Raw genomic sequence first — 53,836 nt, 5'->3', positions numbered from 1 at the left:
GGGATTAAGCTGCGAGCGTCCTACACGGAACGAACCAGGAGGCTCCCGGTGAAGGTCGGCTGCATCGGACTCGGCGACATCGCACAGAAGGCGTACCTGCCCGTCCTCACCACCCGCCCGGAAGCCGAGCTGCACCTGCAGACCCGCACTCCGGCCACTCTGGAGCGGGTCGGCGCCATCCACCACGTGCCGGCCGGGCGCCTGCACACCGATCTCGACTCGCTGCTCGCCGAAGGGCTCGACGCCGCGTTCGTGCACGCCCCGACCGTCTCGCACCCCGAGATCGTCACGCGGCTGCTGGAGGCCGGTGTGCCGACGTACGTGGACAAGCCCCTCGCCTACGACCTCGCGGACTCGGCGCGGCTCGTGGAACTCGCCGAGGAGCGGGGCGTCTCCCTCGCCGTCGGCTTCAACCGCCGCCACGCGCCCGCCTACGTGCAGTGCGCCGAGCACCCGCGTGATCTGATCATCATGCAGAAGAACCGCGTGGGGCTGCCCGAGGACCCCCGCACGCTGGTGCTCGACGACTTCATCCACGTCGTCGACACGCTGCGTTTCCTCCTGCCGGGCGACGCCGACCACATCGACGTCCGGGCCGTGGTGCGCGAGGGGCTCATGCACCAGGTGGTGCTCCAGATGTCCGGGGACGGCTTCACGGCGCTCGGCATCATGAACCGGCTCTCCGGTTCCTCCGAGGAGATCCTCGAGGTGTCCGGGCAGGACACCAAGCGGCAGGTCGTCAACCTCTCGGAGATCATCGACCACAAGGGCCAGCCGACCGTGCGGCGCCGCGGCGACTGGGTGTCGGTCGCCCGCCAGCGCGGCATCGAGCAGGTGGTGGACGCCTTCCTGGAAGCCGTGGAGACCGGCAAGACGCTCAGCGCACGTGACGCGCTGCTCACCCACGAGCTGTGCGAGCGGGTGGTGAGTTCGGCTCTGGGGCAGGCCTCCTGAGCGAGCGCAGGCCCTCCACGGCGCAGAAGGCCGCCAGCGCGGCGAGGGCCGCCGCCACCGGCCAGTCCCCGTGGCGGACGTAGAAGGTCGCGCCGCCGGCGAGCGGGACCTCGTACACCCGCGCCGTGCTCGCGGAGGTGGGCAGGGCGGGGCCGACCTGCTCCCCGGCGGGGCCGTACACCGCGCTCACCCCGGTGAGCGTGGCGTGCACCATCGGGCGGCCGGTCTCCGCCGCCCGCAGGGCGGCCAGCGAGGCGTGCTGGGCCGGCGCCCAGCTGTCCTGGAAGCTGGAGGTCGCCGACTGGGCCACGAGGAGGGCGGCCCCCGCGCGGGCCAGGTGCCGGCTCATGTCGGGGAAGGCCGACTCGAAGCAGACCAGCGGGCCGACGCGAACACCGGGCCGGCCGTCGGGCTGCCCGGGCAGGTCCATCACCACCGGGGTGTCACCCGGCACGCGGTCCTCGGCCGCCGCCTTGCCGACCGAGGTGGCCCAGCCGAGCAGGCTCCGCGCCGGTACGTACTCACCGAACGGGACCAGCCGCATCTTGTCGTACCGGTCACCCGTGGGCCCCTGCGGGCCCATGAGCACCGCGCTCTTGCGGATCCCGGGGCTGTCGGCGCCGCGCGCGTCCACGTTGACCAGGAGCGGTGCCCCGACCTGCGCGGACAGCGAAGCCAGCCGTCCGGCCAGGTCCGGGCGGGCCGTCAGGTCCCCGCCGACGCTGCTCTCGCCCCACACCACCAGGTCCAGCGGCTGCCCCGCCAGGTCGCGGGTGAGCCGCTCACCGGCCGCGAACCGCCGCTCCGCGCTGTCCCGACCGTCCGGCACCAGACCCGGCTGTACGACGGCCACCCGCAGTTCGCCCGAGACCCCGGGGCCCGGCACCCACAGCCAGACCGCCCCCGTCAGAACCGCGCATCCCGTCAGCGCGGCCATCGCCGGGACCCGGGCCCGGGGCACCGCGATCAGCAGCACCAGCGCGCTGTTCACCGCCACCACCAGGAGACTCACCAGCCACACGCCGCCCACGGAGGCCAGCCGCAGCGCGGCCGGCACCTGCCACTGGCTCGCCCCCAGCAGCCCCCACGGCCCGCCCAGCCCCTGCCAGGACCGGACCAGCTCCGGCAGCAGCCACCCCGCCGGTACGAGGACCAGCGCGGCTGCCGTCCGGCCCGCCGCCGGGACCCCGCCCAGCAACTCCCGCACCAGCAGCGCCCAGGGGATCCAGAAGAGCGCCACGAGCGCGGCCAGCGGCACCAGGAAGACGTGCAGGCTCGGCAGCAGCCAGTGGTGGACGGCCACGATGAAGGCCGCGCCGCCCAGCCAGCCCTCCAGCGCCGCCCGCCGCCCGGTGCGGGCCGACCTCAGCAGCAGCATCCAGGGCACGAGGGCCACGTACGCGCACCACCAGAGCGCGGGCGCGGGGAAGGCGAGCGCGGGCAGGGCCCCGGCGGCGACGGCGGCCGGCGCACGCCACCGCGGGGCCCGTGGGAACGACCCAGCCCGGATCGAGACCATGGCGCGCCTCCGCTTCCAGTGTGGCAGTGCCGGACCACCGGGCCGGCCGGGCTCAGGCGGAGAGGTGCCGCCACTTCTCGTGCACGGTGACGCGGGTGAGCCGCCAGCCGTCGTACGTACGGGCCAGTGCGAAGGTATAGCGTCCCGCGGCCACGAAGTCGGGCGCCGTGACCGTGCCGTCGAACCCGTCCCCCGCCAGCCGCATCGGATTGACGTAGTCCGCCCGCACTTCGGCCCGGTCGCCGGGGGAGCCGCCCAGGTCCTCCAGCCGTATCAGCCGGTTGACGATCAGGTGCTGCCGCACCGGGAAGAGCCTCATCGTCTCGGCCAGCCAGTCCGCGACCTCCCCGGCCGGGCCCTCGATCCCGCCCGCCGAGCCGTAGTCGGCCCGCCCGGCCGGCGTGAACAGGGCACGGTAGGCCGCCCAGTCGCCGTCGTCGACGGCCACCGCGTACCCCGTGACCACCTCGTCGATCGCCAGCCGGTCCATGACCGTGGCGAGGTCCACACGCTGCGTCATCGGCCAAGTGTGGGGCTGCGGCGGCACGAGGCCAAGGGGGCTGCGCCCACGGGATCTTCCCGCGGCCGCTCAGTGACCGGAATACGCCTCCCGCTGCCGGACCACGACGAGGAACGCGTCGCTGTCCAGGTCCATCACCACCTCGGCCGGCACGCCCTCGCGCAACCGCTGCGCCGCGTACTCCTCGGCGGGCCAGCTTCCCCGCGGACTTCCGGCGGGAAAACGCTCCAGAACCACCCGACGCATGGGACACCCCCTGCTTCTCGCCTTCAGCTCTCTCCTGGCACAACGACGCGGAGGCCGTCCGGGAACGTTCCCGAACGGCCTCCGGTTCATGCGAAGCGGTGAGCGCAGTCCCTCTACTGGCCGGACTCGCCGGCGTGCGGGCTGAGCACGTCGGTGCCCACCAGTACGAACAGGGCGATGCCCAGCAGGATCCGGTAGATCACGAAGGGCATGAAGCTCTTGGTGGAAATGAACTTCATGAACCACGCGATGACCGCGTAGCCGACGAAGAAGGCGATGACCGTCGCGAAGATCGTCGGGCCCCAGGAGATGTGGCCCGGGTTCTCGGCCACGTCCTTCAGCTCGAACGCACCCGAGGCCAGCACGGCCGGGATGGCGAGGAGGAAGGAGTAACGGGCCGCCGCCTCACGGGTGAAGCCCAGCAGCAGACCGCCGGAGATCGTCGCGCCGGAGCGGGAGACGCCCGGGATCAGGGCCATCGCCTGGCAGAGGCCGAAGATCAGACCGTCCTTGACGCTGAGGTCGCTCAGGGTCTTGCGCTCACGGATCGCGCGGTGCCGGCCGCCCTCCTCGTCGCGGGCCGCCAGCCGGTCGGCGATGCCCAGCACGATGCCCATCACGATGAGCGTGGTGGCGATCAGGCGAAGATCGCGGAACGGACCCTCGATCTGGTCCTTGAAGGTCACGCCGAGGACACCGATCGGAATGGAGCCGACGATGACCAGCCAGCCCATCTTGGCGTCCTGCTCGGAGCGCAGCGACGCGGTGTACAGCGACCGGAACCAGGTGGAGATGATCCGCGCGATGTCCTTGCGGAAGTAGATCAGTACGGCGGCTTCGGTGCCGATCTGCGTGATGGCGGTGAAGGCCGCTCCCGGATCGTGCCAGCCGGCGAACGCCGCGGTCAGCCGCAGGTGGGCGCTGGAGGAGATCGGGAGGAACTCCGTAAGCCCCTGGACGAGACCGAGGATTAGGGATTCGAACCAGCTCATGTCGGGGTGCGCTCGTCCTTGTGATCGTCGGGCAGTTCGGGTCCGATGCTAGGGCCCGTGCGAGGCGCCGGTGACCACAGGGGGGTGCTGGGGCGCCGGTTCGCACGGCGCCGCGGGGATCCGGGCCGCTGCCAGACGGTGCCGCTTGCGCCAGGCGACCACCCCGGCGGCCACGACGGACACCACGATGAAGCCGAACGAGACGAGGAAGGCGGGCGACCCGGGGGAGGAGGCACTGGCCCCCGCGATCACGTACGCCGTGGTGTTCGGGACGACGCCCAGCGCCGTGGCGGCCAGGAACGGCACCCAGCCGCAGCGGGACACCGCCGCACAGTAGTTGGCCACCACGAACGGCATTCCGGGGAAGAGCCGCACGGCGAGCATCGAGCGGAATCCGTGCCGGCTGAGCTGGCCGTCGGCCGCCCGGAGCCAGCGGCCGCGCAGGTACGGGCGCAGCGCCTCCTGGCCCATGGCGCGTCCCAGCCCGAAGGCGATGCCGGCGCCGAGCACGGTGCCGCCGACCGCCGCGAGGAGGCCGAACTGGGTGCCGAAGACGGCGCCCGCGGCCAGGTTGAGCAGGGGACGGGGCACGAAGGCCGCCGTGCACACGCCGTACCCGGCGGCGAACAGCAGCACCGCCGTGCCCACCGGAAGCCCCGGGGGCCAGCCCTCCGACAGCACGCGCTGGGGCTCGTACAGCAGCACGCACACGCCGGCCGCCACCAGCAGCACGACGAGCAGCGACAGCCGGGTCCGCGGCGCGAGGAGGAGGGACATCCCGGGAGACTAGCCCACGTACGCGGCGGCCCGCCGTAATCTGGACCTCATGCCGCCCCACGACCGGCGACCTCCGAGCGTCCCGCACAGCGCCCTCGCGGACACCCTCCTGGACCGGCTGACCGGGACCTACGCGGGCGCCGCCGACCCCGCACAGGCCCGGGCCATGACCGCGTACATGAAGGACGTCGCGCCCTTCCTCGGCATCCCCGCCCCGCTGCGCCGCGAGCTGTCGAAGGCAGTGACCAAGGACACGCCCCGGCCGTCGGAGGCCGACTGCGCGGCGCTCGCGCTGCGCTGCTGGGAGCTCCCGGAGCGCGAGTACCACTACTTCGCGGTGGACTACCTGCGCCGGCACGTCTCCCGGTGCTCCTCCGGCCTGCTGCCCGTGGTCCGGCACCTGATCACCACCGTCCCGTGGTGGGACACGGTCGACCTGCTGGCCGCGCACACGGTCGGCCCGCTGGTGGCCGCCGACCCCGCGCAGGCGGCGGTGATGGACGAGTGGATCGGCGACGAGGACATCTGGCCCGCCCGCACCGCCCTGCTCCACCAGCTGCGCTACAAGTCCGCCACCGACACCGGCCGCCTCTTCGGCTACTGCCGCCGGCAGGCGGGCCACCCGGACTTCTTCATCCGCAAGGCCATCGGCTGGTGCCTGCGGGAGTACGCGAAGACGGACCCGGAAGCGGTGCGCGCGTTCGTCGAGGCCGAACGGGACTCCCTCGCGCCGCTGTCCGTGCGCGAGGCGCTCAAGAACCTCTGATCCCGCGGAGGTTCACGCGCGGATGCCGGGGCGGAAATCCATTCGACGGGCCGGGAGTCGTCCGGCAGGATCAGGGGCATGTCCCGGTACGCCTTCTCCGTCGCACCGTCCGCAGTCGCGGACGCGCCGAAGGCTGCCGCCCTCGCAGAGGCATTCCCCTTCGCCGCATTCGACGGCGCACGAAGCTGACCCTTCCCGGATCGTCCGGCGGACCCCACAGGGGGAGGGTCGGCCGGACTCAGGGGTCCCGTTCAGGCTTCGAAGACACGGGAAGACATCATGGCCAAGACGGCCTTCGTGCGGACCAAGCCGCACCTCAACATCGGCACCATGGGTCACGTCGACCACGGCAAGACCACCCTCACCGCCGCCATCACCAAGGTCCTCGCCGAGCGCGGGGGCGCCTCCTTCGTACCCTTCGACCGCATCGACCGGGCCCCCGAGGAGGCCCGGCGCGGGATCACCATCAACCTCACGCACGTCGAGTACGAGACCGACACCCGCCACTACGCCCACGTGGACATGCCCGGCCACGCCGACTACATCAAGAACATGGTCACCGGCGCCGCGCAGCTCGACGGGGCGATCCTCGTCGTTTCCGCGCTCGACGGGGTCATGCCCCAGACCGCCGAGCACGTGCTCCTCGCCCGGCAGGTCGGCGTCGACCACATCGTGGTCGCGCTCAACAAGGCCGACGCCGGGGACCCCGAGCTGACCGACCTGGTCGAGCTGGAGGTCCGCGAGCTGCTCGGCTCGCACGGCTACGGCGGTGACGGCGCGCCGGTCGTACGGGTCTCCGGACTCCGGGCGCTGGAGGGCGACCCACGGTGGACCGAGGCGATCCAGGCGCTGCTGGACGCGGTGGACACGTACGTGCCCACGCCCCAGCGGTACACGGACGCGCCGTTTCTCCTGCCGGTGGAGAACGTGCTCACCATCACCGGCCGCGGGACGGTCGTGACCGGCGCCGTCGAGCGCGGCACCATCCGGCCCGGCGACCGCGTGAGCCTGCTGGGCGGGGACGGCTCCCCCGACCCGGTCGTGGTCACGGGGCTGGAGACCTTCGGCAAGCCCATGGAGTCCGCCGAGGCCGGCGACAACGTCGCGCTGCTGCTGCGCGGAGTGCACCGCGACCAGGTGCGCCGCGGCGACGTGGTGGCCGCGCCCGGCAGCGTGGCGCCCAAGCGGCGCTTCACCGCACAGGTCTACCTGCTCTCGGCGCGCGAGGGCGGCCGTACCACCCCGGTCGCCACCGGCTACCGGCCGCAGTTCTACGTCCGCACCGCCGACGTGGTGGGGGACGTCGACCTGGGCGGGGCGGGCGTGGCCAGGCCGGGGGAGACGGTCGCCATGACCGTCGAACTCGGCCGGGACGTCCCGCTGGAGCCGGGGCTCGGCTTCGCGATCCGCGAGGGCGGGCGGACCGTCGGCGCGGGGACGGTGACGGCCGTACTCGGCTGACCGGCCGTTCCGGCCGGCGCCGACCCCGCTGTGGTGACGGCAGTGTGCCTGCGCGAGACTGCCGTCACCACAGGCATGCGCGGAGGGGCGGGCGGACATGGGCGGCGACACGGCACTGGTGCTCGGCGGCGGCGGACTGACGGGCGTCGGCTGGGAGAGCGGCATCCTGTACGGGCTCGCCCGCGCGGGCGTGGACCTCACGACCGCCGACCTCGTCGTCGGCACCTCGGCCGGGTCGGTGGTCGGCGCCCAGCTCACCTCCGGGCTGCTCACCCCGCAGGAGCTGTACGAGCGCCAGCTCGGCGACGCCACGGCGGAGCGGGCGGCGAAGCTGGGCGCGGGCCTCATCGCCCGGTACGCCATGGCGATGGTCCGCTCCCGGGACTCGGCGGCCTACCGCAGACACGTCGGCGCCCTCGCTCTGGCGGCGGACACCGGCGAGGAGGCGGAGCGGCGCAAGGTGCTGGCCGCCCGGCTGGTCTCGCACGAGTGGCCCGGGCGCCGGTTCGTCGTCACCGCCGTCGACGCGGTCAGCGGCGAGCCGGCCGACTTCGACCGGGACAGCGGGGCCGGACTGGTCGACGCGGTCTCGGCGAGCTGCGCGGTGCCCGGCGTGTGGCCGCCGGTGACGATCGGCGGGCGGCGGTACATCGACGGCGGAACCCGCTCGGCGACCAACGCGGACCTCGCCGCCGGATACGCACGCGTGGTCATCCTCGCGCCCATCGCCCTCGGTTCAAAGCTCGTCCCCTCGCCCGCGGCGCAGGCGGCGCGGCTGCGCGCCGCGGGCGCCCGGGTCCTGCTGATCACCCCGTCGGCCGCGGCCCGCAAGGTCTTCGGGCGCAACGTCCTGGACCCCGCCCGGCGCGACCCGGCCGCGCGGGCCGGGCTGGCGCAGGCCGCCGAGCACGCCGCCGACGCGGCCGCCGTCTGGTCGGCCTGACAATGGTGCGGTGAGCGACGAACAGATCCCGGTGATCCGGGACGTGGACCAGGGCACTGCCAAGCTGATGCCGGACGTGGACCGGGACCGGGCCTGGCTGCTCACCGTCGACGGGGCGCCGCAGTCGTACGTGGACCTGGACGATCCGGAGCACCTGGAGTTCGAGTACGCACGCCGCCTCGCGCACGTCCTGGACTGCGTGGCGGAGCCGGGGATCCCCCTCGACCTCCTGCACCTGGGCGGCGGCGGCCTGACCCTGCCGCGCTACGCGGCGGCGACGCGGGCGGGATCCCGGCAGACGGTGGTGGAGTTCGACGCGGGACTGGTGGAGCTGGTCGCCGAGCACCTGCCGCTCGCGGCGGGCTCGGGTGTCACGGTGCACGCCGCCGACGCCCGGGCCTGGCTGGCGGCGGCGCCCGCCGGGAGCGCGGACGTGGTCGTGGCCGACGTGTTCGGCGGTTCGCGGGTGCCGGCGCAGCTGACGTCGGTGGAGTACGCGCGGGAGGCGGCGCGGGTGCTGAGGCCCGGAGGGGTGTACGCGGCGAACCTGGCCGACGGGGCGCCGTTCGGCTTCCTGCGGGCGCAGCTGGCCAATTTCGGCGCCGCGTTCGCGGAGCTCGCGCTGATCGCGGAGCCGGCGGTGCTGAGGGGGCGGCGGTTCGGCAACGCGCTGCTCTTGGCGTCGGACGCCGCATTGCCGGTGGGGGCGCTGGCCCGGCGGTGCGCCGCGGATGCGTTTCCCGCCCGGGTGGAGTTCGGGGACGGGCTGGCGCGGTTCATGCGGGGGGCCGTGCCCGTGGGGGATGCGCAGGCCGCTCCGTCACCGGCGCCGCCGGAGGGCGCGTTCAGCATCGGCTGAGGGGCGGGCGCGGCGGTCGGCCCCGGCTGAGGAGGGGCGGGCGCGGTCGGCCTATGCCTTCGGCTCACGGCGGGTCATGTGGCGGACGTCCGGGATCAGGAGGACGAGGGCCGTGGCCAGGACCACCAGGGCCGCGCAGCCCCACAAGGCGTCGGTACGGCCGAAGGCCGATTCGGCCGGGCCCGCGAGCGCGGTGGCCAGCGGGAGCATCGACACCGAGCCGAACCAGTCGTACGCGGAGACCCGGGAGAACTTCTCCTCCGGGATCTCCTGGTGCATCGTCGTCATCCAGTTCACGCCGAAGACCTCGATGGCCAGGCCGCTGACCAGCATGACCGTGCACAGGCCCCACACGGGCAGCGGCACGGCCAGCCCGGCCGACGGCAGCGCGAGCGGGAACACGCACAGGGTGCCGACCAGCAGCAGCCTGCGCGGCTTCCAGGCCATCATCAGGACGGCGCCCGCGATGGTGCCCGCGCCGAAGAAGCCCAGGGCCACACCCCAGGGCGCGGGCCCGCCCAGTTGGTCCCGGGCGACCAGCGGACCGTAGACCGCCTCCGCGGCGCCGACGACCGCGACCACCACGGAGAACTGGAGCACGATGCTCCACAGCCAGGGCCTGGTCCTGACCTCCACCCAGCCCTCGCGCAGGTCGGCCAGCAGGCCGCCGCCGGGCGCCCGCTCGGGAACGTGGCTGACGTCGAGGAAGGCCCGCAGGGCGCCCGCGGCCGCGAAGGCGGCCGCGTCCACGGCCAGGACCCAGCCCGGTCCGATCGCGGCGATCATCGCTCCGCCGAGGGCCGCCCCGCCGAGGGCCGCGCCGCTCATCGCCATGCGGAAGAGCGCGAAGGCGCGGTTGGCGTGCTCGCCGGAGACGGTGGACAGCAGCATGCCTTCGGCCGCCGGGTTGAAGAAGGCCGTACCGGTGCCGCACAGCGCGGTCAGCAGCATCATCTGCCACAGCTGGGGGTCCCCGGCGAGGACGAGCAGCGCGAACGCGGCCTGGGAGAGGCAGTTGAGGGCGTTGGCCGCGACCATCACGCGGTGGCGCGGCAGCCGGTCGGCGAGAGCGCCGCCGACGAGCAGGAACAGGACGAGCGGCAGGGTGCGGGCGGCCGCGACCAGGCCGACGTCGGTGGCGGACCCCCCGGCGTCCATGACGGCGAAGGAGGCCGCGATGAGCGCTCCGTGGCTGCCGAGGTTCGTCACCACCGCCGCACCCGTGAGCAGGGTGTAGTTGCGGCCGGCCCAATCGGGCATGCGGCGGCGCGCGGTGGTGCGGGGAGGGGCGGCGGGGGGAGAACTCACCCCCGGACTATCCCCGCCCCGGGCCGAGAATCCAAACGGATTGCCGGCCCGGGGGAGGGGGGAAGGGAGATCAGCTGCCGGACAGGCGGACCGTGCTGAGGATCTTCTCCATCGTCTCCTTGCTGACCTCGTCCGGGACTCCGGCGGCGCTGTAGAGGATCCAGCTGGCGAAGTCACCCTTGGCGTTCTTGAAGCTGAACGCGATGGACTTGCCGTCGGAGGAGCACTTGTTCGCCTTCGGCTGGCCGGTCACGCTCGCGGTCGCCATGTGGCCCTTGAGGCCGGAGGCGGTGGTGTACTCCTTCGCCTCGGAGACCTGGGTGGTGCCCTTCGGCGCCTTCTGCGCGTACCCGGCGAACGCCCAGTTGCCCGCCTCGTTGCGCACGGCCTCGGCGGTGTCCTTCGCGCCCTGGCCGCCCTTGGTGCCGGTGCCGGCCAGGGACGTGGTCTCCTCGCGGCCGTCCTTATTGGAGTCGACCTTGCACCAGTCCTCCTTGAGGTAGGCGGGAGCCGACATCATGACGACGGCGGAACCGTCGTTCTTCGCCTCGTCCTCGAAGCCGATGGCCGTGCCGGAGCTCAGCACGTTCCACTCCGGCGGGACCTCGAAGGCCGTGCCGTGCTTGGGGTTGATGACCACCTTCCACCCCGGCACCGTCGGCTTCACGTCGCCTTCGGCCCGCGGGTTCGGGCTGCTGCCGCCCGGGGCGGGCGCCACGGGCGCCGAGACGGGGGCGGTGGGCTTGGCGTCCGCCTCGTCGGTCTTCTTGTCGTCCCGGGTCAGGACGAACGCGCCGGTCGCGGCGGCCGCCACGACCACCGCGGACGCGGCGACGATCGCCACGGTCTTGGTCTGGAAGGGGCTCCCGCCGCCCGGCTGCCGCGACGGTTGCTGGGGCGGCTGGGGCTGGCCCCACTGCTGGCCGGGAACGGTCGGCGGCTGCTGGTACCCGGGCTGCTGCGGGTACCCGTAACCGGGCTGCTGCTGCTGGTACGGGTTCGGCTGTCCCGACTGCTGCTGGTACGGGTTCTGTTGCGCGTCCTGGGGGTTCTGCTCGCCCCCGGGCGGCTGCTGCTGTCCTGGCCACATGGCCGGTAACGATAGTGGGAGCGGGCGCGGCGAGCCACGGCCGCCCCCGGTCCGGCTCTGGCCAAGGACATCTACTCGTGGGTAACATCGCGTTCCATGAGCGCAGACCAGATGAACGTGGGCGAACTGCTCGCCGCGACCGTGCCGATGGCCCGGACCCTGAACCTCCAGTTCCTGGAGACCACCCCCGAGCGCGCGGTCGTCCGCCTCCCGGACCAGCCCGACTTCCACAACCACGTCGGCGGCCCGCACGCCGGTGCCATGTTCACCCTCGCCGAGTCCGCGAGCGGCGCGATCGTCCTGGCCGCCTTCGGCGACCAGCTCTCGCGCGCCGTGCCCCTCGCCGTCAAGGCCGAGATCGGCTACAAGAAGCTCGCCAAGGGCGTCGTGACCGCCACCGCCACCCTCGGCCGCCCCGCGGCGGAGGTCGTGGCCGAACTCGACGCGGGCGGCCGCCCCGAGTTCCCGGTCACCATCGCCATCCAGCGCGAGGACGAGGCCGTCACCGGCGAGATGACCGTCGTGTGGACGCTGCGCCCCAACGCGTGAGCGAGCCGCGGTACTAGAGTCCCTCGCACGACGATGGAGGGGAGAACCCGTGGCGAAGGTCAACATCAGCCTCGATGCCGAGCTCGTGGTGGAGGTGATGGTGCTCGCCGGGGTCGGATCGCCGCAGGACGCGGTGGAGGCCGTCGTACGCGACTACATCGCGCGAGGCCACCGCACCGAGGCGCGCGTCCAGCCGCGGGACGAACCCGAGCGGGACCCCGACAGCGTCCCGCAGCCGCCGCAGGGCTGAAACCGGGCGGCCCGGTGGCGCGTCCCGCCCCGGCCCCGGCGCGGCGCGGCGCACAGTGGGTGGGGGGCGGTCCGGCGCGGGCCGCCCCCTCCGGCTGACGTCGCAGGGAGCGCGCATGAGCGAGGCCGTGTCCAGACGTTCCGCGATGCGGCTGCTCGCCGGGGCGGGCCTGGCGGGGGTGGGCGGGTGCGCCGCCACCGTGCCGCCCGGCGCGGAACTCCGCAACGCGGCCTCCCCGGTGCCCGCGCCACCCGCCGGGACCGCCGAGCCCGCGAGCGCCGCCCGGATCGACTCGCTCCTGGAGCGGCTCACCCTCGACGAGAAGACCGCCCTGCTCCACGGCGGCCCGGACCCGGCCTCCCTCGGCCAGGCCGGATACCTCCCCGGCATCCCGCGCCTGGGCATCCCCGCACTCCGCCTCGCCGACGGGCCCGCCGGGGTACGCGTCGCCCGGCCCGCCACCGCCCTGCCCGCGCCGGTCCTGCTCGCCTCCGCCTTCGACCCGGCGCTGGCCCGCGAGTACGGCCGCGTCATGGGCCGCGAGGGCCGCGCGCTCGGCCAGGACGTACTCCTGTCGCCCCGGGCCAACCTCATCCGCACCCCGTACGCGGGCCGGAACGCCGAGACCTTCGCCGAGGAACCGCGCCTCACCGCCGACCTGGTCGCCGCGGTGACCCGCGGGATCCAGGACGAGGGGCTCATCGCCGCCGTCACCTACTTCGCCCTCGACAACCAGGAACACGGCCGCGACACCCTCGACGTCATCGCCGACGAGCGGACCCTGCACGAGACCGAACTACGCGGCTTCGAGGCGGCCGTGGCCGCCGGCGCCGGCGCGGTGATGGCCGCCGCCCACAAGGTCAACGGCGTGTACGCCTGCGAGAGCGGACCCCTGCTCGACGACGTGCTGCGCGGCGCCTGGGACTTCGACGGCTGGGTGATGTCCGACTGGGACGCCACCCACAGCACCGTCGCCGCCATCGGCGCCGGACTCGACATGGAGATGCCCGCCGGCACCCGCTACGGCGGCCCGCTGCGCGAGGCGGTGCGCGCCGGCTCCGTCCCCGAGGGCGCCGTCGACCTCGCCGTACGCCGGATCCTGACCACCATGGACCGCTTCGGGCTGCTCGCGGCCCGGCCCGCCGCACGGCCCGCGCGCGAGGCGGCCGCCGGGGCGCGGGTCGCCCGCAAGGTGGCCACCGCCGGAGCGGTGCTGCTGCGCAACGAACACGCCACCCTGCCGCTGACCGGCGCCGCCGCACGCTCCATCGCGGTGATCGGACCGACCGGCCAGGTCCCGTTCGTCAGCGGCGGCGGGCGCGCCCACGTGGTCCCCGACCGGGCCGCCGCCCCGCTCACCGCCATCCGCCAGCGCGCCGGGAACGGCTCGACCGTGCGCTACGCCCTCGGCGAGGACCTGTACGGCCGGGCGCTGCCCGCCGCCCTGCTGACGCCGCCGGCCGCTCTGGACGACCGGGCGGTGGACCCCCGGGGCGAGTGGAGGTACGAGGGCGAGTTCCGGCTCGCGGCGGACGACGAGTGGACTCTGCTCGTCCACTACACCGGGCGGCGGCCGGGCGTGCGGCTGGACGGGGAGGAACTGTTCCCCGTACGGCCGGGCGAGGACGGGTCCTCCGCGGGCGGACTGCTCGACTCGGCACCCGACGGAATGACCGTCCGGCGCCGCACGCTCGCCCTGAAGGCGGGTGTCCACCGGCTCGCCGTGACCGCCCGGGGCGGTGACAGGGTCCAGCGGTTCCGGCTGCGGCACACCACGAAGGCCACCCGGGCCGCGGACCTCGCAGAAGCGGTGAGGATCGCGAAGGCGGCCCGCAGCGTGGTCCTGTTCGCCTACGAGGACGCCGCCGAGGGCAGGGACCGGACCACACTGGAGCTGCCCGGCGGCCAGGCCGCGCTCATCGAGGCGGTCGCCGCCGCCAACCCCCGCACCGCGGTCGTGCTCAACACGCCGTCGAGCACGACCATGCCGTGGCTCGCCCGGACCGGGGCGGTGCTGCAGATGTACCACCCCGGCCAGGAGGGCGCGGGCGCCACCGCCGACATCCTCTTCGGCGACGTGGATCCGGGCGGCCGGCTCACCCAGACCTTCCCGGCCGACGAGCAGTCGACGCCGCTGGGCGGGGACCCCAAGCGCTACCCGGGGGTCGGCGGCCGGCAGGAGTACGGCGAGGGCATCCACGTCGGCCACCGCTGGTACGACGCGCAGCGGGTGGCCCCGCTGTTCCCCTTCGGGCACGGGCTCTCGTACACGACCTGGCAGTACGAGAAGCTCACGGTCCAGCCGGGCGCCGTCCCGGGGGAACCCGACGGCCTGCGCGTGGAGTTCACCGTCCGCAACACCGGCCGCCGCAAGGGCACCGAGGTGGCCCAGGTGTACGTGGGTCCGTCCCCGGACCTCGAGCTCGACCAGCCGGTGCGCGCGCTGGCCGGCTACCGCCGGCTGACCCTCGCGCCGGGGCAGGCGCAGCGGGTCGTCGTCGACGTCGATGCCCGGACGCTGTCCTCGTGGGATCCCGTACGGCGCGCGTGGGTGCTGGGCTCCGGCCGCCGCGAGGTGTTCGCGGGCCGTTCCTCGCGTGAACTGCCACTGAGGTCAAAGGCGGTGGTGGGGAGCCGATAGGCTGCCCGTCCGGTGTGTCACAGGGGGCACGCCGGGGACGATTCGGGAGGACGCACCGGTGCACATCCAGGAATGGCTGGAGACGATTCCGGCGGTCAGCATCTATCTCCTCGTGGGTCTGGTCATCGGCCTGGAGAGCCTCGGCATCCCGCTGCCGGGCGAGATCGTCCTGGTCAGCTCGGCCCTGCTCGCCTCCCAGCACGGGGAGATCGACCCGGTCGTACTGGGCATCTGCGCGACCACGGGGGCGATCGTGGGCGACTCGATCGGCTACGCGATCGGGCGCAGGGGCGGCAAGCCGCTGCTGGAGAAGCTGGGCCGGCGCTTCCCCAAGCACTTCGGGCCGGACCAGGTGGCGCTGGCGGAACGCTCCTTCGAGCGGTGGGGCATGTGGGCCGTCTTCTTCGGGCGGTTCGTGGCGCTGCTGCGGATCTTCGCCGGGCCGCTGGCGGGCGTGCTGCACATGCCGTACTGGAAGTTCCTGATCGCCAACATCTTCGGCGGGATCCTCTGGGCGGGCGGCACCACGGCCGTCATCTACTCGGTCGGAGTCGTCGCCGAACCGTGGCTGAAGCGGTTCTCCTGGCTGGCACTGGGCCTCGCCGTGGTGTTCGCCGTCGCGGTGACGCTGGTGATGCGCAGCCGGATGAAGAAGGCGGCCGCGGCGGCGGCCACGCCGGCGGGGGCCGCGGTTCCCGCACAGCAGGCGGTCGGGGCGACCGTCGGCGAGTGACGGCCGTGGCGCGACCGGAGGGCGACTGGTCCGACGAGGGCCGGTCGGACCAGTACAACCCGCTGGTGAACGGGCTGGGCCGGGCGGCGGAGAGCGGCGACACGGCCGCGGTACGGCAGCTGCTGGCCGCGGGGGCCGAGGTCGACGCCTGGGTGCCCGGTGCCCGGCGGGCGCTGGACCTGGCGGTGTGCGGCGGGCACACGGAGACCGTCCGGCTGCTCCTCGCGGAGGGCGCCGACCCCCGGCTCGATGCCGGCCCGTACGACGAGACGACACCGCTGGCGCTGGCGGCGGCGAACGGGCACACGGACGTCGCCCGGGCCCTCCTCGACGCCGGCGCGCCACCGGGCGGCCCCGCCGGACGGATGCGGTACGTGCCGCTGGTCCTGGCGGCCACGCCGGACGGGTTCCCGGACACCGTGGACCTGCTCCTGGAGCGTGGCGCCGACATCGAAGAGCGGACGATGCGGGACCTCACGCCGCTCGACTGGGCCGCCCGCTTCGGAGCCGCCCCGATGGTGGAGCACCTGCTGGCGCGCGGTGCCACCCTGACCCGGCGGACGGTGCAGGAGGCGAGGGAGGGGCGGGCCTGGGCCGCCGCCCGGCCGGGACCCGACACCCGCGCCCCCCGGTACGCGGCGGTGCTGTCCCTGCTCCGGGCGGCGTGGCAGGACCGGGACCGGAACACGGGGGACTCCTGGGCGGCTAGACCTCCGGGGTGAGCGTGACCGAGGCGCGGTGCTGCTTGGCCAGTTCCACGTACATCTGGGCGTTGAGCTTGATGTGCTCGCGTTCCTCCCCGGTCAGCTCGCGCCGCACCTTGGCCGGGACGCCCGCGACCAGCGAGCCGGGCGGGACGACCATGCCCTGGGGGACCAGCGCCTGCGCGGCGACCAGCGAGCCGGCGCCGATGACCGCACCGTTCAGGACGGTCGCGCCCATGCCGATCAGGCAGTCGTCCTCGACGGTGCAGCCGTGCACGACGGCGTTGTGGCCGATGGAGACCCGCTCGCCGATCGACACCGGGAATCCGGGGTCCACGTGGATCGTGCAGTTGTCCTGCACGTTGCTGTCCGCGCCGAGCGCGATCGGGCCGCAGTCGGCGCGCAGCACGGCCGAGTACCAGATGCTCGCGCCGGCGGCCAGGGTGACCTCGCCGACGACGACGGAGGTGGGTGCGGCGAAGGCGGTCGGGTCGAGGGACGGCTGCTTGCCGCCCACGCCCGCGATGAGTGCCTGGCCCTGCGTCGCATGCTGCGTCATGATCATTTCCTCTGTTTCCGGATGCCGCGCTACCGGCACGGTAGGGCACGCGCCCCGCCCGCCCCGCGATGGGGTGAAGATCACAGGATCGTGGTCCGGACGACCGGCCCCCGGCGGACTACCGTGGCCGGGTGCCGAAGAACCAGAACACGTTCTCCTCTCTGGCGGCCCTGCGCCGCCGGCTGGCGAACCGCGCGGTCCACACCGGCTGGCGCTGGATGCAGCGGGCCGGCGCGGTCACCGCGCACACCCCGGGGCGGCTGCGGTTCGGCGCGATCGGGCCCGCCACCCGGCTCGCCTTCCCGCAGGGCACCATCTTCGGAGAGCCCTGGATCCGGCTCGGTGACCACTGCATCATCGGCGAGCAGGTCACCCTCACCGCCGGGATGATGCCGGACCTCGACCTCGGCACGGAGCCGATGCTCGTCCTCGGCGACGGTGTGGTCATCGGCCGGGACAGCCACGTGATCGCCGACGCCCCGATCACCATAGGGAACGACACCTTCTGCGGCCCCGGGGTGTACATCACCTCCACGAACCACAGTTACGACGATCCGCACCAGCCCGTCGGCAGGCAGTGGCCGCGCAGCGCGCCGGTCGAGATCGGCCCGGGCTGCTGGCTGGGTACGGGCTCGGTCGTCCTGCCGGGCGCGCGGCTGGGCCGCAACGTCGTGGTGGCCGCGGGTGCCGTCGTACGGGGCGAGGTGCCGGACCACGCCGTGGTGGCCGGCGCTCCGGCGCGCGTCGTCCGCCGCTGGGAGCCGGAGACCGGCTGGCAGCCCCCGCTGCGCACACCGGCGCCGGTGCCGATCCCCGACGGGATGACCCCGGAACAGCTGCGCGGCCTGGCGGAGCTGGCGGAATCGGAGCTGGCGGAGCTGGCGGAGCCGGCGGAATCGGATCTCGCGGAGTCCGAACCGGCGGGAGCCGAAGCGGCGGGAGCCGAACCGGCGGGGGCCGAGTTCGTGGAGGCCGAGAAGGCCTAGGGGGTGCCAGGCGGCCCGGGCCCGGCGCTGATCCACCAGGACACCCCTACCTACCCCGCGGCCAGCAGGGCCGTGCCGGCCAGGGCCAGGCCCGCGCCCGCCGCCTGGACCGGGCGCAGGCGCTCCTTCAGTACGGCGAAGGCCGCCAGCGCGGTGATCACCGGGTAGAGCGAGGACAGTACGGCGGCGATGGTGACCGGGCCGTTCTGCGCGGCGATGGAGTAGGTGCCGTTCGCCGCGACGTCGGCGAGGCCGACGAAGGCCAGTGCGGGCAGCATCGCCCACAGGGCGCGCGGGCTCGTGCCCGCCGGGAGCGCCGGGGTGCCCCGCCGGGTCCGGACCCACAGGGCGGCGCCGCCCACGGCGACGTTGGTGACGCGCTGCACGAACAGGGCCAGGAACAGGCCGGTCACGGTGGCGGAGGCCTCGGCGATCAGGGCCATCACGGCGCCGAACCCGAAGGCGGCGACCAGGGTGAGGACAACGGCCTGCCGCTGGACGGGTGCACCGCGCAGTTCCGGTCCGCCCGCGAGGACGATGCCGGCGACGGCCACCACGATGCCGGCGAACTGTCCGGGGCCGGGCCGCTCGCCCAGGACCAGGCCTGCGGTGACCGGGACGACGACCCCGAGGGAGCCGAGCGGCGAGACCACGCCCATCGGCCCGAGCGCCAGCGCCTTGTAGAAGCTGAGCATGGCCACCGGTCCGACCAGCCCCGCGCCGACCGCGAACCACAGCTGCGGGCCCGCCTCGCGCCAGGCGCCGGTGCTGAGCACGACGGCGCCGAGCACGAACACGGCGACGACCTGCGAGACGACGACCACGGTCAGCGCCGGTATCCGGCGGGTCAGCAGCCCGCCGCCGAAGTCCGCGAGGCCCCACAGGACGGCCGTGGCCAAGGCGAAGAGGGCGGTCATGGCAGGCCTCGCAGTACAGTGCGGTGAACGGTGGGGTGCAGCATCGAGCACTCCGCAGGGTAGTTCACTGTACTGCACTGCGTCATCCACAATATTGGACGGAACGTGTCGGATCTCGAACAGCTCACCCAGACGCTCGCCCGGAACCTCAAGCGGTGGCGCGGAGAGCGCGGCTTCACCCTGGACTCCCTCGCGGCCCGTTCGGGAGTGAGCCGCGGGATGATCATCCAGATCGAGCAGGCCCGTACGAACCCGAGCGTCGGCACCACCGTCAAACTGGCCGACGCGCTCGGCGTCAGCATCTCCACGCTCCTCGACCACGGCCGCGGCCCGCAGGTGCGGATCGTCCCGCCGGACCAGAGCGTACGGATCTGGTCCAGCGAGGCGGGCAGTTCGACGACCATGCTGATCGGCACCGACGAACGGGGGCCGATGGAGCTGTGGACCTGGCACCTGGTGCCGGGCGAGGCCACGGAGTCCGCCCCCCACCCCTCCGGCACCATCGAGATGCTGCACGTCACGGCCGGGGAGCTGACGCTGGTGGTCGGCGAGGAGCGGTTCAGCGTACCGGCCGGCGCCGCGGCCGCCTTCGAGGCCAACCTCCCGCACGGCTACCGCAACGACGGCTCCGTGCCCATGGAGATGACCCTCGCGGTGTCCGTGCCGCCGGTCTCGGCACCGGTCTAGCAGGGCCGGCCGGTACGTTGCGCTAGAGCGCCGGGATCTCGATCGCCGGGCAGCGGTCCATGACCATGGTCAGCCCGGCCGCGCGGGTGCGCTCGAAGGCGGCCTCGTCGATCACGCCCAGCTGGAACCAGACGGCGTCCGCTCCGACGGCCGCCGCCTGGTCGGCCACCGGCCCCGCCAGCTCGCTGTTCACGAACACGTCCACCACGTCCACCTTGAAGGGGATCGCCTCCAGCGAGGCGTACCCGGGCTCCCCGTGCACCGTCTCCGCCTTGGGATGTACGGGGATCACCCGCTTGCCGAACTGCTGCAGGACGCGCGCCACCCCGTAGGCCGCCCGGTCCCGGTTGTTCGAGAGGCCCACCACGGCCCAGGTGTCGCCCAGTTCGGTGAGGATCTTGCGGATGGTCGCCGGATCGCCGTACACGTGTGCCGCCTCCTGCTGCTGTGCCTGCTGTTTTCGCGCTGCTTGCTCCGCGCTCTGCAACAGCAACCGAAAAGACACATGTCCGATTCCCCGTAGGGTGGAGCGGTGAAGGCAGACCAGTACGTGACGGTGTCCCGCGAGGGCGTGCACGAGTCCGAGATCAACCGCTCGCGCTTCCTGTGCTCGCTCGCGCCCGCCGCGACCGAGCAGGAGGCGCAGGACTTCGTCGCGCGCATCCGCAAGGAGCACCCCACCGCCACGCACAACTGCTTCGCCTACGTGATCGGCGCCGACGCGGCCGTCCAGAAAGCCAGTGACGACGGTGAGCCCGGCGGCACCGCCGGGGTGCCCATGCTGCAGATGCTCATGCGCCGCGACATCCGGTACGCCGTCGCCGTCGTCACCCGCTACTACGGCGGTGTGAAACTCGGCGCCGGCGGCCTGATCAGGGCCTACGGCGGAGTCGTCGGCGAGGCCCTCGACGCGCTCGGCACCGTCACCCGGCGCCGCTACCGGCTGGCCACCGTCACCGTCGACCACCAGCGCGCCGGCAAGACCCAGAACGACCTGCGCTCCACCGGCCGTACCGTGGTGGACCTGCGCTACGGGGCCGCGGTCGAGATCGAGGTCGCCCTCCCCGAGGCGGACCTGCCCGCCTTCGAGGCCTGGCTCGCCGACAGCACGGCGGGCAGTGCCGCCCTCACCCTCGGCGGAGAGACGTACGCGCCCTGAGCGACGGGCCGGACGCGTTAGCGTAGAGGGGTTCACGAGCGGGAGACCACCAGGGGGAGACGGTATGTGCGGCGAGGCCGGCGAGTGAAGGTCCTGCACACCTCCGACTGGCACCTGGGCCGGTCCTTCCACCGCGTCAGCCTGCTCGGAGCCCAGGCCGCCTTCGTGGACCACCTCGTCGAGACCGTCCGCGAGCGCGAGGTCGACGCCGTCCTCGTCGCCGGCGACGTCTACGACCGGGCCGTGCCCCCACTGCCCGCCGTCGAGCTGTACGACCGGACCCTGCACCGGCTCGCCGAGCTCGGCGTGCCCACCGTGATGATCTCCGGCAACCACGACTCCGCCCGCCGGCTCGGCGTCGGGGCCGGGCTGATCGGACGGGCCGGGATCCACCTCCGCACCGACCCGGGCGGCTGCGCCGACCCCGTGGTGCTCGCCGACGCACACGGCGAGGTGGCGCTGTACGGGCTGCCGTACCTGGAACCGGCACTGGTCAAGGACCGGTTCGACGCCGAGAAGGTGAGCCACGAGGCGGTGCTGGGCGCGGCCATGGACCGGATCCGCGCCGACCTCGCCGCCCGCCCGCCCGGCACCCGCTCCATCGTCCTCGCCCACGCCTTCGTCACCGGCGGGCAGGCCAGCGACAGCGAGCGCGACATCTCCGTCGGCGGGGTGGAGGCCGTGCCCGCCTCCGTCTTCGACGGGGTGGACTACACCGCCCTCGGCCACCTCCACGGCTGCCAGACGATCAACGAACGGGTCCGCTACTCCGGTTCCCCGCTCGCCTACTCCTTCTCCGAGGCCGACCACCGCAAGAGCATGTGGCTGATCGAACTGGGCGGGGCAGGCGAGATCACCACCGCCGAGCGGATCGACACCCCCGTACCGCGGCCCCTCGCCCGGCTGCGCGGACCTCTGGACGAGCTGCTGGAGGACCCGGCGCACGCGCGGCACGAGGACTCCTGGGTCGAGGCCACCCTCACCGACCCCGTCCGCCCCGACGACCCGATGGCCCGGCTCGCCGCCCGCTTCCCGCACACCCTCAGCCTCGCCTTCGACCCCGAGGGCCGCGAAGAAGAGACCGGCGCTTCCTACGCCCAGCGGCTCAAGGGCCGCAGCGACCAGGAGATCGCCGAGGACTTCGTCGCCCACGTACGCGGGGGCGGCCAGCCGGACGAGGCCGAACGGGCCGTCCTCCAGGGCGCCTTCGACGAGGTACGGGCCGACGACAGCCGTCAGGAGACCCACCGATGAGGCTCCACCGGCTCCGGATCACGGCCTTCGGGCCCTTCGCCGAACCCCAGGACATCGACTTCGACGCCCTGTCCGGAGCCGGCATCTTCCTGCTGCACGGGCCCACCGGCGCCGGCAAGACCTCCGTCCTGGACGCCGTCTGCTACGCCCTGTACGGATCCGTCCCCGGAGCCCGCCAGGCCCCCGGCACCAGCCTGCGCAGCGACCACGCGGCCGCCGACACCCCGACCGAGGTCACGCTCGAACTCACTGCGGGCGGCCGCCGCCTGGAGATCACCCGGCGCCCCGAGCAGGACCGCCCCAAGAAGCGCGGCACCGGCACCACCAAGGACAAGGCGCAGAGCCTGCTGCGCGAGCACACCGCCGACGGCTGGCAGCCGCTCAGCCGCTCGCACCAGGAGATCGGCGAGGAGATCGAGCAGCTGCTCGGCATGAGCCGGGAGCAGTTCTGCCAGGTGGTGCTCCTGCCGCAGGGCGAGTTCGCCCGGTTCCTGCGCGCCGACGAGGCCGCCCGCGGCCGGCTCCTCGGCCGGCTCTTCGACACCCGCCGCTTCGCCGCCGTCGAAGCCCTGCTCGGCGAACGCCGCCGGGCCGCCGAGGCCAAGGTGCGCGCCGGGGACGAGAAGGTACTGCACACCGCACAGCGGCTGGCGCAGGCCGCCGGGGACAGCGCGGACCTCCGGGCCTGGCCGCTGCCCCGGCACCAGCCCGGCGACCCCGGACTCGCCGGCGCCGTCCGGGCCTGGGCCGCCGTCGCCCGCTGCTCCGCGCGCGAGCGGCTCACCGTCGCGGAGTGGGCGCTCGCCGCCGTCGAGGGCCGGCACGCCGCCGCCCGGCGGGCCGCCGAGGACGCGCGGGAACTCGACCGGCTCCAGCGGCGGCACGCGGAGACCGCCCGGCGGGCCGCCGTCCTCGCCGAGGCGGCCCCCGAGCGGGAGCGCGTGCGCGCCCTGCTGGACCGTGCCCGCCGCGGCGCCCTGGTGGCTCCCGCCCTGGAACTGCGCGGCGCGGCCTCCGCCGGGCACCTGGCCGCCGCGCACGCGGAAACGGCCGCCCGCGCCGCACTCCCGGCCTCCCTGCAGGACGCCGGGACCGGGCAACTGGCCGCCGAGGAGCAGCGGCTGCGCGAGGAGCTCGGCGCGCTCGGCGCCGCCCACCGGGCCGAGCAGCGCAGCGCCGCGATCGGCCGCGAACGGGCCAACCTGGAACGGGAGTCCCGCGCCGCCGAGGAGCAGCACCGCGAATCCGCCGAGTGGCTGGAGCGCTGGGACGCCACCCGGGCCGCCCTGCACGCCCGCGTGGACGCCGCCCAGCAGGCCGCGACCCTGGCCGAGCAGCTCGCGGGCAAGCTGGAACCCGCCCGGCTCCAGCTGAACGCGGCCCGGCGGCGCGACGAGCTGGCCGCCGCCGCCGAGCGCGACGCGGCCGAACTGCTCCGCGCCCGCGAGGAGTCGGCCGCCGCCCGGGAGCGCTGGCTGGAGCTCAAGGAGGCCCGGCTGCGCGGGATCGCCGCCGAACTCGCCGAGGCGCTGGTGGCGGGGGAGGCATGCGCCGTCTGCGGATCGTCGCAGCACCCCGCTCCGGCCCGGCCGGCCCCCGGCCACGTGGACCGTGCCGCCGAGGACGCCGCCCACGCACGCTTCGAGCAGGCCGAGGAGGCCAAGGCCGTCGTCGAGCGCCGGCTGGCCGCCGACGAGCAGGCCCGCGCCGACGCCGCGGCCGTCGCCGGCGACGCCACCACCGGCGAACTCCTCGCCCTGACCGCGGATCTGAGCTCCCGGCACGCCGCCGCGCACGCCGCGGCCGCCGGACTCCACGCGGCCCGCGAGCAGCTCGCCCGCGCCGAGCGCGAGCACGCCGCACGCAGCGCCGACCGGCTCGACGCCGAGCGCCGGGCCGCTGCCCGGGCCTCCCACCGCGAGCAACTCGACCGCGAACAGGCCGCGCTGGAGGCAGAGCTCGCCCTCGTACGGGCCGACGCGCCGACCGTCGCGGCCCGCGCCCGGATCCTGGAGGACCGGGTCCGGATGGTCTCGGCGGCCGCGACCGCGCTGCGCCGGGCCGAGACCACCGCCGCCCGCCTGAAGGAAGCCGACGACCAGCTCGCCGACGCCGCCTTCAAGGCCGGCTTCGACACCGTAGAGGCCGCCGCCGACGCGGTGCTCCCCGAATACGAACGCACCGCGCTCCAGCGCCGGATGGACGCCTGGCAGGCAGAAGAAGCCATGCTGGCGGACCGCCTCGGCGAGAGTGACACGGCCGCCGCGGCAACCCGGCCTCCGGCCGCGCCGGAGCAGGCCGAGGCGTACGCCGCCCAGGTCGAGGCGAAGCTTCGTACGGCCGGGTCCGCCTTCGACGCGGCCCGCGTCCGGTGCGCCGAGCTCGACCGGCTCTCCCGGCAGGCCGAGCAGGAACTGCGCGCCCTGGGTCCGCTGCGCGAGGCCTACGAGCGGGTGGCCCGGCTGGCCGGGCTCACCGCCGGGACCTCCGCCGACAACGAACGCAAGATGCGGCTGGAGGCGTACGTACTGGCCGCCCGCCTGGAGCAGGTCGCCGCCGCCGCGACGGTACGCCTGCTGCGGATGTCCGGCGGCCGCTACACCCTGGTCCACTCCGACGCGCGGGCGAGCGGACGGGGCCGCTCCGGCCTCGGGCTGCACGTGGTCGACGCCTGGACCGGCAGCGAGCGGGACACCGCCACATTGTCGGGCGGCGAGACCTTCTTCGCCTCGCTCGCCCTCGCCCTGGGGCTGGCCGACGTGGTCACCGACGAGGCGGGCGGCATGCGCCTGGACACCCTCTTCATCGACGAGGGATTCGGCAGCCTCGACGACCAGGCACTGGACGAGGTGCTCGACGTACTGGACTCGCTGCGCGAGCGGGACCGCAGCGTCGGCATCGTCAGTCACGTGGCCGATCTGCGGACCCGCGTGCAGGCCCAGCTGGAGATCGTCAAGCAGCGCGGGGGCTCGGTGGTGCGCCACCGCACCGCGGCGCTCACGGACTGAGCGGCCTGCGGGGCAGGGGTGAGGAGTACACGATGCTCGTCGTCACCGAGCCGAGGCCGGCGATCCGGCCCGTGACCTCCTCCAGGTGTCCCATCGAACGCGCGGCGACCTTGAGGACGAAGCAGTCGTCACCGGTGACGTGGTGCGCCTCCAAGATCTCGGAGGTGGCGTCGAGGAAATCGTGGAACGGCTTGTAGTTGCCGTGCGGATAGCGCAACCGGACCAGGGCCAGGATCGACTTGCCGAGCTTCTCCGGGTCGACCACCGCCGTGTAGCCGGTGATGATGCCGAACTCCTCCAGGCGGCGGACCCGTTCGGTGACGGCGCTCGCGGACATCGACACGGAGCGGGCGAGCTCGGTGAAACTGGCGCGGCCGTCCCGCTGGAGGGCTTCGAGGATCCGCCAGTCGGTGGCGTCGGGGGAATAGTCGGTCATATGGCAGGTCTAGCAGGGGATTCCCCGGTCGGACAAGGAAAAGGCCGGGGAAATCCACTTCCGAGGTTCTTCAACAGATCGTAGATTTTGAGCCATGACGACGACACGGAACACCTCGACCGCGCCCGCCGCCAACCCCGTCCTGCGGGTGGCCCCAGCCTCTCCGGCCGCGGCCGCCGCCTACTTCGCGGCGAGCCTCGCCTTCCACGCGGACGTGTCGGACGTCGCCGCCGCCTTCAAGGCCCACCGCGAACAGGGCGCCGAGCTCGGCTTCCAGCTGATCGACTCCCGCTCCACCCCCTCCTGGGACCAGGCCCACGTGCCCGGCGCCATCCACCTGCCCACCGCGCTCATCCCCGAGCAGGCCGAGCGGCTCCTCGACAAGAACGTGCCCGTGGTGACCTACTGCTGGGGCCCGGGCTGCAACGGAGGCGCCCGCTCCGCACTGGCCCTGGCCGAACTCGGCTTCCAGGTCAAGGAGATGCTGGGCGGCATCGAGTACTGGATCCGCGAGGGCTTCGAGGTCGAGACCTGGCAGGGCAGCCAGCGGCGTGCCGAGGCCGACCCGCTGACCGCGCCCACCGACTCGGACGACTGCGGCTGCTGAACCGGCCGGGCGGACACGCGCGAGGGCCGCACACCACCCACCCGGGGTGCGGCCCTCGCGGCCTTGCGCCTGTAGGGGTCAGAGCTTCGAGAGCTCGTCCACCAGGTCGTCCAGCCCCAGCGAACCCTGCGACAGGGCCGCCATGTGCCAGGCCTTCAGGTCGAAGGAATCGCCGTGCGCGGCCCGGGCGTTGTCCCGGCCGAGCAGCCAGGCGCGCTCGCCCAGCTTGTAGCCGATCGCCTGGCCGGGCATCGACAGGTACCGGGTCAGCTCGCTCTCCACGAAGTCCGCGGGCCGGCCGCTGTGCAGGCCGAAGAACTCCTGCGCGAGATCAGGGGTCCAGGTCTCGCCCGGGTGGAACGGAGAGTCCGCCGGGATCTCCAGGCCCAGGTGCATGCCGATGTCCACGATGACCCGCGCCGCGCGCATCATCTGACAGTCCAGGTAGCCCAGACGCTGCTCCGCGTCCTTGAAGTAGCCCAGCTCGTCCATCAGCCGCTCCGCGTACAGCGCCCAGCCCTCGGCGTTGGCGCTGACGATGCCGACCGTGGCCTGGTAGCGCGAGAGCCGGTCCGCCACGTGCGTCCACTGCGCGAGCTGGAGGTGGTGCCCCGGCACGCCCTCGTGGTACCAGGTCGAGACCAGGTCGTACACGGGGAAGCGGGTCTGGCCCATCGTGGGCAGCCAGGTGCGGCCCGGTCGGGAGAAGTCCTCCGAGGGGGAGGTGTAGTACGGGGCCGCGGCGCCGCCCGGCGGCGCGATCCGGGACTCCACCCTGCGGACCCGCTCGGCGAGTTCGAAGTGCGTGCCGTCGAGGTTCTCGATGGCCTCGTCCATGATGCCCTGCAGCCAGGCCTGGACCTCGTCCACGCCCTCGATGTGGGTGCCGTGCTCGTCGAGGTGGCGCAGCGCCTCCCAGGGGCCGGCGCCCGGCAGGATCTTGGCCGCCTCGGCCTTCATCTCGCCCAGCAGCCGGTGGTACTCGGACCAGCCGTAGGCGTACGCCTCGTCCAGGTCCAGGTCCGTGCCGTTGAAGTACCGCGACCAGCGGGCGTACCGCTCGCGGCCGACGGTGTCCGGCTTGCCCTCGACGGCCGGGGCGTACACCGACTCCATCCAGTCGCGCAGTCCGGCGACGGAGGCGGTCGCGGCGGCCGCCGCCTCGTCGAGCTCGGCGCGCAGGGCGTCGGGACCGGCGGAGGCGAAGTCCTCGAAGAAGGCGGGCTCGTCGCCGTCCTGGCCGGCCCAGGAGGCCAGCTGGCCGATCATGGTGGCGGTGGCGCGCGGGCCGCCGTACAGGCCGCGCTGCAGACCGAGGTCCAGGCTCTCGCGGTAGCCGGCGAGCGCGGCCGGTACGGCGCGCATCCGCTCGGCGATCGCCGCCCAGTCCTCGTCGGTGTCGGCGGGGGTCAGCGAGAACACCTCGCGGATGGAATGGGCGGGGCTGTGGATGTTGCTGACCGCGCACAGATCCTCGTCGGCCTCGTGGACGGCGAGTTCGGCCGTGAGGCGCTCGCGCAGCAGGCGGGCGCAGCGGCGCTCGACGTCGCTGTCGGCGCCGGGGAGCCGCTCGGCCGCGTCGAGGCGGGCGAGGGTGGTGCGGGAGAGCTCGGCGACGGCCGCGCGGCCGGCCGGGGAGAAGTCCGGGAGCTTGCCGGAGCTCGCGGCGACACCGAGGTAGGTACCGGTGATCGGGTCGAGGGTGATCAGGTCGTCGACGTACGCGTCGGCCACCTGGCGGGGCAGCCTGGTGTCGCTGCCGTTGTGGAGGGTCTCTGACATGGGGACATCTTCGTACGCGGGATGCGGTCGCGTCATCACCGTTGGACGCCGGTCTGCTGACGCGAGCGGCCCGGCCCACCCTCCGGTACGGGCGGAGGGCGGACCGGAGGGTGAACCGGAGGGTGGACCGGGGCGTGCCGCTCGGCGTCGGTGCGGCGCGGCCGGTGTCAGTGCCGGTGGTGGGGGCGCCGCTCCTGCTCGCGCGGGTGGTCGTACGGGAGGTCGTACGGGAGGCGCGAGACGACCGGGGTGGCGTCCAGGCGGGCGGTGATCACCAGGGTGCCCTCCTCGACCTGGTAGTCGAGGGGCAGGCCCAGGCCGCGCATGGCGGCGACCATGCCGGTGTTGGAGGCCCGGGTGACGGCGTACACGCTGTCGCAGCCGGCCTCGATGGCCAGGGAGATGAGCCGGCGCAGCAGCTCGGAGCCGATGCCGCGGCGCTGCCACTCGTCCTCGATGAGCAGGGCGACCTCGGTCTCGTCCCCGTCCCACAGCAGATGGCCGAGGGCGACGAGCTTGCCGGAGGCGGTGGTGGCGGCGAGGGTGCGGCCGAAGCGGGGGCTGAGCAGGTGGCCGAGGTAGGCGTCGGCGTCGGCGACGGGGCCGTGGTAGCGCAGGCCGAGGGTGCGCTCCGAGCAGCGGTCGTGCATCGCGCGGGCCGCCGCCCGGTCGGAACCGTCCGCGCGGCGCACGGTGATCTCGTTGCCCTCGGGCAGCGTCAGCACGTCCTGGCTGCGGGGCACGCGCGGGCCGAGGCGGGCGTCGAGCTCGACCAGGGCGCGGGCGCGGGCGAACTCGGTCGGGGTGAACGGCAAGTGGGGCCGCTCCACGGTGATCGCGCCGCCCGAGGGGTCGCGCAGCCGCATGACCGTGGCCTCCAGGACCCCCTCGACCGGGGCGTCGCCTCCGGAGTTCGGGCGGCCCGAGAGGGTGGTCGCCGGGATGGAGTGGATCGTGCACCGGCCCAGGAGCTGGCGCAGTGCGAGGGGGAGTTCGGCGGCGTCCAGGGCGGTCCGGGTGGCCAGGCCCAGTACGCGGGTCGGGGTGTCGACCAGGTCGTGGGCGTCGGCGCGCTCGATCCAGGTGCTGTGGCCGCCGGCCCGGGCGACGGCGCGGGTGAGCTCGGCGGAGGGCAGCTGCTGCGGGGCGCGCAACAGGAACTCGTCGACGGTGCCGCCCTCGGGGAGCGGGTGGGTCTGGAGGGTGAGGATGTCGACGCCGTTACGGGCGAGGGCGGTGCAGAGCGCGGCGAGGGAGCCGGGCTCGTCACGGACGGTGGTGCGCATCCGCCACAGGGCGGAGGCGGCGGCGGTCGCGCCGGGGACAGCGGCCGGCGGCGGGGTCGGATCGCTCGGCGCTGTGTTCTCCGGCGGCGGCGCATGGCTGTGGCGCCGTGCCCACCAGGTGTGGAAGGCCGCGGTGACCAGGAGTGCGACGGCCGAGGCGACCAGCAGGACCGGGCCCCTCGGACCGTGCACGACGAGATTGGCGATGGCGTCGGCGACCGCGACGGCGCAGAAGAGCGCGGCGAGTTCGACGACGTCGCGACGCCAGTGGTGGCGGTGGAGACGCTGGGCAGAGGTAACACTACGGTCAGTCATGCAGACCACTGTGACGCAGGGGTGTTGCGTGATCACGAACGATCTGTGACCGGCTGGTTAAGTGTCCATCTGGTCGATTTCACGCGGTTTTCCCGGTTCGTGTGCTCACTGGCCCACGCGGCCGGGCTGGAGCGTCCTCGTGAACAGCACGCCGCCGCCTTGGCGCCGCAGCCGGACGGTGAGTTCTCCGCTGCCGCCGTCGATGTCGACCTCGCCGTAGTACGGGGGGTTCTCCGAGGGCGCCATGTTGGCGAACGGGGCCGACTGCACGAACGCCGTCTCCGGACCGAAGGTGGCGTCGAGCCGCCCGGCGGGGAAACCGCCCGCGCCGATCGGGCCGGATACGAACTCCCAGAACGGCGCGAAGTCGGTGAAGGCGGCCCGCTCGGGCGCGTAGTGGTGGGCGGCCGTGTAATGGACGTCAGCGGTGAGCCACAGGGTGCCGGTGATGCGCTGGTGCTTGATGTGGCGCAGGAGTTCGGCGATCTGGAGCTCCCGGCCCAGCGGGGCTCCGGGGTCGCCCTGGGCCACGGCCTCGACGTTCGCCGCGCCGTCGGCGACGACGGTGCCCAGCGGCATGTCGGCGGCGATGACCTTCCAGGTGGCGCGGGAGCGCGACAGCTCCCGCTTGATCCAGGCGAGCTGCTCGGGGCCGAGGATGCCGATGGGGTCCTCGGTCTGGGTGCCGGGGGAGTTGGCGTTGCGGTAGGTACGCATGTCGAGCACGAAGACGTCGAGCAGCGGGCCGTAGCGCATCACGCGGTACATCCGGCCCTCGGCGCGGCCGCCGCGCAGGTCGGTGATGGGGAAGTACTCGCCGAAGGCCTGGCGGGCCCGGGCGGCGAGGACGTCGGCTTCCCTGACGGTGTAGCGGGGGTCCTCGATCAGCTGGCCGGGGTACCAGTTGTTGCGCACCTCGTGGTCGTCCCACTGGGCGAGGACCGGGACCTGGGCGTTGAAGTCGCGCAGGTTGCGGTCGAGCAGGTTGTAGCGGAAGTTCCCGCGGAACTCGGCGAGCGTCTCGGCGACCTTCGACTTCTCCTCGGTGGTGACGTTGCGCCAGACGCTGCCGTCGCGCAGGGGTACGGCGGCCTGGATCGGCCCGTCGGCGTAGATCGTATCCCCGCTGAAGAGGAAGAAATCGGGGTCGCGCAGCCGCATCTCCTCGAAGACGCGGTAGCCGCCGAGGTCCGGGTTGATGCCCCAGCCCTGGCCCGCCAAGTCGCCCGACCACAGGAAGCGCACGTCGTGGCGGCGGGAGGCGGGGGTGGTGCGGAACGTGCCGCGGACCGGCTCGCCCGTGCGGCGGTGGATCTCCAGGGGGGCGGCGGGATCGGGGCCGGACCAGCGTGCCGCCACACCCCGGCCCGGCCGCGTCCGCCACGCGAACCCCGGATGAACAGCCGTCAGCAGCTCAGGCGCCCGTACGGGTTGCCGCGCTGCGGGCCGTGTCCAGGACCACCCGGGCGACCAGCGCGGGATCGTCGCTCATCGGGACGTGACCGCAGTCCGGGAGCCGTACCAGCCGGGCGCCGGGCACGGTGTGCTTGGCGCGCACGCCCTGGCGGCGCAGGAGCAGCCGGTCGCGGGCGCCCCAGGCGATGGTGACCGGCAGGCCGGGCACGTCGTCGGTGAACCGTACGGAACCGCCCGCGGCCAAGGTCTTCTCGAATCCGGTGGCATCGCGCAGGGCGAGGGTCTCGGCGACCACGGCCTGCGGCGAACGGCGCCCCGGGCGGGCGTAGATGGTGCCGGTGAGCGCGGCCCGGCCGACGGCGGCGTGCGCGAGCCGCTCCAGCGCGGGGCGGGGCAGCGCCTTGGCGCCGGCGCGCATCGCGAGGAGGGTGGCGAAGGCGTAGCGGCGCTCGCCCTCGGTCCAGAACCCGGCGGGAGAGAGCGCGGTCACCGAGCGGGCCAGGCCGATCCGGCCCATCTCGAGCGCGAGCAGGCCGCCGAGCGAGTTGCCCGCCACGTGCGGGCGTTCGACGCCGAGCGCGGCGCAGAGCGCTCCCAGGGCCGGGGCGACGGTGCCCAAGTCGTACGGGACCCCCTCGGGCAGCGGCTCCGAGACGCCGAAACCGGGCAGGTCGACGGCGATCACGTCGTACTCGGCGGCCAGGATGTCGGTCACCGGGTGCCAGGCCTGGAGGTGGTGGCCGATGCCGTGCAGGAGGAGAAGCGGTTCGCCCGCGCCCTTGCGCTCGTAGGCGACGGTGGCGGTGCGCGGGCCCAGCGGCGATTCGATGGTGAACGAGACCGTGGCGGTCATGCTGCTCCTCGTCGGAGGGGGTGGACGCGTACGAGACAAGCTGTCAGGAGTACCCACCGCCATGACTACCGCCCGGTAGGCCTTGACTACAAGGCTTTGGGCCGTACGGATGCACGCGAACATCCCGTGAACGGCTTGATACCTATGCCCGATCTGCCCGGCAAAGGCCCGAGCATTGGTCTTGACCAAGGGGGTGCACCGTCCTATCGTCGCAGGGATAGTGCAGGAACCTTTAATAAACAAGGGCGCGGAACTGCCGCTGGAACACACGGCGAGTGCAGCGATGGCAGGAGGATTCAGGGTGGGGACCACGCAGCTCGAAACGGTGCCGGAGCCGAAGTACTGGCACCTCAAGACCGTCCTCAGCGAAGCGCTCGACCAGGACTTCGCCGTCGGCGAGGTGCTGCCCAACGAGCGTGAGCTCGCAGCCCGTTTCGGAGTGGCCCGCGCGACCCTGCGCCAGGCGCTGGAGCAGCTCGAGCTCGAGGGCCGTCTGCAGCGGCGCCGCGGTGTCGGAACGACGGTCGCCCCGCCGCGCGTCGGCGTCGCCGTCGGCAGCACGCAGCACGGCTGGCCCGGTGACGGCGTCGACGGCTGGGAGCCGGTGGACGCGGGCGAGGGTCTGCCGCCGGCCGCGGTCCTCAAGCTCCTCGGTACGGGAGCGTCCGCTGCCGGCCAGCCCGTCCACACCGTCCGCCGGACCCGGGTCACCCAGGGCCAGGTCGTCGCCGCCGAACTGCTCTACGTTCCGGCTGCCTCCGTGCCCGGACTCACCGCCATCGAGGCCCCGACCGGACCGGCCCGAGCCCGCGCCGTCCTGCGCGAACTCCAGCGCCTCGTCCTCGACGGCCAGGACCGCTCGGTGGAGCTCGGCTCCGCCCGCGCTGACGACGCCAAGGAGCTGGACCGCCTGCCGGGTGCCCCGGTCCTCCTGGTCACCACGCGGTACTTCACCGCCGCGGGCACCGCCGCCGTGTCGGTGGCCACCTACCGCGCCGACACCTGCCGCCTGACCTTCGGCGACTCGGGTGCCGTCGAGATCACCGACGAGCCGCGCGTCGCCTCCTGAACCAGCCCGCACCGCTCACCGTCACACGCGGACACCCGTCGGCAGGCCAGTCCGGCCGGCGGGTCGGCGCGCTCGCCGGCTCGCTCGTCAGCGTCGGCGGGCCGTGACCGTCTTCTCCACCGCGAAAAGCTCCTCCTCGACGTGGTCGAGCGCGAGCCGCAGCGCCCCCGTGGCCACCGCGGCCTCGCCGAGCAGGGAGAGGGCCACCCGCGGCGGACGCAGGCAGTAGCGCTCCAGCTCCTGACGGAGGGGATCCAGCACCCCGTCCAGGCCGGCCGCCCAGCCACCGACGACGACCAGCTCCGGATCCATCGCCAGGACCAGCGCCGCCACGTCGTGGACCAGCCGCTGGATGAACCGCTGGACGGCGGCCACCGCCTGCTCGTCGCCGCGCCGGGCCATCGAGAAGACCTCGGCGACCGCGGCTTCGTCCAGCGGGTGCAGCGGTTCGCCGGTGGTCGACAGCAGCTTCTCGGGGGTGACCTCCCGGCCCAGCAGGTGCAGGGCGCCGATCTCGCCGGCCGCCCCGCCGAAGCCGCGGTGCAGCCGCCCGCCGATCAGCGAGCCTGCGCCCGGGCTGAGTCCCGCCATCACGAACACCATGTCGTCGGTGTCCCGCGCGGCCCCCTTCCAGTGCTCGGCGACCGCCGCCGCGTTGGCGTCGTTCTCCACCTGCACCGGGCACCGGAACGAGCGCCGCAGCCGGTCCCCGAGCGGCAGCCCGGTCCAGCCGGGCAGCGCCGTGCCGAGGCGGACGGTGCCGTCCGCCTCCACGATCCCGGGGCTGCCGACGCCGACCGCCCGGAGCGAGTCGCGCGGGATCCCGGCCCGGCGCAGCAGGTCCGCGACCGCCGCCCGTACCCGCTCCAGCCGTTCGTCGGCCGAGGCCGTCTCGGCGACCTCCTTGGTGCCGGCGCCGATCACCCGCCCGTCCAGCCCGGAGAGCAGTACCGCGATCCGGTGCGAGCCGATCTCGATGCCGAGCAGGTGCCCCGCCTCGGCCCGGAACCGGAACCTTCGCGCAGGACGCCCCTGCCGCCGCGCACCTTCCTCGGCGTCGGCCTCGACGACGAGCCCGGTCCCGATCAGCCCTTCGACGACTCCCTCGACGGTCGGCCGGGAGAGCCCGGTCACCCGGGTGAGATCGGTGAGGGTCGGCGATGCGGCCGCGCGCAGGGCCCGAAGCACCACGGCGGAGTTGATCCGCCGGAGCAGGGAGGGGTCCCCGCCGGTCAGCTGCCCCAACGTGTGTCCTCCCAGCCGGTGAGCCTGTCAGCCGGATCGTACTGCGCACCCCTCGCGGCGGCGAGAAGCGGCCCCCCATCGGCCGGAACGTTCCCCTCCCGTCAGGCCGGGGCGACGAACCCCGACTCGTACGCCGTGATCACCGCCTGGGTCCGGTCCCGCGCCCCCAGCTTCGCCAGGATCGCACTGACATGTGACTTGACCGTCTCCGCGCCGATGATCAGCTCGCCCGCGATCTCCACGTTGGTCAGCCCCCGCGCCATGAGCCGCAGCACCGACTCCTCCCGCTCGGTCAGGGCCGCCCGCTCCAGCACGGCCCGGGCCTGCCGGTTCCCGTACTCCGCGGCCAGCGCCCGCACCGCGGCCGGGAAGAGCAGCGTCTCGCCCTCCGCCACCAGCCGCACCGCGTGCACGATCTCCGAGGGCCGCGCCCGCTTGAGCAGGAACCCGTCCGCGCCCGCCCGCAGCGCCTGGTAGACGTACTCGTCGTTCTCGAAGGTCGTGACCACGAGGATCTTCGGCGGGGAATCCACCGTCCGCAGGACCGCCCGGGTCGCCTCGATCCCGTCGAGCAGCGGCATCCGCACGTCCATCGCCACCACATCGGGCCGCAGCTGCCGCACGAGCGGGACGACCGAGGCACCGTCGGCCGCCTCACCCACCACTTCGATGTCGGGCTGGGCTTCCAATACGGCGCGCAGACCCGCGCGCACCAGGGGTTCGTCATCGACGAGCAGTACGGTAACCGGCATCCCGTCAGCGTATTCGCTCCAGCGGAAGCCGGGCGCGCACCCTCCAGTTGCCCTCGTACGGCCCGGTCTCGGCCTCCCCTCCGAGCAGTGCGGCACGCTCCCGCATCCCGCGCAGCCCGCCGCCCGTCCCGGTCATCAGCGCGGGACCGTCGGGCAGCGGATTGAGCACCTCCAGGTCCAGCCTTCCCACCGCCGCCTCGACCCGGACCCGCACGGGGACCGGCCCGCAGTGCCGCAGCACATTGGTCAGCGCCTCCTGCAGGATCCGGTAACCCTCACGGGTGACCGGTCCGGGCAACTGCTCGAGCGGACCCGACAGTTCGGCGTCCACCGTCGAGCCGGAAGCCCGCGCCGACTGCAGCAGGCGGTCCGCGTCCGCCAGCGTCGGCCGCTGCGAGGGCGGCTGCGCGGACTCCCGCAGCACCAGCAGCACCCGCTCCAAGTCCTCCATCGCGGCCCGGCCGGTCTCCTCGATCGCGCACAGCGCCCGCTCGGTGAACTCCGGGTTCCCCGCGGCCCGCGCGGCGCCCGCCTGGACCACCGCCACGGTCAGCGCGTGCCCGATGGAGTCGTGCAACTCCCGTGCGATCCGCGTCCGTTCCAGCAGCTGCTCGGTACGCGCCTCCAGGGCGCTGAGCCGCTCCGCGGCCGAAGGTCCCAGCAGCCTGGCGGCGATGGCCGTGACGGCGTCCCCGAGCAGGACCACCACGACCAGCAGCAGGACCAGCGGCACCGGCACGAGCAGGACGGCCGCCCAGCGCGGCGGGATGAAGGGGAGGAGCACGTCATCCCCGGCGAGGGACTGCCCTGCGCCGGTGAGGATGAGCTCCAGCGTCATGACCGGGAGCCACACGGTGGCCACCATCGCCACTCCCGCGAGCACGAGACGTATCTCCAGCCACGCGACCGTCCGCCAGCGGTCCCCCCAGCGCGCGGACGGCGCCGTGCTGATGGACGGATCGTTGCGGCCGCGCTCGTGCGGGGTCAGCAGGAACTGGGCCTGAAGGCCCTCGGCCAGCCGTACCCACGGGAGCAGTCCGAACGGCGCGACGATCAGGGCAGGCACCCACGGCCAGGCCGGCTCTATGAACATCCAGATGGACACGATGAGGATCGGCACGACCAGGTGCAGCCAGCGGGTGTACGTGACCCCGCGAAGGGGCGCACGAAGCAATCGGTACATGTCCTCATCCTGGCAGTCGGCCGTCCCGTGACGGCTCCCCCGTGCGGGGGAGACGATCCCCCCGCACGGGGGAGGGAAGGGGGTGGGGCCGGCGGCGACTCTTGAGGCATGAACACGATCGAGATCCGAGAACTCACCAAGGAGTACGGCAACCACCGTGCGGTGGACGGCCTCACCTTCGAAGTCCTGCCCGGGCGGGTCACCGGATTCCTGGGACCCAACGGCGCCGGGAAGTCCACGACGATGCGCCTGCTGCTGGGCCTGGACCGCGCCACATCGGGCTCGGCCACCATCGGCGGCCGGAGGTACCCCGACTTCCCGGACCCGCTCCACCGGGTCGGCGCGCTCCTGGACGCCCAGGCGGCGCACGGCGGTCGCACCGCCCGGGACCACCTCCGCTTCCTGGCCGCGGCCGGCCGTGTGCCGATGCACAGGGTGGACGAGGTCCTGGAGCAGGCCGGGATAGCCTCCGTGGCCAAGCGGCGGATCAAGTCCTTCTCACTCGGCATGCGCCAGCGCCTCGGCATAGCCGCCGCCCTGCTGGGCGACCCCGGGGTGCTCCTGCTGGACGAGCCGACCAACGGCCTCGATCCCGAGGGCATCATCTGGATCCGCGAGCTGATGCGCGGACTCGCCGCCGAAGGACGCACCGTCCTGGTCTCCAGCCACCTGATGTCGGAGACCTCGGCGCTCGCCGACCACCTGGTCGTGCTCGGCAACGGCAAGCTGCTGGCCAACACCTCGATGAAGGAGTTCATCGACGCCCGCAGCACCCAGAGGGTGCGCCTGCGCACCTCCGACCCGATCCGGCTGCGGGCCGCCCTGGCCCGGGACGGCTTCGAGCTGGTGAGCGCGGACGACCGGCGATGGACCGTGGAAGGCCTGCAGGCCGAACAGCTCGGCGCCCTGGCCGCCCGCGAAGGCATCCCCATGCTGGAACTCTCCGACGAGCGCGCCTCGCTGGAGCAGGCCTACCTCGACCTCACGGCCGATCACGCCCAGTTCACCGCAACCCGCTGACTTTCCCTACTTTCAGGAGGCCCCGCCATGCGCGCCGCTCTGCCCACCCTGCCCGTCCTGCACTCGGAATGGATCAAGATACGGTCCCTGCGCGGTACCTTCGGGGCGCTGATGGCCATCTTCGCCGCCACCGCGGGCATCCAGGTGCTGACCGCCGCGGCGATAGGCACGGCCGAGGCCGGCAGCATGGGAGCGGACCCGCTCTACGCGGCCTACTACGGGCTCATCTTCGGCCAGATCGCCGCCATGACCTTCGGGGCGGGCGCCCTGTCCTGCGAGTTCCAGAACGGCGCTCTGCGCACCTCCCTCGCCGCCGTGCCCCAGCGCACCCGGTTCTACTTGTCGAAGATGGCGACGGTGGGCGGACTGGCCCTGCTGGTGGGGCAGATCACCGGGCTGGTCACCTTCGTCGCGGGCCAGGCCTTCATGGGCCCCTACGCGCTGGAGCTCGGCGACCCGGGTACCTACCGCGCCATCGTCGGCTGCGGGCTCTACCTCGCGCTGATGGCCCTGTTCGCGGCCGGACTGGCCGCCGTGCTGCGGAGCGGAACGGCCGTACTGAGCCTGCTCATACCCTTCGTCCTGCTGGTCTCGTTCATCGTCGGCGAGGCTTCGGGCGGCGTGGCCCAGTTCCTGCCGGACCGTGCCGGGCAGATGGTGATGCACTCGCAGGGACAGGAGGGCCTCGGCCCCTGGACCGGCCTCGGCGTGATGGCGTTGTGGACGGGAGCGGCGGTGTTCGGCGGGTGGCTGACGGTGCGGCGCCGGGACGCGTGACGCCGGGCCAGTTGTCAGTGGTGGTCGGGATACTGACGGTATGACCACGGCAGAGCATCTCGACACGATCGACCGGCTCCGGGAGCGGGAGTTCCCCGCCGAGCCGGTCTGGTCCGGCGGGCAGAGCAGCGGCCCCGGTTACCACCTCGTCCCGGTCGGCCGGACCGCGGACTTCTGGGAGGACGGCGGTGCGGGCCGGACCGAGGCCGCCGACCAGATCAACGCCGAATACGGGGCGCTCGCCCAGGCCCTGAGCGACCGGTGGGGAGACCCGCAGATCTTCAGTCTGGGATCGCTGAGGGGCCGCGGGTTCGACGGCGAGGAGATACCGGAGCCGTGGGACGAGCTGAGCAACAGCACCGACCACGTCCACCTGTGGCGGGCCGGCGGTCACTGGCTGGTCGTCTACGTGGCCCAGTGGGACGAGGGCGACCCCTACCTGCTGATGGCAGGGGTCACGGTCGTCGACCCGCCCTAGATTTCGGGGGCTTCGGGGGCTTCGGGGGCTTCGGGGGCTTCGGCGGCCGCGCGGAGGCGGGCGTATTCCTGAGCCATGGACTCGGCGGTCCAGTGGGCGTTGAGGCCGCTGGGGTTGGGCAGGGCCCAGATGCGGGTGGCTCCGATCGTCCGCTCCTGGGGGCCGATCTGGGCCTTCCGCTCGCCGAAGGCGGTGCGGTAGGCGGTGACGCCGACCACGGCCAGCCACTGGGGGCGGAGCAGTTCCACCTTGGCCGACAGGATGCGGCCGCCCTCGCGGAACTCCTCGGCGGTGAGCTCGTCCGCGCGGGCCGTGGCGCGGGCCACGACGTTGGTGATGCCGAGGCGGTAGGTCAGCAGTTCTTCCTGCTCCGCCGGATCCAGACGACGGGGAGTGAAGCCGGACAGGTGCAGGACGGGCCAGAAACGGTTGCCGGGGCGGGCGAAGTGGTGGCCCGTCGCGGCGGAGAGGAGACCTGGGTTGATGCCACAGAAGAGCACGCGCAGACCGCCCGCGACCACGTCCGGGAGGACGCGGTCACGGGCGGCGTCCAGCTCGTCGGGAGTCAGAGGATCGACCCCGGAGCGTACCCGGCTGCCTCCGGGTGCTGCTTGGCGATCGCCTCGATGCGGGAGACCACCGCCGCCACCTGGTCACCCGCCGCGCCGGTGAAGGACAGCTTGTCGGCCATCAGGGCGTCGAGCTGGGCCCGGTCCAGCGGCATCCGCTCGTCGGCGGCCAGCTTGTCGAGCAGTTCGTTGCGCTCGGCGCCCTGCTCGCGCATGGCCAGCGCGGAGGCGACCGCGTGCTCCTTGATGACCTCGTGGGCGGCCTCGCGGCCGACCCCGGCGCGCACCGCACCCATCAGGACCTTGGTGGTCGCGAGGAACGGCAGGTAGCGGTCCAGCTCGCGGGCGACGACCGCCGGGAAGGCGCCGAATTCGTCCAGGACCGTCAGGAAGGTCTCCAGCAGGCCGTCGAAGGCGAAGAACGCGTCCGGCAGGGCCACGCGGCGGACCACGGAGCACGAGACGTCGCCCTCGTTCCACTGGTCACCGGCGAGCTCGCCGGTCATCGAGGCGTAGCCGCGCAGGATGACCATCAGGCCGTTCACACGCTCGCAGGAGCGGGTGTTCATCTTGTGCGGCATCGCGGAGGAGCCGACCTGGCCCGGCTTGAAGCCCTCGGTCACCAGCTCGTGACCAGCCATCAGGCGGATCGTCTTGGCGATCGACGACGGGGCGGCGGCCAGCTGCACCAGGGCGGTGACCACGTCGTAGTCCAGCGAGCGCGGGTAGACCTGGCCGACCGAGGTGAAGGCCTGGGCGAAGCCGAGGTGGGTGGCGATGCGCTGCTCGAGATCGGCGAGCTTGGCCGCGTCGCCGCCGAGCAGGTCGAGCATGTCCTGGGCCGTGCCCACCGGGCCCTTGATCCCGCGCAGCGGGTAGCGCTCCAGGAGGTTCTCCAGGCGATCGTAGGCGACCAGCAGCTCATCGGCAGCCGTCGCGAACCGCTTGCCCAGCGTGGTCGCCTGCGCGGCCACGTTGTGGGAGCGGCCGGCCATGACCAGCTCGGCGTGCTCGCCCGCCAGCTTGCCCAGGCGGGCCAGGACGGCGACCGCCCGGTCCCGGGCCAGTTCCAGCGAGAGCCGGATCTGGAGCTGCTCGACGTTCTCGGTGAGGTCGCGCGAGGTCATGCCCTTGTGGACGTGCTCGTGGCCGGCGAGGGCGTTGAACTCCTCGATGCGGGCCTTCACGTCGTGCCGGGTGACCTTCTCACGCTCGGCGATGGAGGCCAGGTCGACGGTCTCCAGGACGCGCTCGTAGTCGGCGAGGGCCGCGTCGGGGACCTCGATGCCGAGGTCCTTCTGGGCGCGCAGCACGGCGAGCCACAGCCGCCGCTCCAGCGTCACCTTGTACTCGGGGGACCACAGGACGGCGAGCTCCGCAGAGGCGTAGCGGCCGGCCAGGACATTGGGGATGCGGGGCTTGGCAGTCACGTAGAGGGATTCTACTTGGGCCGCCGCTGTGTGTTTACGCAGGTAGGGACCCCGGTCCCGATTGTGCCTTGCTACGAGAGCCGATCCCCGGCCACGGGCTCGTACGGGAGCAGTTCCGGGCGCTTGGCCGGACGGCCGTCGCCGGAGGAGCGGCCCGTCAGGCGGCGGCCGACCCAGGGCAGCAGGTGCTGGCGGGCGAAGCTCAGGTCCTGGGACCGGCGTACGGCCCAGCCGGCGGGCGTCGCGGCGGGCAGTTCCGTGCGCCAGTCCTGCTCGGCCGGCAGGCCCAAAGCCTGCCAGACGGCCTCCGCCACCCGGCGGTGGCCCTCGGCCGTCAGATGCAGCCGGTCGACGTCCCACATGCGCGGGTCGCCGAGCGCCGGAGCACCGTACAGGTCGACCACCAGGGCGCCGTGCCGTGCGGCGAGCTCCTCGATGATGGCGAAGAGCTCCTCCATGCGCGGACGGAAGCGTTCCATGACCGGCCCGTTGCGCCCCGGGGAGCGCATCAGGACGAGGTGCTTGCAGGACGGGGCGAGGAGTTCCACGGCCGCCTCCAGGTGGCCCCGGACCCGGCCCATGTCCACCTTGGGGCGCAGGGTGTCGTTCAGTCCGCCGACCAGCGTGACCACGTCGGCGCCCATGGCCGCCGCGACCGGAGCCTGGTCCTCGGCGATCTGCCCGATCAGCTTCCCGCGGACCGCCAGGTTCGCGTAGCGGAAGCCCGGCTCGCGCGCCGCGAGACGGGCGGCCAGCAGGTCGGCCCAGCCCCGGTAGGAGCCGTCGGGCAGCAGGTCGGACATGCCCTCGGTGAAGGAGTCGCCGACCGCGACGAAACTGGTGTAAGACGCATTCATCTCCATGGCGGAGCCATGTTACCGCGCAGTACCCCGGCCTCGGAGGGCCGGGGGACCGCACCGGTCAGGCGGAAGCCGGCTTGCCGAACAGCTCCCGCAGCACGTCCTCCATGGTCACCAGCCCCGTCATCGCACCGTCCGGCCCCAGTACGGCGGCCAGGTGCGTCCGGCTGCGCCGCATGGCGGTCAGCACGTCGTCCAGCGGGGTTTCCGCCCGCACCTGGGCGATCGGCCGCAGGTCCGACACCGGGAAGGGTTCCTCGCGCGCGTCCGGCTCCGCGTCCAGAGCGTCCTTGACGTGCAGGTACCCCAGGATCCGGTGCTGGGCGTCGATCACCGGGAAACGGGAGTACCCCGTCTGCGCCGACATCCGCTCCAGCCTCGCCGGCGTGACGCCCTCGCGCGCCGACACCACCCGGTCCGCCGGCAGCACCACATCGGTGACCGGCCGCCGGCCCAGCTCCAGGGCGTCGTGCAGGCGCTCGCTCGCCCGGTCGTCCAGGAGCCCCGCCTTGCTGGAGTCCTTGACCATCCGTGCCAGTTCGTCGTCCGAGAAGCTCGCCGAGACCTCACCCTTCACCTCCACCCGCAGCAGCCGCAGCAGGGTGTTGGCGAACGCGTTGATCGCGAAGATCACCGGCCGCAGCGCCCGGGTCAGGGCCACCAGCGGCGGCCCCAGCAACAGCGCGGTGCGCACCGGTTCGGCCAGCGCCACGTTCTTCGGCACCATCTCGCCGAAGAGCATGTGCAGGTACGTCGCCAGCGCCAGCGCCACCACGAACGAGATCGCGTGGCTCACGCCGCCCGGGACCCCGACGAGGTCCAGCAGAGGCGTCAGCAGGTGCGCGATGGCGGGCTCGGCCACCACACCCAGCACCAGGGTGCACAGGGTGATGCCGAGCTGGGCGGCCGCCATCAGGGCCGAAACGTGCTCCAGACCCCACAGCACCGCGCGGGCCCGCCGGTCGTCCTGCTCGGCGTACGGCTCGATCTGGCTGCGCCGGACCGAGATCAGCGCGAACTCCGCGCCGACGAAGAAGGCGTTGACGACCAGGGTCGCCAGGCCGATCAGCAGCTGGATCGCGGTCATCGGCCCCCCTCCCCGCTCCGTGCGTTCGTTTCGCCGCCCGGCTCGGGCGGTACGTGCAGCAGCACCCGCGAGGCCCGCCGCCCGACGGCGTCCACCACGTCCAGCCGCCAGCCGTCCAGCTCCAGGCTGTCGCCGACGGACGGGATCCGGCCCAGCTCGGTCGCCATCAGCCCGGCCAGGGTCTCGTACGGTCCTTCGGGCACGCGCAGTCCGATCCCCAGGAGCTGGTCCGTGCGGACCGCGCCGTCGGCGGAGTAGAGCAGGCGCCCGTCCTCGTCCGTGCCGGCCTGGGCCAGGTCCGGGGTCTCGTGCGGGTCGTGCTCGTCGCGGACCTCACCGACGACCTCCTCGACGATGTCCTCCAGGGTCGCCACGCCGGCCGTGCCGCCGTACTCGTCGATGACCACGGCCATCGTCTGCTTGCCGGACAGCCGGTCCAGCAGCCGGTCCACGGTCAGCGACTCCGGTACCAGCAGCGGCTCGCGCAGCAGCTGCGAGACCGGGCGCCGGTGGCGCTCCTCGGCGGGCAGGGCCAGCACGTCCTTGATGTGGACGGTGCCGACGACCGTGTCGAGGCTGCCCCGGTACACCGGGAAGCGGGACAGGCCGGTGGCCAGCGTCGCGTTCGCCACGTCCTCCGCCGTCGTCTGCACGTCGAGGGCGGTGACCTGCACGCGCGGGGTCATCACGTTCTCCGCGGTCAGGTCGGCCAGGTTCAGGGTGCGGACGAACAGTTCGGCGGTGTCCTTCTCCAGGGCGCCCGCCTTGGCCGAGTGCCGCGCCAGGGCGACCAGCTCCTGCGGGGTGCGGGCAGAGGCCAGCTCCTCGGCCGGCTCCAACCCGAAACGGCGCACCATGTGGTTCGCGGTGGTGTTGAGGTGGCTGATCAGGGGCTTGAAGACCCGGCTGAACACCCGCTGGAAGGTCGCGACGCGCTTGGCGATCGCCAGCGGGGAGGAGATCGCCCAGTTCTTGGGCACCAGCTCGCCGACCACCATCAGAACGATGGTCGACAGGACCGTGCCGAGGACCAGGGCGGTGGAGGAAGCGGCACCGGTCGACAGCCCCATGGCCTTGAACGGGCCCTGGAGCAGCGCGGCGATCGACGGCTTCGAGATCATGCCGATGACCAGGCCGGTCACGGTGATGCCGAGCTGGGCGCCGGAGAGCTGGAACGTCAGGGTCCGGACGGCGGCCAGAGCGCTGTCGGCTCCGCCCTCGCCCCGCGCGACGGCCTCGTCGAGCTGGCTGCGCTCGACGGTGGTCAGCGAGAACTCGGCCGCGACGAAGACTCCGCAGGCAAGGCAGAGCAGCAGTGCCACGACGAGCAGGAGCACTTCGGTCATCGGTCGCTCACCTCCGTCCCAGGATCGGCCAGGAGGCGGGGTGCCGCGCGATGTCGCGAACGGGGGAAAGGGGAATGTCGTGGACTGGGAGGCTCGCCCATGGGCGGACGCTCACACCTTTCAATCAGGAGGACTTTGCCCCCATGGTAAAGGACGGGCAAAGAGAGGGGATCATTCTTTTGGCGGAGCGGGGCCGGATGATGGGATCCCGGCATGAGCGATCTTCACATCGGCCCTGCCTCGACGACCGATCTCGGCGCCGTACTGGACTTCTGGAAGGCCGCCGCCGAGGGGACGAGTATCAGCGACGATCCCGCCGGGGTCGAGCGGCTCCACGCACGCGACCCGCAGGCCCTGCTGCTCGCCCGCCGTGACGGTGAGCTCGTCGGCACCGTGATCGCCGGCTTCGACGGCTGGCGCTGCCACCTGTACCGGCTGGCCGTGCACCCCCGACACCGCAGGCAGGGCATCGGGACCGCCCTGCTGGCCGCGGCCGAGGAGCGCTTCGAGGCGCTCGGGGGGCGGCGCGGCGACGCCATGGTGCTCGACCGCAACGCATCGGCGCACCGGGCGTGGGACGCGGCCGGCTACCGGCCGCAGGAGCAGTGGACCCGCTGGGTCAAGCCACTCGGCGCGCCGACCCGATGACGCAGTAGGACGTCGGGAACGCCGGCCCGCGCTCCGGCAGCCGGAAGCTGCGCCGGGAGACGATCCGGAACCCGGCCGCCTCCACCGCGGCGAGCGGGTCGCGGGAGGTGTGGCAGCCGCCGAAGAGGAACGGCCAGACGGTACGGTCCAGCGCGCGCTGGACGGCGGCCATGCCGGGGCCGGGTGCCAGCCCGTGCTCGAAGAAGCGGAGTTCGGCGCCGGGGCGGAGCACGCGGTGGAGTTCGGCGAGGGAGCGGGGCAGGTCCTGTACGGAGCACAGCACCAGCGAGGCGACGGCGGCGTCGAAGGCCTCGCTCTTGACCGGGAGGGCCTCGGCGGTGGCGGGTACGAGGTCCACCGGGACCTCGACGCGCAGGGCGGCCTGCGTGGCGAGGCGGCGGAGGGTGCGGTCCGGTTCCACGGCGACGACCTCGGAGACGGCGCGGGGGTAGTGCGGGAAGTTCAGGCCGTTCCCGGCGCCGATCTCGATGACGCGGCCGGACACCCCGCGCAGGAGCTCGCGGCGGAGGGCGGCGAGGCCGCCGCGGGTCTCGGCGGTTTGGCTCGCGCGGGCGTAGAAGCGGGCGAAGACGGGGTGGTGTACCGGGTCGCGGCGCGGCGGCATGGCGGACCTCCCGGGCGGTGGGGGTGGGTGTACCCGTGCCTTTGCCTTCAGCGTGCCCGGGTCGGCGGGCCCTCATCCCTGGGGAGCCGTGCCGTTGCCGGCCGGTGGCCGGCGTGGGCGGGCCGGGGCTGGGCCCCGGGCCCCGGCCGAGGGCGCGGCTTCGGTGCCGGGGCGCTGCCCCGGACCCCGCGCCTCAAACGCCGGCGGGGCTGGGTTGTGCCCCCCGGGGGCTGAGTGTGCCTTGGGGCCTTGGCGTGGTCGGTGCCACTGGTCCCGCCGAGGGTGCGGCTTCGGTGCCGGGGCGCTGCCCCGGGCCCCGTGCCTCGAGTGCCGGCGGGGCTGGGTTGGGCCCCCGGGGGCTGGGTGTGCCTTGGGGCCTTGGTGTGGTGGGTGTCGCTGGCCCGGCTGCGGGCGTGGCTTCGGTGGCGGGGCGCTGCCCCGGGCCCCGCGCCTCAAACGCCGGCGGGGCTGGGTTGTGCCCCCCGGGGCTGGGTGTGCCTTGGGGCCTTGGTGTGGTGGGTGCCGCTGGCCCGGCTGGGGGTGTGGCTGCGGTGGCGGGGTGCTGTCCCGGGCCCCGTGCCTCGAGTGCCGGCGGGGCTGGGGGTGTGGCTTCGGTGTTGGGGTGTTGTCCCGGGCGCCGCGCCTCGGGTGCCGGCGGGGCTGGGTTGGGCTCCCCGGGGGCGGGTGAGGCTAGGGGGCGGGGGGTGTCCAGGTGGTCAGGAACGAGGTGGGGGACCAGGTGCCCGAGAGGGTGGGGGAGAGCCAGGTGGGGGACGTCGTGCGGAAGAGGGGTGGGGGGAGGGTGGCGGAGCCTTCCGGGATCGCGCCCAGGAGGGGGATGCCCGAGGACGTGGGGAGGTCCGCCAGGTTGCAGCGGGAGGCCAGGTCCGGGGACGCGGGCCAGCTGCCGACGACCAGGCCCAGCGGGGTCAGGTTCCGCGCCCGGAGGGCCTCCGCCGTCAAGGTGGTGGCGTTGAGGGTGCCGAGGCCCGCCGCGGCCACCACCAGGACCGGCGCGCCCAGCAGCACGGCGGCGTCGGCCAGGGTGTGGCCCGCCTCGTCGAAGCGGACCAGCAGCCCGCCCGCGCCCTCCACCAGGACCAGGTCGTGGTGGAGCGACAGCTCGCGGGCGGCCTCGGCGATGTCGGCCGGGGAGAGCGTCGGCAGCCCGGCCCGGCGGGCCGCCGTGTCCGGCGCCAACGGCTCCGGATAGCGCGCCAGTTCCACCGCCGTGACGGAGGGTCCGGCCAGCCGGGCCACCTCCGCCGCGTCGCCCGGTTCGTCCGGGCCGACACCCGTCTGGGCGGGCTTGAGCACCGCCACCGAGCGGCCGGCGGCCACCGCCGCGGCCGCGATCGCCGACGTGACCACGGTCTTGCCGACCTCCGTGCCCGTACCGGACACGACCAGAACGGACATCTCAGCCTTCCTGCGCCGCAGCGCACACCGCACGGCAGATCCGGGCGACATCGGTGTCGCCCGTGACGAACGGCGGCATGGTGTAGATCAGGTCCCGGAAGGGGCGCAGCCACACGCCTTCCCGTACCGCCGCCGCGGTGGCGGCCGCCATGTCGACCTCGTGGTCCAGCTGGACCACGCCGATCGCGCCCAGGACCCGTACGTCCCGTACGCCGGGCAGCCCCGCCGCGGCCGCCAGGCCCTCGCGCAGCCCTGCCTCGATCCGCTTGACCTCGGCCGCCCAGTCCTGGCCGAGCAGCAGCTCGATCGAGGCGAGCGCCACGGCCGTCGCGAGGGGGTTGCCCATGAAGGTCGGCCCGTGCGCGAGCACCGGAACCTCGCCCCGCGAGATCCCGTCGGCCACCCGCTCCGTGCACAGCGTCGCCGCCAGCGTGAGGTAACCGCCCGTCAGGGACTTGCCCAGGCACATCACGTCCGGCGTGATCCCCGCGTGGTCCGCGGCGAAGAGCGCGCCGGTGCGGCCGAAGCCCGTCGCGATCTCGTCGAGGATGAGCAGGACCCCGTACTCGTCGCACAGCTCGCGCAGCACCCGCAGATGGGCGGGGTTGTGGAAGCGCATGCCGCCCGCGCCCTGCACCACCGGCTCCACGATCACCGCCGCCAGCTCGTCCGCGTGGGCGGCGATCAGGGAGCGCAGGTGGTCCGTGTACGCGGGGTCCAGGGGGGTGTCGAAGTCGCCGGGCGGCGCGTCCGCGAACACCTGCCGCGGCAGGTGGCCCTGCCACAGCTCGTGCATTCCGCCCTGGGGGTCGCACACGGCCATCGGCTGCCACGTGTCCCCGTGGTAGCCGCCGCGCCAGGTCAGCAGGCGGGTCTTGCCCGTCCGGCCGAGCGAACGCCAGTACTGAAGGCACATCTTGACCGCGACCTCGACGGACACCGAGCCCGAGTCGGAGAGGAAGACGTGCTCCAGCCCGGCCGGGGTGATCTCGACGAGCTTCGCGGCGAGCCGGACGGCGGGCTCGTGGGTGAGCCCGCCGAACATCACGTGCGACATCCGGCCCAGCTGGGTGGTCGCGGCCTCGTTCAGCACCGGGTGGTTGTAGCCGTGGATGGCCGACCACCAGGAGGACATGCCGTCGACCAGCTCCTCGTGACCCTGACCCTGGGACGGGTCGGCGAGCCGCAGCCGGACCCCCGAGGCGGAGGCGATGACCAGCGGCTCCTGCCGCCCGGGCATCGGGCCGTACGGGTGCCAGACGTGCTGCCGGTCCAGCGCGAGCAGGTCCGCGCCGGACAGCGGCTGACCGAGCTGATCGAGCTGATCGAGCGGATGCCGCCGGTCGAGCGGATCGTGCGGATGGTGCAGGTCAGGCATTGGGGGCGAGGTCCGTTCCCGCGCCGCGGCGGCGGACCGCCACCAGGTCCGAGCGGACCTCCCCGGCCTCCGCCTGCGCCGCTACGGGCGCCGGTTCCGCGTGCCCGGAGCAGCCGCCGCAGGCCGAGCCGCAGCCGGCCTCCCCGGCGGAGTCGGCGGTTCCGGCGGAGCCCGCCGAACCACAGACCGAGGCGCCGCCACCGTGCGAGCCGCAGCCGCCCGCAGCGGCCGCTTCCGCCACGTCGGACCGGTGGGCCGGGAGCGTGGTCGTACCCGCGCCCTCCACCTCGAAACCGGCGTCCGCGATCATGTCGAGGTCCGCCTGACCGGCCTGGCCCTCACTGGTCAGGTAGTCGCCCAGGAAGATCGAGTTCACCAGGTGCAGGGCCAGCGGCTGCATGGAGCGCAGGTGCACCTCGCGCCCGCCCGCGAGCCGGACCTCGACGTCGGGGCAGACGAACCGGACCATCGCGAGGATCCGCAGGGCGCGCTGGGGGGTGAGGTTCCACTCCTTGGCGAGCGGGGTGCCCTCGAAGGGGATCAGGAAGTTGACCGGTACCGAGTCGGGGTCCAGCTCGCGCAGCGAGTAGACGACGTCGACGAGGTCCTCGTCGCTCTCGCCCATGCCCGCGATCAGACCTGAGCAGGCGGACAGGCCCGCCGCGTGCGCCTTCTGCACGGTGTCCACGCGGTCCGCGTAGGTGTGCGTCTTGGTGATCGCGCCGTACGTGGCTTCCGAGGTGTTCAGGTTGTGGTTGTACGCGTCCGCGCCCGCGTCGCGCAGCCGCTCGGCCTGGCCGTCGGAGAGCAGGCCCAGGCAGGCGCAGACCTCGACGCCCTCGTTCTGCTCCTTGATCGCGGCGATCGTCTTGCCGACCCGCTCCACGTCCCGGTCCGTCGGTCCGCGGCCGCTCGCGACCAGGCAGACGCGCTTGGCGCCGCCCGCGACACCGGCCGCCGCGGCCTGGGAGGCCTCCTCCGGCTTCAGCCAGGTGTACTTGAGGATCTCGGCCTTCGAGCCGAGGCGCTGCGAGCAGTAGGAGCAGTCCTCCGGGCACAGGCCCGACTTCAGGTTGACCAGGTAGTTGAGCTTGACCCGGCGGCCGAACCACTGGCGGCGCACCTTGCCGGCCGCGGCCACCACGTCGAGCAGTTCGTCGTCGGAAGTCGCCAGTACGGCGAGCGCCTCTTCGCGGGTCGGCAGCTCGCGCCGCAGCCCCTTGTCCACCAGGGTGTTCAGCAGGTCCATGAGGCCGATCCTGGACCACACCACCACTCCCAGCCAAGGAGAGATCGAACAACATGGCCGGATGGGAGTGTGTGTATCGCCACACCTGGCACAGAAGTCACGGCCGCTAGGGTCGGGCAGGTCTGTGGACTGCCGACAAAACACGAGGACCTGCCGATGCCCCAGCACACTCCCGATCCGGTGGACGTCTTCGCCTGGATCGATGCCGCGGAACGCGCCCGGGAAGAGGCGGGGCTCGTCCGTACGCTGCGGCCGCGCCCGGCGGACTCCCCGCTGCTGGACCTCGCGAGCAACGACTACCTCGGGCTGTCCCGGCATCCGGAGACCGTCCGCGGCGCACAGGAGGCCGCCGAGCGGTGGGGCGGCGGAGCCACCGGTTCGCGTCTCGTGACGGGCACGACCGAGCTGCACGCGGAGCTCGAGCGGGAGCTGGCCGCCTTCTGCGGGTTCGAGGCCGCGCTGGTCCTCTCCTCCGGTTACGCGGCCAACCTGGCCGCCGTGACCGCGCTCAGCGACCGCGGGACCCTGGTCGTCTCCGACGCCGGGAACCACGCCTCGATCGTCGACGGCTGCCGCCTCTCGCGCGCCGAGACCGCCGTGATCGCGCATTCCGACCCCGACACCGCGCGCAAGACGCTGGCCGCGCACGAGGGCCGGGCGCTGCTGGTCACCGACTCGGTGTTCTCCGTCGACGGGGACGCCGCCCCGCTCGCCGGCTACGCGGCGGCCTGCCGTGACGAGGGCGCGGCCCTGCTCGTGGACGACGCGCACGGTCTGGGCGTCCTGGGGGAGGGCGGCCGCGGCGCGCTGTACGCCGCCGGACTCGCGGGGGCTCCGGGGGTGGTGGCCACGCTCACCCTGTCGAAGTCGCTGGGCAGCCAGGGCGGCGCCGTGCTGGGTCCGGCCAAAGTCATCCGGCACCTGGTCAACACCGCGCGCACCTTCATCTTCGACACGGGGCTGGCCCCGGCCGCCGCGGGCGCGGCGCTGGCGAGCCTGCGCCTGCTCCGGCGGGAACCGGAACGCGCCGCCCGCGCCCGCGAGGTGGCCGACCGGCTGTACGGGCGGCTCACCGCGTCCGGCCTGACCGCGGCCCGGCCGGACGCGGCCGTGGTGTCGGTGCGGGCCCCGTCGGCCCCGGCGGCACTGCGCTGGGCCGCCGACTGCCGGGAGGCAGGACTGTCCGTGGGGTGCTTCCGGCCGCCGTCGGTACCGGACGGCATCTCCCGGCTGCGGCTGACCGCCCGGGCCGATCTCACGGGGGAGGAGATCGATCAGGCCGTCGGAACGATTCTGCAGACCGCACCGGCCGGAGCCACGGACCGCTAGGACGTCAGCAGGGCACGTCCGTTCGTACGCTCGCGAGGAAGCCGGTCCAGGCCGGCCCGGTGAAGAGCACAGCCGGGCCGTCCGTCCGCTTGGAGTCGCGGACGGCCAGCAGGCCGCCGCCGAGGACGGCCGCTTCCACGCAATTGTTCATTCCGGTACTGCGGCTGCTCCGCCGCCACCGCGCGCTGATCAGAAGTCCGCTGCTGGATAAGGGGGTTGCGGACACGGGGGTGCCTCCTTACGCGTCGTCAGCGAGTGAGCTGATGAGATCCGACGAGTCCTGGGGCGGGAGGGCGTGCTCCTGAATGGTGCGGAACGCGGCGCTGTACGCCTCAAGGTCTTCCTTCCGCTCCAGATAGAGGCTACTCGTCAAATGGTCGAGTACCACCACATCCAGATCGGCGATGTTCGGGAATGAGAAAATCACGAACGGCCCGGTGAGGCCGAGATGGCCCCCCACACTGAACGGCAATACCTGAAGTCGGACTTGGGGCAGTCGCCCCACTTCCACCAGGTGTCTCAACTGCCCCGCCATCACCCCCGGCCCCCCGATCTGCCGGCGCAGCACCGCCTCGTCCAGTACGGCGCTCAGCTCCAGCGGCGGATCGGCCCGCAGCACCTTCTGGCGCGCCAGCCGTACCTCGACCAGCGCGTCCACCTTCGGCTCCGGCAGCCCGCCCAGCGCGGCCCGGGTCACCGCCCGCGCGTACCCGGCGGTCTGCAGCAGGCCCGGCACCACCGACAGCTCCACCGTGCGCGCCGACCGGGCGCCCGCCTCCAGGCTGATGAAATCCCGGTACTCCTGCGGCAGCAGCCCCCGGTAGTCGTGCCACCACTGGCGGCCCCGCCCGGTGTCGCCCCCCGGGCCGGGGCCGGCCGCCGAGGCCGACAGGGCTTCCAGCAGCGCCCGCTGTTCGGGGCTCACGATCGCCCCGTAGACGTCGAGGAGCAGGCGGATGTCCTCCGGCTTGACCCCGCTGCGACCCGTCTCGATGCGGCTGATCTTCGACTGGTGCCATCCTGCGATCCGGGCCGCCTCACCGCTCGTGAGACCGGACCGGTCACGCAGGGCACGCAGTTCCTCGCCGAGCTTGCGCCGACGCACCGCGGGACCGTGCTGCATACCCGCCTCCTTCCACCGGCACAGCTCGCACCAGTCTGCCGTCCAAATACGCTCTTCCGTAGCAGAGTTCACCGCATTGAGCGACAGATATATGCATATCTTGGGGGAACGGGAGAAACGGCGGGACGATGGGTGGCACTCTGGCGTCCAGCACAGATCCGGGGCGGCTCGGCCCCGGGTGGGAAAGGGACCGTCGCCATGGCAGATCACCAGGAAGCATCCGTCACTCTGCCGAGCGATCCCGCCTCGGTCGCCACTGCCCGACGCTACGTCGCGGAGGTGCTGGGCGAATGGGGACTGCCCGATGACGACACCACCGCCGACAGCGTCCGGCTGATCGTCTCGGAGCTCGCCACCAACGCCGTGCAGCACACGTTCGGCCAGTCGCCCACCTTCACCGTCGACGTCCGGCTCGAGCGCGAGGAGTGGCTGCGCGTCGGGGTCACCGACAGCCACCCGCGCTGGCCCAAGCGGCTGCCGGCCGCCGTCCAGCAGGACAACGGCCGGGGCCTGGTCATCATCCGGTGGCTCACCGCGGAAGCGGGCGGCCGGCTCTCCGTCAGCCCCACCGAGGACGGGGGCAAGACGGTCTGGATCGCGCTGCCCTGGACGGTCGGCGCCCCGGCGAAGACCGCCACCGGCTGCTGACCCCGGGCGGGTGCACCCTGCCGGTGTCACCGGCCGGTGTCACCGGCCCGTGACCCCGGCCGTATACGGAATGGCGATTCAGGGGCCCGTGAGGTGAACCGGGTGCCTTCCCGAAACGTGGGTTAACTCAGCGGAAAAGCGCGGCGCCTAGCGTGGCTCCTCGTTCGTCCGCCAAAGATCACCCATGATCCGGTAAAGCGGCGGTGGTCGGGACGGAATGTCTTTCTCTGCGTGGGGCAAGACTTGCTTGGCTCGGATATCCCCAGGTCAACGGCGTGCTGACGGCCGATAGGGTCGCCGCGGCGCGATGTTGGCCTTGTCCCGGAAACTTGGTGATACCTGTGCAACTGACTCCGCACGAGCAGGAGAGACTGCTCATCCACGTGGCTGCCGACGTGGCCGCGAGGCGCCGGGCCCGCGGGGTGCGCCTCAACCACCCCGAGGCGATCGCGCTGATCACGTCGCACATCCTCGAAGGGGCCCGTGACGGCCGGACCGTGGCCGAGCTGATGGCCTCCGGCCGTACCGTGCTCGGCCGCGCGGACGTCATGGAGGGGATCCCCGAAATGATCCACGACGTGCAGGTCGAGGCCACCTTCCCGGACGGCACCAAACTCGTCACCGTCCACGACCCCATCGTCTGAGGAGAACCCGCCATGATCCCCGGCGAAATCGCCTACGGGGACGGTCCGGTGCGCCTCAACGAGGGCCGCCCCGTCACACGTCTCACCGTGCTCAACGCCGCCGACCGGCCCGTCCAGGTCGGCTCCCACTACCACTTCGCCGAGGCCAACCCCGGCCTGCACTTCGACCGCTCCGCCGCCCGCGGGCTCCGGCTCGACATCGCCGCCGGCACCGCCGTGCGGTTCGAGCCGGGCATCCCGGTCGCGGTGGAACTCGTACCGCTGGCCGGACTGCGCACCGTACCGGGACTGCGCGGGGAGACCGGAGGGCCGCTCGATGGCTGAGATCTCCCGGCAGCGGTACGCCGACCTCTTCGGGCCAACGGCCGGTGACCGGATCCGGCTGGCCGACACCGACCTGTTCGTCGAGATCGAGCAGGACCTCGCCGGCGGCCCCGGCCGGGCCGGCGACGAGGCGGTCTTCGGCGGCGGCAAGGTGATCCGCGAGTCCATGGGGCAGGCCCGCACCACCCGGGCCGAAGGCGCACCCGACACCGTGATCACCGGTGTGGTGATCCTCGACCACTGGGGCATCGTCAAGGCCGACCTGGGCATCCGCGACGGCCGGATCTGCGGCATCGGCAAGGCCGGCAACCCCGACACCATGGACGGCGTGGACGCCGCCCTCGTGATCGGCCCCGAGACCGAGATCATCGCGGGCAACGGGAAGATCCTCACCGCCGGTGCCATCGACGCCCACGTGCACTTCATCTCCCCGACCGTGATCGAGGCGGCCCTCGCCGCCGGCATCACCACCCTCGTCGGCGGCGGAACCGGCCCGGCCGAAGGCAGCAAGGCCACCACCGTCACCCCAGGGCCCTGGCACCTGGCCCGGATGTTCGCGGCGCTGGAGGCCTACCCCGTCAACATCGGCCTCCTCGGCAAGGGCAACACCATGTCGCGCGAGGCCATGCACTCCCAACTGCGCGGCGGCGCACTCGGGTTCAAGATCCACGAGGACTGGGGGTCCACACCGGCCGTCATCGACGCCTGTCTGAGCGTCTGCGACGAGACCGGCGCCCAGGTCGCCATCCACACGGACACCCTCAACGAGGCCGGGTTCGTCGCCGACACCCTCGCCGCGATCGCCGGGCGGACCATCCACTCGTACCACACCGAAGGCGCGGGCGGCGGGCACGCACCCGACATCATCACCGTGGTCTCCGAGCCCAACATCCTGCCCAGCTCCACCAACCCCACCCGGCCGCACACCGTCAACACCGTCGAGGAGCACCTCGACATGCTGATGGTCTGCCACCACCTCAACCCGTCCGTCCCCGAGGACCTCGCCTTCGCGGAATCCCGGATCCGGCCGTCCACCATCGCCGCCGAGGACATCCT

At 73.3% G+C, this 53,836-nt stretch carries 55 protein-coding genes (1 of these 55 cut by a window edge); 26 read left to right on the top strand and 29 right to left on the bottom strand.

Annotated features, from left to right (window positions below; genetic code table 11):
- Positions 1-48: 48 nt before the first annotated feature.
- Positions 49-954 carry a Gfo/Idh/MocA family protein gene (locus ACZ6I1_RS21955; protein WP_469289605.1) on the top strand — a complete coding sequence of 302 codons (906 nt, stop codon included), beginning with the start codon at positions 49-51 and terminating at the stop codon, positions 952-954.
- Here ACZ6I1_RS21955 and lnt read toward each other — a convergent pair.
- From lnt to ACZ6I1_RS21930, 5 genes are all read right to left on the bottom strand, one after another.
- Positions 899-2,473 (bottom strand): apolipoprotein N-acyltransferase, encoded by a 1,575-nt coding sequence (gene lnt / locus ACZ6I1_RS21950; protein ID WP_469289603.1) that lies wholly within the window; start codon positions 2,471-2,473, stop codon positions 899-901. The genes ACZ6I1_RS21955 and lnt overlap by 56 nt on opposite strands.
- A 52-nt stretch (positions 2,474-2,525) precedes the next feature.
- Positions 2,526-2,993: a nuclear transport factor 2 family protein gene (locus ACZ6I1_RS21945; RefSeq protein ID WP_469289601.1), complete on the bottom strand. Its 468-nt coding sequence runs from the start codon at positions 2,991-2,993 to the stop codon at positions 2,526-2,528.
- A 69-nt stretch (positions 2,994-3,062) separates the two neighbouring features.
- Entirely contained in the window at positions 3,063-3,239 is a 177-nt protein-coding gene (locus ACZ6I1_RS21940) for a hypothetical protein (protein WP_215149723.1), read from the bottom strand.
- Between the two features lie 113 nt (positions 3,240-3,352).
- Complete coding sequence (locus tag ACZ6I1_RS21935) at positions 3,353-4,231, bottom strand: undecaprenyl-diphosphate phosphatase (protein WP_469289599.1); 879 nt, start codon at positions 4,229-4,231, stop codon at positions 3,353-3,355.
- Between the two features lie 48 nt (positions 4,232-4,279).
- Positions 4,280-5,008, bottom strand: a complete 729-nt coding sequence (locus tag ACZ6I1_RS21930; RefSeq protein ID WP_469289597.1) for a TVP38/TMEM64 family protein — start codon at positions 5,006-5,008, stop codon at positions 4,280-4,282.
- A gap of 49 nt (positions 5,009-5,057) precedes the next feature.
- Between ACZ6I1_RS21930 and ACZ6I1_RS21925 the strand changes: the two genes are divergently transcribed.
- From ACZ6I1_RS21925 to ACZ6I1_RS21910, 4 genes are all read left to right on the top strand, one after another.
- Positions 5,058-5,774 (top strand): DNA alkylation repair protein, encoded by a 717-nt coding sequence (locus ACZ6I1_RS21925; protein WP_469289596.1) that lies wholly within the window; start codon positions 5,058-5,060, stop codon positions 5,772-5,774.
- A 279-nt stretch (positions 5,775-6,053) separates the two neighbouring features.
- On the top strand, positions 6,054-7,235 hold the full coding sequence (gene tuf / locus ACZ6I1_RS21920; RefSeq protein WP_469289595.1) for an elongation factor Tu: 1,182 nt from the start codon (positions 6,054-6,056) through the stop codon (positions 7,233-7,235).
- Positions 7,236-7,332: 97 nt separating this feature from the next.
- Entirely contained in the window at positions 7,333-8,178 is an 846-nt protein-coding gene (locus tag ACZ6I1_RS21915) for a patatin-like phospholipase family protein (RefSeq protein ID WP_469289594.1), read from the top strand.
- A 67-nt stretch (positions 8,179-8,245) separates the two neighbouring features.
- The gene (locus ACZ6I1_RS21910) at positions 8,246-9,037 is read left to right on the top strand and encodes a spermidine synthase (protein ID WP_469289673.1); all 792 of its coding nucleotides are present in this window, start codon (positions 8,246-8,248) and stop codon (positions 9,035-9,037) included.
- A 51-nt stretch (positions 9,038-9,088) separates the two neighbouring features.
- Here the strand turns inward: ACZ6I1_RS21910 and ACZ6I1_RS21905 are convergent, their stop codons facing one another.
- On the bottom strand, positions 9,089-10,297 hold the full coding sequence (locus ACZ6I1_RS21905) for an MFS transporter (RefSeq protein WP_469289672.1): 1,209 nt from the start codon (positions 10,295-10,297) through the stop codon (positions 9,089-9,091).
- 118 nt (positions 10,298-10,415) lie between these two features.
- Positions 10,416-11,435, bottom strand: a complete 1,020-nt coding sequence (locus ACZ6I1_RS21900) for a DUF8017 domain-containing protein (protein WP_469289592.1) — start codon at positions 11,433-11,435, stop codon at positions 10,416-10,418.
- A gap of 96 nt (positions 11,436-11,531) precedes the next feature.
- Here ACZ6I1_RS21900 and ACZ6I1_RS21895 point away from each other — a divergent pair, with 96 nt between their 5' ends.
- The 5 genes from ACZ6I1_RS21895 (at position 11,532) to ACZ6I1_RS21875 (ending at position 16,330) form a co-directional block, all read left to right on the top strand.
- A complete protein-coding gene (locus tag ACZ6I1_RS21895; protein ID WP_078904414.1) occupies positions 11,532-11,984 on the top strand; it encodes a DUF4442 domain-containing protein in 453 nt (150 codons plus the stop codon).
- 49 nt (positions 11,985-12,033) lie between these two features.
- Complete coding sequence (locus tag ACZ6I1_RS21890) at positions 12,034-12,234, top strand: type II toxin-antitoxin system VapB family antitoxin (protein ID WP_469289591.1); 201 nt, start codon at positions 12,034-12,036, stop codon at positions 12,232-12,234.
- Between the two features lie 115 nt (positions 12,235-12,349).
- On the top strand, positions 12,350-14,875 hold the full coding sequence (locus tag ACZ6I1_RS21885; RefSeq protein ID WP_469289590.1) for a beta-glucosidase: 2,526 nt from the start codon (positions 12,350-12,352) through the stop codon (positions 14,873-14,875).
- Positions 14,876-14,933: 58 nt separating this feature from the next.
- On the top strand, positions 14,934-15,608 hold the full coding sequence (locus ACZ6I1_RS21880) for a DedA family protein (protein WP_469289588.1): 675 nt from the start codon (positions 14,934-14,936) through the stop codon (positions 15,606-15,608).
- Positions 15,605-16,330, top strand: coding sequence for an ankyrin repeat domain-containing protein (locus ACZ6I1_RS21875; protein WP_469289586.1), 726 nt, complete (start codon positions 15,605-15,607; stop codon positions 16,328-16,330). Before ACZ6I1_RS21880 ends, ACZ6I1_RS21875 begins: the two co-directional genes overlap by 4 nt.
- Here the strand turns inward: ACZ6I1_RS21875 and ACZ6I1_RS21870 are convergent.
- On the bottom strand, positions 16,314-16,871 hold the full coding sequence (locus tag ACZ6I1_RS21870) for a gamma carbonic anhydrase family protein (RefSeq protein ID WP_469289585.1): 558 nt from the start codon (positions 16,869-16,871) through the stop codon (positions 16,314-16,316). The two genes, ACZ6I1_RS21875 and ACZ6I1_RS21870, sit on opposite strands and share 17 nt — an antisense overlap.
- Before the next feature lie 131 nt (positions 16,872-17,002).
- On the opposite strand from ACZ6I1_RS21870, the gene ACZ6I1_RS21865 reads away from it, so the two are divergent.
- Positions 17,003-17,857 (top strand): acyltransferase, encoded by an 855-nt coding sequence (locus ACZ6I1_RS21865; RefSeq protein WP_469289583.1) that lies wholly within the window; start codon positions 17,003-17,005, stop codon positions 17,855-17,857.
- Between the two features lie 50 nt (positions 17,858-17,907).
- On the opposite strand, the gene ACZ6I1_RS21860 is transcribed toward ACZ6I1_RS21865, so the two are convergent.
- Positions 17,908-18,774 (bottom strand): EamA family transporter, encoded by an 867-nt coding sequence (locus ACZ6I1_RS21860; RefSeq protein ID WP_469289581.1) that lies wholly within the window; start codon positions 18,772-18,774, stop codon positions 17,908-17,910.
- A 105-nt stretch (positions 18,775-18,879) separates the two neighbouring features.
- Between ACZ6I1_RS21860 and ACZ6I1_RS21855 the strand changes: the two genes are divergently transcribed.
- Positions 18,880-19,461 (top strand): helix-turn-helix domain-containing protein, encoded by a 582-nt coding sequence (locus ACZ6I1_RS21855; RefSeq protein WP_469289579.1) that lies wholly within the window; start codon positions 18,880-18,882, stop codon positions 19,459-19,461.
- Positions 19,462-19,483: 22 nt separating this feature from the next.
- On the opposite strand, the gene ACZ6I1_RS21850 is transcribed toward ACZ6I1_RS21855, so the two are convergent.
- Positions 19,484-19,888: a CoA-binding protein gene (locus tag ACZ6I1_RS21850; RefSeq protein WP_469289577.1), complete on the bottom strand. Its 405-nt coding sequence runs from the start codon at positions 19,886-19,888 to the stop codon at positions 19,484-19,486.
- Between the two features lie 105 nt (positions 19,889-19,993).
- Here ACZ6I1_RS21850 and ACZ6I1_RS21845 point away from each other — a divergent pair, with 105 nt between their 5' ends.
- From ACZ6I1_RS21845 to ACZ6I1_RS21835, 3 genes are all read left to right on the top strand, one after another.
- Complete coding sequence (locus ACZ6I1_RS21845) at positions 19,994-20,620, top strand: YigZ family protein (RefSeq protein WP_446588783.1); 627 nt, start codon at positions 19,994-19,996, stop codon at positions 20,618-20,620.
- Positions 20,621-20,704: 84 nt separating this feature from the next.
- Complete coding sequence (locus ACZ6I1_RS21840; protein ID WP_469289574.1) at positions 20,705-21,874, top strand: exonuclease SbcCD subunit D; 1,170 nt, start codon at positions 20,705-20,707, stop codon at positions 21,872-21,874.
- Positions 21,871-24,882, top strand: coding sequence for an AAA family ATPase (locus tag ACZ6I1_RS21835; protein ID WP_469289572.1), 3,012 nt, complete (start codon positions 21,871-21,873; stop codon positions 24,880-24,882). The genes ACZ6I1_RS21840 and ACZ6I1_RS21835 overlap by 4 nt, the downstream gene beginning before the upstream one ends.
- Here ACZ6I1_RS21835 and ACZ6I1_RS21830 read toward each other — a convergent pair.
- Complete coding sequence (locus ACZ6I1_RS21830) at positions 24,872-25,318, bottom strand: Lrp/AsnC family transcriptional regulator (protein WP_469289570.1); 447 nt, start codon at positions 25,316-25,318, stop codon at positions 24,872-24,874. The two genes, ACZ6I1_RS21835 and ACZ6I1_RS21830, sit on opposite strands and share 11 nt — an antisense overlap.
- A 94-nt stretch (positions 25,319-25,412) precedes the next feature.
- Between ACZ6I1_RS21830 and ACZ6I1_RS21825 the strand changes: the two genes are divergently transcribed.
- The gene (locus tag ACZ6I1_RS21825) at positions 25,413-25,925 is read left to right on the top strand and encodes a rhodanese-like domain-containing protein (RefSeq protein WP_469289568.1); all 513 of its coding nucleotides are present in this window, start codon (positions 25,413-25,415) and stop codon (positions 25,923-25,925) included.
- Between the two features lie 78 nt (positions 25,926-26,003).
- Here the strand turns inward: ACZ6I1_RS21825 and ACZ6I1_RS21820 are convergent, their stop codons facing one another.
- The 4 genes from ACZ6I1_RS21820 to ACZ6I1_RS21805 form a co-directional block, all read right to left on the bottom strand.
- Positions 26,004-27,707 carry a DUF885 domain-containing protein gene (locus ACZ6I1_RS21820; RefSeq protein WP_469289567.1) on the bottom strand — a complete coding sequence of 568 codons (1,704 nt, stop codon included), beginning with the start codon at positions 27,705-27,707 and terminating at the stop codon, positions 26,004-26,006.
- A gap of 167 nt (positions 27,708-27,874) precedes the next feature.
- Positions 27,875-29,308 (bottom strand): GNAT family N-acetyltransferase, encoded by a 1,434-nt coding sequence (locus tag ACZ6I1_RS21815; protein WP_469289565.1) that lies wholly within the window; start codon positions 29,306-29,308, stop codon positions 27,875-27,877.
- Positions 29,309-29,413: 105 nt separating this feature from the next.
- Positions 29,414-30,667, bottom strand: a complete 1,254-nt coding sequence (locus ACZ6I1_RS21810) for an alkaline phosphatase D family protein (RefSeq protein WP_469289563.1) — start codon at positions 30,665-30,667, stop codon at positions 29,414-29,416.
- A gap of 55 nt (positions 30,668-30,722) precedes the next feature.
- Positions 30,723-31,577 (bottom strand): alpha/beta fold hydrolase, encoded by an 855-nt coding sequence (locus tag ACZ6I1_RS21805; protein WP_469289561.1) that lies wholly within the window; start codon positions 31,575-31,577, stop codon positions 30,723-30,725.
- Positions 31,578-31,878: 301 nt separating this feature from the next.
- Between ACZ6I1_RS21805 and ACZ6I1_RS21800 the strand changes: the two genes are divergently transcribed.
- Positions 31,879-32,646 carry a GntR family transcriptional regulator gene (locus tag ACZ6I1_RS21800; protein WP_469289560.1) on the top strand — a complete coding sequence of 256 codons (768 nt, stop codon included), beginning with the start codon at positions 31,879-31,881 and terminating at the stop codon, positions 32,644-32,646.
- Positions 32,647-32,733: 87 nt separating this feature from the next.
- Here ACZ6I1_RS21800 and ACZ6I1_RS21795 read toward each other — a convergent pair whose 3' ends face one another.
- The 3 genes from ACZ6I1_RS21795 to ACZ6I1_RS21785 all read right to left on the bottom strand — a co-directional run bounded on the left by ACZ6I1_RS21795 (position 32,734) and on the right by ACZ6I1_RS21785 (position 35,826).
- Positions 32,734-33,891, bottom strand: a complete 1,158-nt coding sequence (locus ACZ6I1_RS21795; RefSeq protein ID WP_469289558.1) for an ROK family transcriptional regulator — start codon at positions 33,889-33,891, stop codon at positions 32,734-32,736.
- A 101-nt stretch (positions 33,892-33,992) separates the two neighbouring features.
- Positions 33,993-34,643 carry a response regulator transcription factor gene (locus ACZ6I1_RS21790; RefSeq protein ID WP_361765389.1) on the bottom strand — a complete coding sequence of 217 codons (651 nt, stop codon included), beginning with the start codon at positions 34,641-34,643 and terminating at the stop codon, positions 33,993-33,995.
- Positions 34,644-34,647: 4 nt separating this feature from the next.
- Complete coding sequence (locus ACZ6I1_RS21785) at positions 34,648-35,826, bottom strand: sensor histidine kinase (RefSeq protein WP_469289555.1); 1,179 nt, start codon at positions 35,824-35,826, stop codon at positions 34,648-34,650.
- A gap of 108 nt (positions 35,827-35,934) precedes the next feature.
- Here ACZ6I1_RS21785 and ACZ6I1_RS21780 point away from each other — a divergent pair, with 108 nt between their 5' ends.
- The 3 genes from ACZ6I1_RS21780 to ACZ6I1_RS21770 are packed head-to-tail and all read left to right on the top strand — an operon-like array spanning position 35,935 to position 38,101.
- Positions 35,935-36,846, top strand: coding sequence for an ABC transporter ATP-binding protein (locus ACZ6I1_RS21780; RefSeq protein ID WP_469289553.1), 912 nt, complete (start codon positions 35,935-35,937; stop codon positions 36,844-36,846).
- A gap of 27 nt (positions 36,847-36,873) precedes the next feature.
- Positions 36,874-37,623, top strand: coding sequence for an ABC transporter permease (locus ACZ6I1_RS21775; RefSeq protein WP_469289551.1), 750 nt, complete (start codon positions 36,874-36,876; stop codon positions 37,621-37,623).
- Between the two features lie 40 nt (positions 37,624-37,663).
- Positions 37,664-38,101, top strand: a complete 438-nt coding sequence (locus tag ACZ6I1_RS21770; protein WP_469289549.1) for a hypothetical protein — start codon at positions 37,664-37,666, stop codon at positions 38,099-38,101.
- Here ACZ6I1_RS21770 and mug read toward each other — a convergent pair.
- From mug to ACZ6I1_RS21745, 5 genes are all read right to left on the bottom strand, one after another.
- Positions 38,098-38,670, bottom strand: coding sequence for a G/U mismatch-specific DNA glycosylase (gene mug / locus ACZ6I1_RS21765; RefSeq protein WP_469289670.1), 573 nt, complete (start codon positions 38,668-38,670; stop codon positions 38,098-38,100). The genes ACZ6I1_RS21770 and mug overlap by 4 nt on opposite strands.
- Positions 38,667-40,100 carry an adenylosuccinate lyase gene (gene purB, locus ACZ6I1_RS21760; RefSeq protein WP_469289548.1) on the bottom strand — a complete coding sequence of 478 codons (1,434 nt, stop codon included), beginning with the start codon at positions 40,098-40,100 and terminating at the stop codon, positions 38,667-38,669. The genes mug and purB overlap by 4 nt, the downstream gene beginning before the upstream one ends.
- A gap of 71 nt (positions 40,101-40,171) precedes the next feature.
- A complete protein-coding gene (locus tag ACZ6I1_RS21755) occupies positions 40,172-40,963 on the bottom strand; it encodes an SGNH/GDSL hydrolase family protein (protein WP_469289546.1) in 792 nt (263 codons plus the stop codon).
- A 58-nt stretch (positions 40,964-41,021) separates the two neighbouring features.
- A complete protein-coding gene (locus ACZ6I1_RS21750) occupies positions 41,022-42,047 on the bottom strand; it encodes a hemolysin family protein (protein ID WP_469289545.1) in 1,026 nt (341 codons plus the stop codon).
- On the bottom strand, positions 42,044-43,393 hold the full coding sequence (locus tag ACZ6I1_RS21745; protein ID WP_469289543.1) for a hemolysin family protein: 1,350 nt from the start codon (positions 43,391-43,393) through the stop codon (positions 42,044-42,046). Before ACZ6I1_RS21745 ends, ACZ6I1_RS21750 begins: the two co-directional genes overlap by 4 nt.
- 213 nt (positions 43,394-43,606) lie before the next feature.
- Here ACZ6I1_RS21745 and ACZ6I1_RS21740 point away from each other — a divergent pair, with 213 nt between their 5' ends.
- Positions 43,607-44,041: a GNAT family N-acetyltransferase gene (locus ACZ6I1_RS21740; protein WP_469289542.1), complete on the top strand. Its 435-nt coding sequence runs from the start codon at positions 43,607-43,609 to the stop codon at positions 44,039-44,041.
- On the opposite strand, the gene ACZ6I1_RS21735 is transcribed toward ACZ6I1_RS21740, so the two are convergent.
- The 4 genes from ACZ6I1_RS21735 to bioB all read right to left on the bottom strand — a co-directional run bounded on the left by ACZ6I1_RS21735 (position 44,013) and on the right by bioB (position 48,712).
- Positions 44,013-44,666 carry a class I SAM-dependent methyltransferase gene (locus tag ACZ6I1_RS21735; protein WP_469289541.1) on the bottom strand — a complete coding sequence of 218 codons (654 nt, stop codon included), beginning with the start codon at positions 44,664-44,666 and terminating at the stop codon, positions 44,013-44,015. The two genes, ACZ6I1_RS21740 and ACZ6I1_RS21735, sit on opposite strands and share 29 nt — an antisense overlap.
- 690 nt (positions 44,667-45,356) lie before the next feature.
- On the bottom strand, positions 45,357-46,085 hold the full coding sequence (bioD, locus tag ACZ6I1_RS21730; RefSeq protein WP_469289539.1) for a dethiobiotin synthase: 729 nt from the start codon (positions 46,083-46,085) through the stop codon (positions 45,357-45,359).
- 1 nt (position 46,086) lies between these two features.
- On the bottom strand, positions 46,087-47,325 hold the full coding sequence (locus tag ACZ6I1_RS21725; RefSeq protein ID WP_469289667.1) for an adenosylmethionine--8-amino-7-oxononanoate transaminase: 1,239 nt from the start codon (positions 47,323-47,325) through the stop codon (positions 46,087-46,089).
- A 130-nt stretch (positions 47,326-47,455) separates the two neighbouring features.
- A complete protein-coding gene (gene bioB / locus ACZ6I1_RS21720; RefSeq protein ID WP_469289535.1) occupies positions 47,456-48,712 on the bottom strand; it encodes a biotin synthase BioB in 1,257 nt (418 codons plus the stop codon).
- Between the two features lie 156 nt (positions 48,713-48,868).
- Here bioB and ACZ6I1_RS21715 point away from each other — a divergent pair, with 156 nt between their 5' ends.
- Positions 48,869-50,041, top strand: a complete 1,173-nt coding sequence (locus ACZ6I1_RS21715) for an 8-amino-7-oxononanoate synthase (RefSeq protein WP_469289534.1) — start codon at positions 48,869-48,871, stop codon at positions 50,039-50,041.
- A gap of 4 nt (positions 50,042-50,045) precedes the next feature.
- On the opposite strand, the gene ACZ6I1_RS21710 is transcribed toward ACZ6I1_RS21715, so the two are convergent.
- Together ACZ6I1_RS21710 and ACZ6I1_RS21705 are read right to left on the bottom strand one after the other, a co-directional pair.
- Positions 50,046-50,267: a DUF397 domain-containing protein gene (locus ACZ6I1_RS21710; RefSeq protein ID WP_469289532.1), complete on the bottom strand. Its 222-nt coding sequence runs from the start codon at positions 50,265-50,267 to the stop codon at positions 50,046-50,048.
- 12 nt (positions 50,268-50,279) lie between these two features.
- The gene (locus tag ACZ6I1_RS21705) at positions 50,280-51,164 is read right to left on the bottom strand and encodes a helix-turn-helix domain-containing protein (RefSeq protein ID WP_469289529.1); all 885 of its coding nucleotides are present in this window, start codon (positions 51,162-51,164) and stop codon (positions 50,280-50,282) included.
- 198 nt (positions 51,165-51,362) lie between these two features.
- Between ACZ6I1_RS21705 and ACZ6I1_RS21700 the strand changes: the two genes are divergently transcribed.
- The 4 genes from ACZ6I1_RS21700 to ACZ6I1_RS21685 all read left to right on the top strand — a co-directional run.
- Complete coding sequence (locus ACZ6I1_RS21700) at positions 51,363-51,812, top strand: ATP-binding protein (RefSeq protein ID WP_469289527.1); 450 nt, start codon at positions 51,363-51,365, stop codon at positions 51,810-51,812.
- A 341-nt stretch (positions 51,813-52,153) separates the two neighbouring features.
- Positions 52,154-52,456, top strand: coding sequence for an urease subunit gamma (locus ACZ6I1_RS21695; protein WP_469289525.1), 303 nt, complete (start codon positions 52,154-52,156; stop codon positions 52,454-52,456).
- Between the two features lie 12 nt (positions 52,457-52,468).
- Positions 52,469-52,780, top strand: coding sequence for an urease subunit beta (locus ACZ6I1_RS21690; protein WP_469289523.1), 312 nt, complete (start codon positions 52,469-52,471; stop codon positions 52,778-52,780).
- Positions 52,773-53,836 carry the 5' portion of an urease subunit alpha gene (locus ACZ6I1_RS21685; RefSeq protein ID WP_469289521.1) on the top strand. 658 nt of this gene lie beyond the right edge of the window, so only the first 1,064 of its 1,722 coding nucleotides appear in the window; it begins with the start codon at positions 52,773-52,775; the stop codon falls past the right edge of the window. The genes ACZ6I1_RS21690 and ACZ6I1_RS21685 overlap by 8 nt, the downstream gene beginning before the upstream one ends.

It is taken from the genome of Streptomyces sp. NPDC046303, assembly GCF_055588085.1.
This window is presented reverse-complemented; position numbering and strand designations above follow the sequence as displayed.

What these genes read in the sequence shown, in the direction of transcription:
- lnt (WP_469289603.1), bottom strand. Translation starts at nt 2,473, where the DNA reads ATGGTCTCGATCCGGGCTGGGTCGTTCCCACGGGCCCCGCGGTGGCGT.
- ACZ6I1_RS21945 (WP_469289601.1), bottom strand. Translation starts at nt 2,993, where the DNA reads ATGACGCAGCGTGTGGACCTCGCCACGGTCATGGACCGGCTGGCGATC.
- ACZ6I1_RS21940 (WP_215149723.1), bottom strand. Translation starts at nt 3,239, where the DNA reads ATGCGTCGGGTGGTTCTGGAGCGTTTTCCCGCCGGAAGTCCGCGGGGA.
- ACZ6I1_RS21935 (WP_469289599.1), bottom strand. Translation starts at nt 4,231, where the DNA reads ATGAGCTGGTTCGAATCCCTAATCCTCGGTCTCGTCCAGGGGCTTACG.
- ACZ6I1_RS21930 (WP_469289597.1), bottom strand. Translation starts at nt 5,008, where the DNA reads ATGTCCCTCCTCCTCGCGCCGCGGACCCGGCTGTCGCTGCTCGTCGTG.
- ACZ6I1_RS21925 (WP_469289596.1), top strand. Translation starts at nt 5,058, where the DNA reads ATGCCGCCCCACGACCGGCGACCTCCGAGCGTCCCGCACAGCGCCCTC.
- tuf (WP_469289595.1), top strand. Translation starts at nt 6,054, where the DNA reads ATGGCCAAGACGGCCTTCGTGCGGACCAAGCCGCACCTCAACATCGGC.
- ACZ6I1_RS21915 (WP_469289594.1), top strand. Translation starts at nt 7,333, where the DNA reads ATGGGCGGCGACACGGCACTGGTGCTCGGCGGCGGCGGACTGACGGGC.
- ACZ6I1_RS21910 (WP_469289673.1), top strand. Translation starts at nt 8,246, where the DNA reads ATGCCGGACGTGGACCGGGACCGGGCCTGGCTGCTCACCGTCGACGGG.
- ACZ6I1_RS21905 (WP_469289672.1), bottom strand. Translation starts at nt 10,297, where the DNA reads ATGCCCGATTGGGCCGGCCGCAACTACACCCTGCTCACGGGTGCGGCG.
- ACZ6I1_RS21900 (WP_469289592.1), bottom strand. Translation starts at nt 11,435, where the DNA reads ATGTGGCCAGGACAGCAGCAGCCGCCCGGGGGCGAGCAGAACCCCCAG.
- ACZ6I1_RS21895 (WP_078904414.1), top strand. Translation starts at nt 11,532, where the DNA reads ATGAGCGCAGACCAGATGAACGTGGGCGAACTGCTCGCCGCGACCGTG.
- ACZ6I1_RS21885 (WP_469289590.1), top strand. Translation starts at nt 12,350, where the DNA reads ATGAGCGAGGCCGTGTCCAGACGTTCCGCGATGCGGCTGCTCGCCGGG.
- ACZ6I1_RS21870 (WP_469289585.1), bottom strand. Translation starts at nt 16,871, where the DNA reads ATGACGCAGCATGCGACGCAGGGCCAGGCACTCATCGCGGGCGTGGGC.
- ACZ6I1_RS21860 (WP_469289581.1), bottom strand. Translation starts at nt 18,774, where the DNA reads ATGACCGCCCTCTTCGCCTTGGCCACGGCCGTCCTGTGGGGCCTCGCG.
- ACZ6I1_RS21835 (WP_469289572.1), top strand. Translation starts at nt 21,871, where the DNA reads ATGAGGCTCCACCGGCTCCGGATCACGGCCTTCGGGCCCTTCGCCGAA.
- ACZ6I1_RS21830 (WP_469289570.1), bottom strand. Translation starts at nt 25,318, where the DNA reads ATGACCGACTATTCCCCCGACGCCACCGACTGGCGGATCCTCGAAGCC.
- ACZ6I1_RS21825 (WP_469289568.1), top strand. Translation starts at nt 25,413, where the DNA reads ATGACGACGACACGGAACACCTCGACCGCGCCCGCCGCCAACCCCGTC.
- ACZ6I1_RS21820 (WP_469289567.1), bottom strand. Translation starts at nt 27,707, where the DNA reads ATGTCAGAGACCCTCCACAACGGCAGCGACACCAGGCTGCCCCGCCAG.
- ACZ6I1_RS21815 (WP_469289565.1), bottom strand. Translation starts at nt 29,308, where the DNA reads ATGACTGACCGTAGTGTTACCTCTGCCCAGCGTCTCCACCGCCACCAC.
- ACZ6I1_RS21805 (WP_469289561.1), bottom strand. Translation starts at nt 31,577, where the DNA reads ATGACCGCCACGGTCTCGTTCACCATCGAATCGCCGCTGGGCCCGCGC.
- ACZ6I1_RS21790 (WP_361765389.1), bottom strand. Translation starts at nt 34,643, where the DNA reads ATGCCGGTTACCGTACTGCTCGTCGATGACGAACCCCTGGTGCGCGCG.
- ACZ6I1_RS21785 (WP_469289555.1), bottom strand. Translation starts at nt 35,826, where the DNA reads ATGTACCGATTGCTTCGTGCGCCCCTTCGCGGGGTCACGTACACCCGC.
- ACZ6I1_RS21780 (WP_469289553.1), top strand. Translation starts at nt 35,935, where the DNA reads ATGAACACGATCGAGATCCGAGAACTCACCAAGGAGTACGGCAACCAC.
- ACZ6I1_RS21775 (WP_469289551.1), top strand. Translation starts at nt 36,874, where the DNA reads ATGCGCGCCGCTCTGCCCACCCTGCCCGTCCTGCACTCGGAATGGATC.
- ACZ6I1_RS21770 (WP_469289549.1), top strand. Translation starts at nt 37,664, where the DNA reads ATGACCACGGCAGAGCATCTCGACACGATCGACCGGCTCCGGGAGCGG.
- ACZ6I1_RS21755 (WP_469289546.1), bottom strand. Translation starts at nt 40,963, where the DNA reads ATGGAGATGAATGCGTCTTACACCAGTTTCGTCGCGGTCGGCGACTCC.
- ACZ6I1_RS21750 (WP_469289545.1), bottom strand. Translation starts at nt 42,047, where the DNA reads ATGACCGCGATCCAGCTGCTGATCGGCCTGGCGACCCTGGTCGTCAAC.
- ACZ6I1_RS21745 (WP_469289543.1), bottom strand. Translation starts at nt 43,393, where the DNA reads ATGACCGAAGTGCTCCTGCTCGTCGTGGCACTGCTGCTCTGCCTTGCC.
- ACZ6I1_RS21740 (WP_469289542.1), top strand. Translation starts at nt 43,607, where the DNA reads ATGAGCGATCTTCACATCGGCCCTGCCTCGACGACCGATCTCGGCGCC.
- ACZ6I1_RS21735 (WP_469289541.1), bottom strand. Translation starts at nt 44,666, where the DNA reads ATGCCGCCGCGCCGCGACCCGGTACACCACCCCGTCTTCGCCCGCTTC.
- bioD (WP_469289539.1), bottom strand. Translation starts at nt 46,085, where the DNA reads ATGTCCGTTCTGGTCGTGTCCGGTACGGGCACGGAGGTCGGCAAGACC.
- ACZ6I1_RS21725 (WP_469289667.1), bottom strand. Translation starts at nt 47,325, where the DNA reads ATGCCCGGGCGGCAGGAGCCGCTGGTCATCGCCTCCGCCTCGGGGGTC.
- bioB (WP_469289535.1), bottom strand. Translation starts at nt 48,712, where the DNA reads ATGGACCTGCTGAACACCCTGGTGGACAAGGGGCTGCGGCGCGAGCTG.
- ACZ6I1_RS21715 (WP_469289534.1), top strand. Translation starts at nt 48,869, where the DNA reads ATGCCCCAGCACACTCCCGATCCGGTGGACGTCTTCGCCTGGATCGAT.
- ACZ6I1_RS21705 (WP_469289529.1), bottom strand. Translation starts at nt 51,164, where the DNA reads ATGCAGCACGGTCCCGCGGTGCGTCGGCGCAAGCTCGGCGAGGAACTG.
- ACZ6I1_RS21700 (WP_469289527.1), top strand. Translation starts at nt 51,363, where the DNA reads ATGGCAGATCACCAGGAAGCATCCGTCACTCTGCCGAGCGATCCCGCC.
- ACZ6I1_RS21690 (WP_469289523.1), top strand. Translation starts at nt 52,469, where the DNA reads ATGATCCCCGGCGAAATCGCCTACGGGGACGGTCCGGTGCGCCTCAAC.